The 56,526-nt window shown below is 66.0% G+C and carries 51 protein-coding genes and 1 other RNA gene (1 of these 52 only partly in view); 22 read left to right on the forward strand and 30 right to left on the reverse strand.

Going from position 1 to position 56,526, the window contains the following annotated elements:
* Window positions 1–186 precede the first annotated feature (186 nt).
* Window positions 187–1,143 carry a DMT family transporter gene (locus IEV83_RS17385; protein WP_181760477.1) on the reverse strand — a complete coding sequence of 319 codons (957 nt, stop codon included), beginning with the start codon at window positions 1,141–1,143 and terminating at the stop codon, window positions 187–189.
* Window positions 1,144–1,527: 384 nt separating this feature from the next.
* Between IEV83_RS17385 and IEV83_RS17390 the strand changes: the two genes are divergently transcribed.
* The 3 genes from IEV83_RS17390 to IEV83_RS17400 all read left to right on the forward strand — a co-directional run bounded on the left by IEV83_RS17390 (window position 1,528) and on the right by IEV83_RS17400 (window position 6,117).
* Window positions 1,528–2,796, forward strand: coding sequence for an MFS transporter (locus tag IEV83_RS17390; RefSeq protein WP_181760478.1), 1,269 nt, complete (start codon window positions 1,528–1,530; stop codon window positions 2,794–2,796).
* A gap of 165 nt (window positions 2,797–2,961) precedes the next feature.
* On the forward strand, window positions 2,962–4,254 hold the full coding sequence (locus IEV83_RS17395) for an adenylosuccinate synthase (RefSeq protein WP_181760479.1): 1,293 nt from the start codon (window positions 2,962–2,964) through the stop codon (window positions 4,252–4,254).
* 60 nt (window positions 4,255–4,314) lie between these two features.
* The gene (locus IEV83_RS17400; protein WP_181760480.1) at window positions 4,315–6,117 is read left to right on the forward strand and encodes a hypothetical protein; all 1,803 of its coding nucleotides are present in this window, start codon (window positions 4,315–4,317) and stop codon (window positions 6,115–6,117) included.
* Between the two features lie 105 nt (window positions 6,118–6,222).
* Here the strand turns inward: IEV83_RS17400 and serA are convergent, their stop codons facing one another.
* From serA to ruvC, 16 genes are all read right to left on the reverse strand, one after another.
* Window positions 6,223–7,809, reverse strand: a complete 1,587-nt coding sequence (serA, locus tag IEV83_RS17405) for a phosphoglycerate dehydrogenase (protein WP_181760481.1) — start codon at window positions 7,807–7,809, stop codon at window positions 6,223–6,225.
* Between the two features lie 93 nt (window positions 7,810–7,902).
* Window positions 7,903–9,081, reverse strand: coding sequence for a phosphoserine transaminase (locus IEV83_RS17410; protein WP_181760482.1), 1,179 nt, complete (start codon window positions 9,079–9,081; stop codon window positions 7,903–7,905).
* A gap of 182 nt (window positions 9,082–9,263) precedes the next feature.
* On the reverse strand, window positions 9,264–10,052 hold the full coding sequence (locus tag IEV83_RS17415) for an outer membrane protein (protein WP_181760483.1): 789 nt from the start codon (window positions 10,050–10,052) through the stop codon (window positions 9,264–9,266).
* Between the two features lie 284 nt (window positions 10,053–10,336).
* On the reverse strand, window positions 10,337–11,683 hold the full coding sequence (glmM, locus tag IEV83_RS17420; protein ID WP_181760484.1) for a phosphoglucosamine mutase: 1,347 nt from the start codon (window positions 11,681–11,683) through the stop codon (window positions 10,337–10,339).
* A gap of 217 nt (window positions 11,684–11,900) precedes the next feature.
* Window positions 11,901–13,829 (reverse strand): ATP-dependent zinc metalloprotease FtsH, encoded by a 1,929-nt coding sequence (gene ftsH, locus IEV83_RS17425; RefSeq protein ID WP_181760485.1) that lies wholly within the window; start codon window positions 13,827–13,829, stop codon window positions 11,901–11,903.
* A gap of 128 nt (window positions 13,830–13,957) precedes the next feature.
* A complete protein-coding gene (gene tilS, locus IEV83_RS17430) occupies window positions 13,958–15,319 on the reverse strand; it encodes a tRNA lysidine(34) synthetase TilS (RefSeq protein ID WP_181760486.1) in 1,362 nt (453 codons plus the stop codon).
* Window positions 15,306–16,265, reverse strand: a complete 960-nt coding sequence (gene ybgF / locus IEV83_RS17435) for a tol-pal system protein YbgF (RefSeq protein ID WP_181760487.1) — start codon at window positions 16,263–16,265, stop codon at window positions 15,306–15,308. The genes tilS and ybgF overlap by 14 nt, the downstream gene beginning before the upstream one ends.
* A gap of 182 nt (window positions 16,266–16,447) precedes the next feature.
* Entirely contained in the window at window positions 16,448–16,933 is a 486-nt protein-coding gene (gene pal / locus IEV83_RS17440; protein WP_181760488.1) for a peptidoglycan-associated lipoprotein Pal, read from the reverse strand.
* A gap of 211 nt (window positions 16,934–17,144) precedes the next feature.
* The gene (gene tolB, locus IEV83_RS17445; RefSeq protein WP_181760489.1) at window positions 17,145–18,494 is read right to left on the reverse strand and encodes a Tol-Pal system beta propeller repeat protein TolB; all 1,350 of its coding nucleotides are present in this window, start codon (window positions 18,492–18,494) and stop codon (window positions 17,145–17,147) included.
* A gap of 160 nt (window positions 18,495–18,654) precedes the next feature.
* Window positions 18,655–19,641, reverse strand: coding sequence for a cell envelope integrity protein TolA (gene tolA, locus IEV83_RS17450; RefSeq protein ID WP_181760490.1), 987 nt, complete (start codon window positions 19,639–19,641; stop codon window positions 18,655–18,657).
* 206 nt (window positions 19,642–19,847) lie between these two features.
* Window positions 19,848–20,294 carry a protein TolR gene (gene tolR / locus IEV83_RS17455; protein ID WP_181760491.1) on the reverse strand — a complete coding sequence of 149 codons (447 nt, stop codon included), beginning with the start codon at window positions 20,292–20,294 and terminating at the stop codon, window positions 19,848–19,850.
* Window positions 20,295–20,300: 6 nt separating this feature from the next.
* Window positions 20,301–20,963 (reverse strand): protein TolQ, encoded by a 663-nt coding sequence (gene tolQ, locus IEV83_RS17460; protein ID WP_371873490.1) that lies wholly within the window; start codon window positions 20,961–20,963, stop codon window positions 20,301–20,303.
* Between the two features lie 238 nt (window positions 20,964–21,201).
* Window positions 21,202–21,684 (reverse strand): tol-pal system-associated acyl-CoA thioesterase, encoded by a 483-nt coding sequence (ybgC, locus tag IEV83_RS17465; RefSeq protein WP_181760493.1) that lies wholly within the window; start codon window positions 21,682–21,684, stop codon window positions 21,202–21,204.
* A complete protein-coding gene (ruvB, locus tag IEV83_RS17470; RefSeq protein ID WP_245153019.1) occupies window positions 21,671–22,735 on the reverse strand; it encodes a Holliday junction branch migration DNA helicase RuvB in 1,065 nt (354 codons plus the stop codon). Before ruvB ends, ybgC begins: the two co-directional genes overlap by 14 nt.
* Window positions 22,732–23,346, reverse strand: a complete 615-nt coding sequence (ruvA, locus tag IEV83_RS17475) for a Holliday junction branch migration protein RuvA (protein WP_181760494.1) — start codon at window positions 23,344–23,346, stop codon at window positions 22,732–22,734. The genes ruvB and ruvA overlap by 4 nt, the downstream gene beginning before the upstream one ends.
* Window positions 23,343–23,864, reverse strand: coding sequence for a crossover junction endodeoxyribonuclease RuvC (gene ruvC, locus IEV83_RS17480; protein WP_181760495.1), 522 nt, complete (start codon window positions 23,862–23,864; stop codon window positions 23,343–23,345). Before ruvC ends, ruvA begins: the two co-directional genes overlap by 4 nt.
* 202 nt (window positions 23,865–24,066) lie before the next feature.
* Between ruvC and IEV83_RS17485 the strand changes: the two genes are divergently transcribed.
* On the forward strand, window positions 24,067–24,909 hold the full coding sequence (locus tag IEV83_RS17485; protein WP_209003229.1) for a sulfite exporter TauE/SafE family protein: 843 nt from the start codon (window positions 24,067–24,069) through the stop codon (window positions 24,907–24,909).
* 2 nt (window positions 24,910–24,911) lie between these two features.
* Here IEV83_RS17485 and IEV83_RS17490 read toward each other — a convergent pair whose 3' ends face one another.
* From IEV83_RS17490 to IEV83_RS17520, 7 genes are all read right to left on the reverse strand, one after another.
* Complete coding sequence (locus IEV83_RS17490) at window positions 24,912–26,261, reverse strand: globin-coupled sensor protein (protein WP_181760496.1); 1,350 nt, start codon at window positions 26,259–26,261, stop codon at window positions 24,912–24,914.
* A 289-nt stretch (window positions 26,262–26,550) separates the two neighbouring features.
* The gene (locus IEV83_RS17495; RefSeq protein WP_181760497.1) at window positions 26,551–27,300 is read right to left on the reverse strand and encodes a YebC/PmpR family DNA-binding transcriptional regulator; all 750 of its coding nucleotides are present in this window, start codon (window positions 27,298–27,300) and stop codon (window positions 26,551–26,553) included.
* A 140-nt stretch (window positions 27,301–27,440) separates the two neighbouring features.
* On the reverse strand, window positions 27,441–28,268 hold the full coding sequence (locus IEV83_RS17500) for a TIGR00282 family metallophosphoesterase (protein ID WP_181760498.1): 828 nt from the start codon (window positions 28,266–28,268) through the stop codon (window positions 27,441–27,443).
* Window positions 28,269–28,284: 16 nt separating this feature from the next.
* The gene (locus tag IEV83_RS17505) at window positions 28,285–28,917 is read right to left on the reverse strand and encodes a 5-formyltetrahydrofolate cyclo-ligase (protein ID WP_244628231.1); all 633 of its coding nucleotides are present in this window, start codon (window positions 28,915–28,917) and stop codon (window positions 28,285–28,287) included.
* 146 nt (window positions 28,918–29,063) lie between these two features.
* A non-coding RNA gene (gene ssrS / locus IEV83_RS17510) (6S RNA) lies at window positions 29,064–29,219 on the reverse strand.
* 154 nt (window positions 29,220–29,373) lie between these two features.
* The gene (locus tag IEV83_RS17515; protein ID WP_181760499.1) at window positions 29,374–29,751 is read right to left on the reverse strand and encodes a cell division protein ZapA; all 378 of its coding nucleotides are present in this window, start codon (window positions 29,749–29,751) and stop codon (window positions 29,374–29,376) included.
* Window positions 29,752–29,759: 8 nt separating this feature from the next.
* Window positions 29,760–30,191 carry a DUF4164 domain-containing protein gene (locus IEV83_RS17520; protein ID WP_308683743.1) on the reverse strand — a complete coding sequence of 144 codons (432 nt, stop codon included), beginning with the start codon at window positions 30,189–30,191 and terminating at the stop codon, window positions 29,760–29,762.
* A gap of 391 nt (window positions 30,192–30,582) precedes the next feature.
* Between IEV83_RS17520 and tkt the strand changes: the two genes are divergently transcribed.
* The 10 genes from tkt to IEV83_RS17570 all read left to right on the forward strand — a co-directional run bounded on the left by tkt (window position 30,583) and on the right by IEV83_RS17570 (window position 42,108).
* Window positions 30,583–32,571 (forward strand): transketolase, encoded by a 1,989-nt coding sequence (gene tkt / locus IEV83_RS17525; protein ID WP_181760500.1) that lies wholly within the window; start codon window positions 30,583–30,585, stop codon window positions 32,569–32,571.
* A gap of 113 nt (window positions 32,572–32,684) precedes the next feature.
* Window positions 32,685–33,692: a type I glyceraldehyde-3-phosphate dehydrogenase gene (gap, locus tag IEV83_RS17530; protein ID WP_181760501.1), complete on the forward strand. Its 1,008-nt coding sequence runs from the start codon at window positions 32,685–32,687 to the stop codon at window positions 33,690–33,692.
* 134 nt (window positions 33,693–33,826) lie between these two features.
* Window positions 33,827–35,020 (forward strand): phosphoglycerate kinase, encoded by a 1,194-nt coding sequence (locus IEV83_RS17535; RefSeq protein ID WP_181760502.1) that lies wholly within the window; start codon window positions 33,827–33,829, stop codon window positions 35,018–35,020.
* 163 nt (window positions 35,021–35,183) lie between these two features.
* Window positions 35,184–36,215: a class I fructose-bisphosphate aldolase gene (locus tag IEV83_RS17540; RefSeq protein WP_181760503.1), complete on the forward strand. Its 1,032-nt coding sequence runs from the start codon at window positions 35,184–35,186 to the stop codon at window positions 36,213–36,215.
* 146 nt (window positions 36,216–36,361) lie between these two features.
* The gene (locus IEV83_RS17545) at window positions 36,362–37,006 is read left to right on the forward strand and encodes a thiamine phosphate synthase (RefSeq protein WP_181760504.1); all 645 of its coding nucleotides are present in this window, start codon (window positions 36,362–36,364) and stop codon (window positions 37,004–37,006) included.
* Window positions 37,003–38,211: a tetratricopeptide repeat protein gene (locus tag IEV83_RS17550; protein ID WP_181760505.1), complete on the forward strand. Its 1,209-nt coding sequence runs from the start codon at window positions 37,003–37,005 to the stop codon at window positions 38,209–38,211. Before IEV83_RS17545 ends, IEV83_RS17550 begins: the two co-directional genes overlap by 4 nt.
* Window positions 38,212–38,463: 252 nt before the next feature.
* The gene (efp, locus tag IEV83_RS17555; RefSeq protein ID WP_181760506.1) at window positions 38,464–39,027 is read left to right on the forward strand and encodes an elongation factor P; all 564 of its coding nucleotides are present in this window, start codon (window positions 38,464–38,466) and stop codon (window positions 39,025–39,027) included.
* Between the two features lie 114 nt (window positions 39,028–39,141).
* Window positions 39,142–39,936 carry an inositol monophosphatase family protein gene (locus IEV83_RS17560; protein ID WP_181760507.1) on the forward strand — a complete coding sequence of 265 codons (795 nt, stop codon included), beginning with the start codon at window positions 39,142–39,144 and terminating at the stop codon, window positions 39,934–39,936.
* 89 nt (window positions 39,937–40,025) lie between these two features.
* Entirely contained in the window at window positions 40,026–41,033 is a 1,008-nt protein-coding gene (locus tag IEV83_RS17565) for a flagellar motor protein MotA (RefSeq protein ID WP_181760508.1), read from the forward strand.
* A 43-nt stretch (window positions 41,034–41,076) separates the two neighbouring features.
* Entirely contained in the window at window positions 41,077–42,108 is a 1,032-nt protein-coding gene (locus IEV83_RS17570; RefSeq protein WP_181760509.1) for a peptidoglycan -binding protein, read from the forward strand.
* A gap of 87 nt (window positions 42,109–42,195) precedes the next feature.
* Here IEV83_RS17570 and IEV83_RS17575 read toward each other — a convergent pair whose 3' ends face one another.
* A complete protein-coding gene (locus IEV83_RS17575; protein WP_181760510.1) occupies window positions 42,196–42,924 on the reverse strand; it encodes a DUF1013 domain-containing protein in 729 nt (242 codons plus the stop codon).
* Window positions 42,925–43,147: 223 nt separating this feature from the next.
* A complete protein-coding gene (locus IEV83_RS17580) occupies window positions 43,148–44,155 on the reverse strand; it encodes an NAD(P)H-quinone oxidoreductase (RefSeq protein ID WP_181760511.1) in 1,008 nt (335 codons plus the stop codon).
* A gap of 140 nt (window positions 44,156–44,295) precedes the next feature.
* On the opposite strand from IEV83_RS17580, the gene IEV83_RS17585 reads away from it, so the two are divergent.
* Window positions 44,296–44,502, forward strand: a complete 207-nt coding sequence (locus tag IEV83_RS17585; protein ID WP_181760512.1) for a DUF1192 domain-containing protein — start codon at window positions 44,296–44,298, stop codon at window positions 44,500–44,502.
* Between the two features lie 418 nt (window positions 44,503–44,920).
* Entirely contained in the window at window positions 44,921–45,463 is a 543-nt protein-coding gene (gene rcdA, locus IEV83_RS17590) for a protease adaptor protein RcdA (RefSeq protein WP_181760513.1), read from the forward strand.
* A 115-nt stretch (window positions 45,464–45,578) separates the two neighbouring features.
* Here the strand turns inward: rcdA and rpmE are convergent, their stop codons facing one another.
* The gene (gene rpmE, locus IEV83_RS17595) at window positions 45,579–45,803 is read right to left on the reverse strand and encodes a 50S ribosomal protein L31 (protein ID WP_181760514.1); all 225 of its coding nucleotides are present in this window, start codon (window positions 45,801–45,803) and stop codon (window positions 45,579–45,581) included.
* A gap of 456 nt (window positions 45,804–46,259) precedes the next feature.
* On the opposite strand from rpmE, the gene IEV83_RS17600 reads away from it, so the two are divergent.
* Window positions 46,260–48,107, forward strand: coding sequence for an ABC transporter transmembrane domain-containing protein (locus IEV83_RS17600; protein ID WP_181760515.1), 1,848 nt, complete (start codon window positions 46,260–46,262; stop codon window positions 48,105–48,107).
* A 109-nt stretch (window positions 48,108–48,216) separates the two neighbouring features.
* On the opposite strand, the gene IEV83_RS17605 is transcribed toward IEV83_RS17600, so the two are convergent.
* Together IEV83_RS17605 and IEV83_RS17610 are read right to left on the reverse strand one after the other, a co-directional pair.
* On the reverse strand, window positions 48,217–49,008 hold the full coding sequence (locus IEV83_RS17605) for an SDR family NAD(P)-dependent oxidoreductase (RefSeq protein ID WP_181760516.1): 792 nt from the start codon (window positions 49,006–49,008) through the stop codon (window positions 48,217–48,219).
* A gap of 272 nt (window positions 49,009–49,280) precedes the next feature.
* The gene (locus tag IEV83_RS17610) at window positions 49,281–51,194 is read right to left on the reverse strand and encodes a propionyl-CoA synthetase (RefSeq protein WP_181760517.1); all 1,914 of its coding nucleotides are present in this window, start codon (window positions 51,192–51,194) and stop codon (window positions 49,281–49,283) included.
* 352 nt (window positions 51,195–51,546) lie between these two features.
* On the opposite strand from IEV83_RS17610, the gene IEV83_RS17615 reads away from it, so the two are divergent.
* Both IEV83_RS17615 and IEV83_RS17620 read left to right on the forward strand, forming a co-directional pair.
* The gene (locus IEV83_RS17615; RefSeq protein WP_181760518.1) at window positions 51,547–52,308 is read left to right on the forward strand and encodes a sulfite exporter TauE/SafE family protein; all 762 of its coding nucleotides are present in this window, start codon (window positions 51,547–51,549) and stop codon (window positions 52,306–52,308) included.
* A gap of 102 nt (window positions 52,309–52,410) precedes the next feature.
* Window positions 52,411–54,048: an acyl-CoA synthetase gene (locus IEV83_RS17620; protein ID WP_181760519.1), complete on the forward strand. Its 1,638-nt coding sequence runs from the start codon at window positions 52,411–52,413 to the stop codon at window positions 54,046–54,048.
* A 130-nt stretch (window positions 54,049–54,178) separates the two neighbouring features.
* Here the strand turns inward: IEV83_RS17620 and IEV83_RS17625 are convergent, their stop codons facing one another.
* Entirely contained in the window at window positions 54,179–54,358 is a 180-nt protein-coding gene (locus IEV83_RS17625) for a YdcH family protein (protein ID WP_181760520.1), read from the reverse strand.
* Window positions 54,359–54,636: 278 nt separating this feature from the next.
* On the opposite strand from IEV83_RS17625, the gene IEV83_RS17630 reads away from it, so the two are divergent.
* The 3 genes from IEV83_RS17630 to IEV83_RS17640 form a co-directional block, all read left to right on the forward strand.
* Entirely contained in the window at window positions 54,637–54,858 is a 222-nt protein-coding gene (locus IEV83_RS17630) for a YdcH family protein (protein WP_224910483.1), read from the forward strand.
* 169 nt (window positions 54,859–55,027) lie between these two features.
* Window positions 55,028–55,525 carry a 5-(carboxyamino)imidazole ribonucleotide mutase gene (purE, locus tag IEV83_RS17635; protein ID WP_181760521.1) on the forward strand — a complete coding sequence of 166 codons (498 nt, stop codon included), beginning with the start codon at window positions 55,028–55,030 and terminating at the stop codon, window positions 55,523–55,525.
* A gap of 27 nt (window positions 55,526–55,552) precedes the next feature.
* On the forward strand, window positions 55,553–56,526 hold the 5' portion of the coding sequence (locus IEV83_RS17640) for a 5-(carboxyamino)imidazole ribonucleotide synthase (RefSeq protein WP_181760522.1). Its footprint extends 136 nt past the window's final position; the window shows 974 of its 1,110 coding nt (coding positions 1–974); it begins with the start codon at window positions 55,553–55,555; its stop codon lies beyond the right edge, outside the window.

The following is a 56,526-nucleotide window of genomic DNA, read 5'->3' on the forward strand; positions in this document are numbered from 1 at the left end:
CGTCTTCGCTTCGGTCTGCGTAAATCGTGTAAACTGACATATACCTCATCCGATCCGGTTGGTTTCTTGCCATCTTAGGGTGCAGCTTTGAAGCCAGTTTCACAACCAATAGTAGAGAGTCACTGCGGCACTGTCGGCGACATCACGTGCGCAGCAGGAAGGCGATGGGGCCGCACTGCGGGTCGATCAGCGCGCGGATCCTGGTGGTCCACCCTCCGCCGGCGCGGCCAATGGCCCGATTTTGCGCCCTCCTTTTGGGCGGGCCAACAGGGTGAGAACCCGGCCGTCCAGCACTACCAGCCCGAGCAGCAGGATGGCCATGCCGAGGAACTGGCCACTGGTCAGGCTTTCGCCCAGCACCAGCGCCCCCAGCACGCTCGCCGACACCGGCACCAGCAGCGTGACCAGCGAGGCGTTGGTCGCGCCCGCACCGGTCAGAAGGCGGAAGTAGATCAGATAGGCAAAGGCGGTGCCGATGGTGCCAAGGGCGATGACGCAGGCCCAGACCGCAAGGCTTGTCTCGGCCGGGCTCCAGGATGCGCCCTGCCATAGGGCAAGCGGCAGCATCCAGACACTGGCGCCGGTCAGTTGCCCCGCCACCGGCACCATCAGCGGCAAACCCTTGAACCGGCGGGCGAAGGAGGCCGCCACCGCATAGGACAGGGCCGCGCCGAGGCAGGCAAGCTGCGCCCAGAGCGGAAATCCATCCGCGCCCTCCAGCCCGGGCAGCAACAGCACCGCCACCCCGGCAAGACCGAGGCCGATACCGATCACCCGATGCGCCTGCAAGGTTTCATGGCGAAAGGCCAGCGTCGCCAGGAGCACCGTGAAGATCGGCGTCGTCGCATTGAGGATCGAGGCCAGGCTCGCGGAAATCGCCGTCTGGCCCCAGAAGATCAGCGAAAACGGAATCGCGTTGTTGAGAAGCCCGATCACCAGGAAGGACAGCAGCATACCCGGTGCCAACGGAAACCGCTGCCGGGCAATCCGCAGCACCACATGCATCACCAGCGCCGCCAGGAACACCCGCAGGAACACCAGCACCAGCGGCGGGATCTCGGCCACCGCGATCTTGGCGAACAGGAAAGTGCCGCCCCAGATCAGCGACAACAGGGCCAGCAGCAGCCAGTTGATGAGTGTCATGTGCGGCACCTTGTCTGCACTCGCATGGGGTCCTCCTTTACCTCCCCCCGGCGACTTCCACCGGGCGGTTCCTCGCCGCCGCCCCGCACATCCCACCTCGCCGTGACACCGAAAAGCACGCGAAAAGGACCGGGGCAACAACCGCTGGCATAGCAGCCGGTGCGTGTGCCAGCCACACGATTTGCGAGCCAAGGGGCGCGTGTGGTGATCAGCCGCAGCAAGCGCCCTGTTGCGCGGCGGTCCGCAGCCATGCCCCCAGCGCACGGCCGGGCACGGCAAATCAGCGCTTGTCTCTCGGAAAAACCCCGGTCACTGTGAGAGCCTTGCCGATGCCGCTCGCCGGCGCCGCCTCCCGTTTTTCCCGATCATTCCACGGCGTCCGCAATGCCCGATCATTCCGCCACCATCGGCACCCCTTCGCTGCTCGCCCGGCTCCCTTCCCTGCTGATCGCGGCGGCGCTGCTCTTGGGCGCCAATGGCCTTGCCATGACGGTGATTGCCGTGCGCGGACGGGCCAACGGGCTGTCCGATGCGACCATTGGCCTGTTCGGCTCCGCCTATTATGCCGGGTTCATCCTTGGCGTTCTGCTGACCCCAATCCTGATCCGCCGGGTCGGGCACATCCGTGTCTTCGGCGCCCTGGCGGCGATCAGCGCGATTTCGGTACTGGCCCTGATGCTGACCCCCGCCGGCTTCGGCTGGGCGGTGCTGCGGCTGATCAGCGGCATGGCGTTCTGCGGCACCGCGATGGTGCTGGAAAGCTGGCTCAACACCCTGGCCAGCAACTCCGAACGCGGCCGGATCCTCAGCATCTACCGCATCGTCGATCTGGGCGCGGTCACCGGCAGCCAGTTCCTGTTGCCGCCATTCGGCGGCGCCGGCGCCGAGATCATCGTCGTCATCGCCCTGTTGTTCTGTGCCGCGCTGGTGCCGGTGTCGCTGTCGCGGGAAGACAATCCCCCCACCCCGGCCAACACCCGCATCAACTATCTTGCGGTCTGGCGCATCTCGCCGGTGGCGGTGGTGGGCTGCCTGACCATCGGCCTGACCAATGGCGCCTTTCGGACCGTCGGCCCGGTCTATGCGCAGGGCGTCGGGCTCGATGCCGACGGGCTGGCGCTCCTGATCAGCCTGTGGGTGATCGCCGGGGCGATCTTCCAGTATCCGCTCGGCTGGGCGTCTGACCGCATGGACCGGCGCTATGTGCTGCTCCTGTCCACCATCGGCGCGGGGCTGGCCTGCCTGTTCCTTTCCGGCGCCTCGGACCCGCTCGTCATCTATGCCGGCAGCTTCCTGTTCGGCGGCTTCGCCCTGCCGCTCTATTCCCTCTCCGCCGCCCATGCCAACGACCATGCCGGCAAGGGCCAGTATGTGGAACTGGCCGCCGGGCTGACCATGTTCTTCGCCCTTGGCGCGGTGGCCGGCCCGCTGCTGGCCTCGCTGGTGATGGACAGATTCGGCCCCGGCGCCTTCTTCGCCTATACCGCCGCCATGCATCTGGCGCTGGTCGGCTATGTGCTGGTGCGGCTGGTCCGCCATCCCGCCGTGCCGAGCGACCAACGCAAGCGCTTCGTCTGGCTGCTGAGAACCTCGCCGATGATCTTCCGACTGGCACGCGACACCCGAAAGGGTGCCCGCAAGGCGAAACGGTGAGACGTCGACGCAATGAACCCGCGAAAGCGCAGCGCAAGGGCTCGCCATCGCGCCGTCGCTTCGATATAGTCCGCCACCGACCCCCGGTTTGCCGACCGGGGTTTTTCTTGTGCGCGGCTGGCCGCCGCGCCGCACGCGAAGACGCCACTTAGAGGATATGCAAGCATGGCCAATGTCGTCGTTGTCGGATCGCAGTGGGGAGACGAAGGGAAGGGCAAGATCGTCGACTGGCTGTCGGAACAGGCCGATGTGGTGGTTCGCTTCCAGGGTGGGCACAATGCCGGCCATACGCTCGTCATCGACGGCACCAGCTACAAGCTGTCCCTGCTTCCCTCCGGCGTCGTGCGCGGCAAGCTGTCGGTGATCGGCAACGGCGTCGTCATCGACCCGCATGCCCTCGTTGCCGAGATCGCCCGACTGGCCGAACAGGGCGTCAGCGTCAGCCCCGAGACCCTGGTGATCGCCGGCAATGCCACGCTGATCCTGTCGCTGCACCGCGAGCTGGACGCGCTGCGCGAGAACGCGGCCGCCGCCGGCACCAAGATCGGCACCACCAAGCGCGGCATCGGCCCGGCCTATGAGGACAAGGTCGGCCGGCGGGCGATTCGCGTCATGGATCTGGCCAACCTCGCGACCCTGCCGGGCAAGATCGAACGGCTGCTGACCCATCACAACGCCCTGCGGCGCGGTCTCGGCGAGCCGGAAATCTCCGCCGATGCCATTTTCACCGAACTGGAAACCGTCGCCGGCGACCTGCTGCCCTTCATGGACACGGTGTGGAACCTGCTCGACGCCAAGCGCCGCGAAGGCCGCCGCATCCTGTTCGAGGGCGCCCAGGGCTCCCTGCTCGACATCGACCACGGCACCTACCCGTTCGTGACCTCGTCCAACACCGTCTCCGGACAGGCGGCCGCCGGCAGCGGCCTCGGCCCCAGCGCTCTCAGCTATGTGCTGGGCATCACCAAGGCCTACACCACCCGCGTCGGCGAAGGCCCGTTCCCGACCGAGCAGGACAACGACGTCGGCCATTTCCTCGGCACTCGCGGCCATGAATTCGGCACCGTGACCGGCCGCAAGCGCCGCTGCGGCTGGTTCGACGCAGTGCTGGTACGCCAGGCCTGCTGCATCAACGGCATCAACGGCATCGCCCTTACCAAGCTCGACGTGCTCGACGGTCTCGACGAGATCAAGATCTGTGTCGCCTATGAGCTTGATGGCGAGCGAATCGACCACATGCCCGCCTCGCAAGGGGCGCAGGCGCGGGTGAAGCCGATCTACGAAACCCTGCCGGGCTGGAAAGAGTCCACCGAGGGCGCGCGCAGCTGGGCGGACCTGCCCGCACAGGCGGTAAAATACGTTCGCCACGTGGAGGAGTTGATCGGTGCGCCAGTCGCGCTACTCTCGACCAGTCCGGAACGGGATGACACAATCCTTGTTCAGAATCCGTTTCAGGATTAAGCCTTAACCGGGTTCCGCGTTTCGGGGCGGCCCGCAACGCCGCGACGACGAGTTGAAAACATGGCAGACTATTATTCGGTTTTGAAGAAAACCGTTGGCGCGCTCCCGCAGAACACGGGCGCGGCACGGCGTGAGATCTATCAACGCGCCCGAAAAGCCATCGTCGCCCAGTTGAAGGCATACGATCCACCGCTCTCGCCCTCGGAAATCACCACCGAGCAATTGCGGCTGGAAGAGGCGATCCGCAAGATCGAAGCCGAGGCCGCGCGCGAAACGCTCGGCGTCGGCGCGGCACCCGTCGCGCCCACACCGCCCCGTCCCGCCCCGAAACAACCGGCCCCGGCCGCACCAACGCCTCCGCCCGCACCGGCGAAACCGGCATCCGCTCCGGCTCCGGCCCCCGAGGCTACCAAGCCGGCTGCGAGCCCGGCTGCAGGCCCCGCGACCGATTCGCCGACGGTCGCTCCGCCCTCCGCCGCAGCCCCGGACGCGCCAGCAGCCCCCGCCGCGCCGGAAGATCCCTCGCATCGTGTCTTCAAGGATGCGATCGATGACGCCAAGAAGCTGGGCAGCGCCGCCGATCAGGCAAGCCGAACCGCGCGCGGAGCCCTGACCGGCGCGCCGGAGGAGCCTGTCCGCCGCGAACCCACCATGGGACCTGCAACGCCGGCACCCGAAGCACCGGCGCCCGCGGCTGCACCTTCCGCGCCCACCGCCGCCAAGCCGGCAGCGCCAGGAAAGTCTGCCGAGAAAAAAACAAGCCCCCGCCGTGCCAAGCGAGACAGGCGCCCGCTGCCGGGGAACGCGCCTTCGCTGCCTGCCGCAGGCCCCTCCCGCCTTCCGATGATTGTCGGCGTCGGCGGCGCCCTGCTCGTGCTGATCGGCATCGGTGCGGTCGGCTATTCCCAGCGCGATACCATTGCCGCGATGTTCGGCGGTGGCGATGAGCCGGTGGTCGAGACGAAGACCGAGACCCCGCCGGCGACCGAACCCGTGCGCCCGGCCGAGCCCGCATCGAAGAAGAACACCGCGCGCCTGCTCGACAACGGCGAGACCTCTGTCGCTCCGGACGCACGGACCGTCACCACCACCCGGATCCGGCCCAGCGATCCGGCGGCAACGGCGACAGCTCCGGCACAGCCCGCGCCCGCGACCGCACCTGCCGAGCCGCCGCGCCAGGTGACGCCCGCCGAAACGCCGGACACGACCACGGCCGAAACGCCAGCGGGCGGACAGGATGTTGCCAACGCCACGCCGCCGGCCGCCGTCACGCCGCCGCCCGCGACCACGGCTCCGGCAGCGACCACCGGTTCCCCGGCGGTTGCCCAGCGCGCCATCCTCTATGAGGAAGGCGCGGAAGCCGGCAGCGCCGGACAGGCATCGGCCGGCAATGCGGTCTGGCGGGTCGAGGAAGAAACCATCGACGGGCGCAAGGAAACCGTCCTGCGCATGCGGGTCGAGGTGCCTGAGCGCAACATCGCCGCCGACCTGACGCTCAAGCCGAATCGCGACAGCGCCCTGCCCGCCAGCCATCTGCTGGAAGTGCGCTTCGAATTGCCGGACAACTTCGCCGGCCAGGGCGTCGGTCAGGTTCCCGGACTGGTGATGAAAACCACCGAGGAAGCCCGGGGCGATGCCTTGATCGGCGCCTCGGTGAAAGTCAGCGACGATCTCTTCTGGGTCGCCCTGTCGAACCTCCCCGACGAGCAAGAGCGCAACCTGACACTCTTGCGCGATCGCGGCTGGATCGACATTCCCATGCTCTACGAGAACGGCAAGCGTGCCATCCTCACCCTGGAAAAGGGCACACCCGGCACCCGTGCGATCGAACAGGCGACCGATGCCTGGGGCAAGGCCGGCTGACGCCGCACAGGGGCATCTGCGATTTTGCCAAGGAAAAACGGCCGATGCGCAAGCACCGGCCGTTTTTCGTTAAAGCGATGTTCCGGAGGGAATTGCCCTCGAGGATCAGAACTGCAGCGGCTTGACCTGCTTCACATGAGGCAGCGCCTCGATCCGGCCAATGACCGCATCCCCAACCGCGCCATCGACCTCGACAAGGCAGATCGCATCTTCCCCCTCAGCGGTACGGCCAAGGTTGAAGGTGGCGATGTTGACCCCGGCTTCGCCCAGAACGGTGCCGAGGTGACCGATGAAGCCAGGCTTGTCCTCATTGGTCACATAGAGCATATGCGCGCCGAGCTCGGCTTCCATGTTGATGCCCTTGACCTGGATGATACGCGGCTTGCCATCGGCGAACACGGTGCCGGCAACCGAGCGCTCCTGCCGCTCGGTCTGCACCGTCAGGCGGATGTAGGTCTCATAGGCCCCCTGCCGCGGCCGCTTGACCTCCTCGACGGAAATGCCGCGCTCACGCGCCATCACCGGCGCCGACACCATATTGACCGTCTGCAGCAATGGTTGCAGCACCCCGGTCAGCGCGGCGGCGGTAAGCGCCCGTGTGTTCATCTCCGCCACATCGCCCTCATATTCGAGACGAATGCCGGTGAGGCCGGTTTCGGTCAACTGACCGGCGAAGGAGCCGAGCTGCTCCGCCAGCTTGACGAAAGGCGTCAGCCGCGGCGCTTCCTCGGCAGTGATCGACGGCATGTTGAGCGCATTGGACACCGCTCCGTTGACCAGGTAGTCGGCCATCTGTTCGGCCACCTGCAGCGCGACGTTTTCCTGTGCCTCATTGGTGGAGGCGCCCAGATGCGGCGTGCAAACCAGGTTCGGCGCGCCGAACAGCACGTTCTCGCGCGCCGGCTCCTCGATGAACACATCGACGCCGGCACCGCCGACCTTGCCGCTGTCGAGCCCGGCGCGCAGCGCCGTCTCGTCGACCAGCCCGCCACGGGCACAGTTGATCAGCATCACCCCGTCGCGCATCTTGTCGATGGCCGCCGCATCGATGATGTTGCGTGTCTTGTCGGTCAGCGGCGTGTGCAAGGAAATAACGTCCGCCCGCGCGAACAGCGTGTCGAGATCGACCTTCTCGACGCCAAGATCCAGCGCCCGCTCCGGCGACAGGAACGGGTCGAAGGCAATGACCCGCATTTTCAGGCCGATCGCCCGCTCCGCGACGATCGAGCCGATGTTGCCGCAGCCGATCAGGCCAAGGGTCTTGGAGGTGATCTCCACGCCCATGAACTTCGACTTTTCCCATTTTCCCGCCTGGGTCGAGGCATCGGCCGCCGCGATCTTCCGGGCCACGGCGAACATCATCGCAATCGCGTGTTCCGCCGTGGTGATGGAGTTGCCGAAGGGCGTGTTCATCACGATCACACCACGGGCACTGGCTGCGGCGATATCGACATTGTCGACACCAATGCCGGCGCGGCCAACCACCTTCAGCCGGTGCGCCGCCGCGATCACCTTTTCGGTGACCTTGGTCGCCGAGCGGATCGCCAACCCGTCATACTGGTCGATCGCCGCCAGCAGCTTGTCCTTGTCCTTGCCAAGATCCGGCAAGTAGTCGACCTCGACGCCGCGCGACTTGAAAACATCGACGGCAGCGGCAGAAAGCTTATCTGAAATCAAGACCTTGGGGGCCATTTGAAATACTCCGAATGGGGGATGCACGTCGCCAGACGCCGGGGGGGGGAGCCCCCGGCGCTGGCCGTCTACGGCAAAAGCTGGAGAGGCGGCTCAGGCCGCCTGATCAAGCGTGGCGAGCTGCCGGGCGAAGGCCCATTCCAGCCACGGCAACAGCGCCGCCACATCGGCGGTCTCCACCGTTGCCCCGCACCAGATGCGCAAACCGCTCGGTGCATCGCGATAGGCGCCGATGTCATAGGCGACACCGGCCGCGTCAAGCGCGGACACCATGGACTTGGCAAACGCCGCCTGCTCCGCCGGCGCGAGCGCGGCAACCCGGGGATCGACGATCCGCAGGCACACGGAGGTGTTGGAGCGGGTTGCCGGATCCACGGCAAGAAAATCGACCCAATCCGTGCGGGCCACCCAATCGGCTATGGCGCCGGAATTGGCGTCGGCCCGGGCAATCAACGCCTCAAGGCCACCGATCTCTTCGGCCCATTTCAGCGCATCGATGTAATCCTCGACGCACAGCATGGAGGGCGTGTTGATGGTCTCGCCCTTGAAGATGCCCTCGTTGAGCTTGCCGCCCTTGGTCATGCGGAAGAGCTTGGGCATCGGCCAGGGCGGGGAATAGCTTTCCAGACGCGCCACTGCACGCGGGCTAAGGATGAGAACACCGTGAGCGCCCTCGCCTCCCAGCGCCTTCTGCCAGGAGAAGGTGACCACGTCGAGCTTGGCGAAATCGAGATCCTGGGCGAAGGCGGCGGAGGTCGCGTCGCAAATGGTCAGCCCCTCACGATCCGCAGGAATCCAGTCGCCATTGGCCACCCGCACGCCGGACGTGGTGCCATTCCAGGTGAACACCACGTCGCGGCTGAAATCGACCGCAGCGAGATCGGGCAACTGACCGTAGTCGGCCTCCAGCACGCGGGTATCCTCAAGCTTCAACTGCTTGAGCACATCGGTGACCCAACCCGAGCCGAAGCTTTCCCAGGCCAGAAGATCGACGCCGCGCGGGCCGAGCAGCGACCACAGCGCCATCTCCACGGCACCGGTATCGGAGGCCGGCACGATGCCGATGCGGTAATCGGCGGGGACTTTCAGAATGTCGCGGGTCCGGTCGATCGCTTCGGCAAGGCACTGCTTACCGATCTTCGCGCGATGCGAACGACCAAGCGGCGCATTGGCGAGAGCTTCAAGGCTCCACCCGGGGCGCTTGGCACAAGGACCTGAAGAAAAACGGGGATTTTCCGGCCGCACGGCCGGTTCATTCAACGATGCACTCATTGGCTATCCTTCCAGATAGGTGCCCCTCGGTGGGGAGGGGTGGCCCACCTATCGGCATAACGGAGCCCATCGGGGAAGGCAAGCACCACTGGACCGCGTAGCCGCCACCGCGACGCTCTGTCGCCAACGACAAAAGGCCGGGCACCAGGCCCGGCCTTTTCAGGTCATCGTTCGATCCGCGATCAGTATTTGGTGATGATCGGATCGGAAATATAGCTCGGTCCGGAGTCAAACGTGTAGCGCACACCCACCCGGAACTCATGCGCGGCCAGATCCTCGTAGCGGATCTTGCGGGTCACACCGCCGGTGGTGAAGCTGGAAGAATAGCCGTCGCCGATGTTGAGATAGCGGTACCCCGCATCCAGCGACCAGTTCGGCGTCATCGCGTAGGAGGCACCAGCCATCAGCGCCCAGGAGAAGTTCCAGGTGCTGCCACCCGGATAGGTGCCAGACACCCCGTTCGGGTTCTGGAACTGGATGTTGTGGGTCCTCACATAGGACGTACCGATGCCGCCGCCCACATAGGGGGTGAAGCCGCGCCAGGTGCCGATGTCGATGTAGCCGTTGACCAGCATGGTCCAGACGTCGATGTCGGCGGTTTCCCGCGAATAGCTGGACGTACCACCCACGCCGCAGGTGTTACAGGGCGCCCGGGCCGTCACGCTGGCGGGGAATTCGTAATCGAGTGTCACATCGGCGCGCAGGTAGTCGCTGAACCGGTAGCCGACACCGACGCCGACCACGCCCGTGTTGTTCAGGCCCTCGTCGACGAAGTCGAGCGTGCCGTAGCTCACGCTCGGATTCCGATAGATCTTGTAGCCGATATCCCCGCGCAGGTACCAGTTGCCGGCAACGACCGGAACCTGGGGCACGTGCTCGATCACCGGAATCGGCATATCCGCGGCAGAGACGGCTGACGAGACGATCATCGCGACGCCAGCCAGGGAAAGTCGTTTCAAATGGCTGCTCATGTCTCGGTCCTCGTGAAAAGCGTCCGAGCTACATCCCTCGCCGGCCGCATACGTGAAACACGAGACAAGAATTGTCGAAAATACTTAAGGTTGCCTTAACCGTAAAACTTAACCGCGTTCTTTTACCTTAATAAAAGGTAAACGGCACAAGTATCCCCGCAAGATGCAACCAGAACGGCAGCCGAAAGAGCGCAGCGCCGGGCGCAAAGGCCGGCGTCACAACCCAAAAAGGCGAGACCCGCATGGGCCTCGCCTTTCGAAGAAGACTGCCAGAAAGAAAAGGGTCAGGCGGCGGCGTGCGCCACCGCATCGGCGATACGCTGGACGACACCGCTCAGCACCCCCTCATTGTCCGCCTCGCCCATCACCCGGATCAGCGGCTCGGTGCCCGAGGGACGGATCAGCAGCCGGCCGTGATCGCCGAGCTCCCTGCGCCCATCCTCGATCGCCGCCTGCACCTTGGGATCGTCAAGCGGCGTCGCGCCGGCATAACGCACATTCTTCAGGATCTGCGGCACCGGCTCGAAGCGGCGGCAGACCTCGGAGACCGGACGGTTCAGCTTGACCACACAGGCCAGCACCTGCAGTGCCGCAACCAGGCCATCGCCGGTGGTGGCGAAATCCGACAGCACGATATGGCCGGACTGCTCGCCGCCAACGTTGAAGCCATGCTGGCGCATATGCTCCACCACATAGCGGTCGCCCACCTTGGTGCGTGCCAGCTCCAGCCCCAGGCCGGCAAGATAGCGCTCAAGGCCGAGATTCGACATCACCGTCGCCACGATGCCAGACGCGGACAGGCGCCCGTCCTCCTGCCAGGACTGGGCCACCACGGCCATCAGCTGGTCGCCATCGACCACCTGACCGTTCTCGTCGACGATGATCACCCGGTCCGCATCGCCATCAAGCGCAATGCCGATATCGGCCCGCACCTCATGCACCTTGGCGCAGAGCGCCTTGGTGTCCGTCGAGCCGCACCCGCGATTGATGTTGTAGCCATCCGGTTCCACACCGATGGCGATCACATCCGCACCCAGCTCCCACAACACCTCCGGCGCCACCTTATAGGCGGCGCCATTGGCGCAATCGACGACGATGCGCAGGCCGGCAAGGCTCATCTCCCGCGACAGGGTGCGCTTGGCAAACTCGATATAGCGGTCGCGCATGCCATCGATGCGCTTGGCCCGGCCAAGCTCCGAGGGACCGACCAGCCGGGAGGACAGATCCTGCTCCAGCAGCGCCTCGATCTCGCGCTCCACATCGTCCGACAGCTTGTAGCCGTCCGGGCCAAAGAACTTGATGCCATTGTCCTGGAACGGATTGTGCGAGGCGGAAATCATCACGCCGAGATCGGCGCGCACCGAACGGGTCAGCATGGCCACCGCCGGGGTGGGCATCGGACCAAGCACCAAGACATCCATGCCAACGGCGGTGAAGCCGGCCACCAGCGCGTTCTCGATCATGTAGCCGGACAGCCTTGTGTCCTTGCCGATCACAACCCGGTGTCGGTGATTGCCGGTGCGGAACGACAGCCCCGCCGCCATGCCCACCTTGAGCGCGATGTCCGGTGTCATCGGCACCTGATTGGCCGTGCCACGAATGCCGTCCGTGCCGAAGTACTTGCGTGTCATCTTTTAACCTATTGCCTGTGAGGCGTCATTCCGCCTGCCCTCATCGACCCGCAGCGATTGCGGTGCCGCCCGGTCTGACGAACAGGAATGACCATCATTTATCACCAAGGTGAGGCAAGACCGTTCAAAAATTGTTTTCATGCGTAACGAAACGAAAAGGCCCGGAGGACGGATCCACCGGGCCTTGAATATTTTCGCCTTGGCGTTGTCCGGCCGGTCAGCCCTGCGGCTGCGGCTCCATGCCGCCGCTCGGCGCATCGCCGGGACCACCGCGCTTGACGCCCGTGGTCGGCACCGCGGACGAGCGGCCCACCGGCTGGTCATCGTCGGTATCGCGCACCGGCGGCTTGCCGTTGAGCAGATCCTTGATCTCGTCACCGGACAGGGTTTCGTATTCCAGGAGCCCGTTGGCGATGATGTGGAGCTGATCCTCGTGCTCGCTCAAGACCCGCTTTGCCGTCTCGTAGCCGGCATTGACGAAGGACTTGATCTCCGCATCGACGATCTTCTGCGTATCCTCGGAGACGTTCTGGTTCTTGGCCACCGAATGGCCGAGGAACACCTCTTCCTGATTCTCGCCATAGAGCAGCGGACCGAGCTTGTCGGACATGCCGAACTGGGTCGCCATCGCCCGCGCCAGCTTGGTCGCCATCTGGATATCGCCCGAGGCGCCGGACGTGACCTTCTCATAGCCGAAGATCATCTCCTCGGCGACGCGCCCGCCCATGGCAACGGAGAGGTCCGCCTTGCACTTGGCCCGGGTCAGCGACACCTGGTCCTTTTCCGGCAGGCGCATCACCATGCCCAGCGCGCGGCCGCGCGGGATGATCGTCGCCTTGTGGATCGGGTCGGACGCCGGCATGTGCAGCGCCACCAGCGCGTGGCCGGCCTCGTGATAGGCGGTGAGCTTCTTTTCCTCTTCGGTCATGACCAGGGTCCGGCGTTCGGCCCCCATCATCACCTTGTCCTTGGCATCCTCGAACTCGGCCATGGTGACGAGCCGCTTGCCGCGCCGCGCCGCCAGAAGCGCCGCCTCGTTGACGAGGTTCATCAGATCCGCGCCGGAGAAGCCCGGGGTGCCGCGCGCCAAGGTGCGCACGTTGACATCCGGGGCCAGCGGAACCTTGCGCATATGCACCTTGAGGATCTTCTCCCGGCCGGTGACGTCCGGGTTGGGCACGACGATCTGCCGGTCGAAACGGCCCGGGCGCAACAGCGCCGGATCGAGCACGTCCGGACGGTTGGTCGCGGCGATGATGATCACGCCCTCGTTCGGCTCGAAGCCGTCCATCTCGACGAGCAACTGGTTGAGCGTCTGCTCGCGCTCGTCATTGCCGCCGCCGAGACCGGCACCGCGATGACGGCCAACCGCGTCGATCTCATCGATGAAGATGATGCAAGGAGCGTTCTTCTTGGCCTGTTCGAACATGTCGCGCACCCGGCTGGCACCGACGCCGACGAACATTTCCACGAAGTCCGAACCGGAGATGGTGAAGAACGGCACATTGGCCTCGCCGGCGACCGCGCGTGCGGTCAGCGTCTTGCCGGTGCCCGGAGGGCCGACCAGCAGCACGCCGCGCGGGATCCGACCGCCGAGACGCTGGAACTTCTGCGGATCGCGCAGGAATTCGACGATCTCCTGCAGGTCTTCCTTGGCCTCGTCAATGCCGGCCACATCCTCGAAGGTGACCCGGCCATGAGCCTCGGTCAGAAGCTTGGCCTTGGACTTGCCGAAGCCCATCGCCTTGCCGCCGGAGCCCTGCATCTGCCGCATGACGAAGATCCAGATGCCGAGAATGATCAGCATCGGGAACCAGGAAATCAGCGCGCCGATCAGCGAGAAGTTTTCCGAAGGCGGGCGGGCGGTGATGCGCACGCCCTTGGACCGCAGCAACTCGATGTACTGCCCGGCCGATTCCGGCGCATAGGACTGGAACGTCCCGCCGCTGGAGTATTTGCCGGTGACCTGCTGGCCCTGGATCGTGACCTCCTGAACATCCCCCTGCTCCGCCTGATTCAGGAACTGGGAAAAGGGAATATCGTTGGTCGCCGCGCGTTGTCCCGGGTTCTGGAAGAGCTGGAACAGGGCGATCAGCAAGAGACCGATGATGACCCAGAGGGCGAAATTACGAAAATTGGCGTTCATTGCGATCCCTTCGCCGCTGGCCCGCGGCGGTCTGCGCTGATGACGTGAGCTTGCCTTGCAAGATAGGTCTCGCGGGCGGCACTGCCAAGGTGGAGTGCGACAATCGCACCAAAGCTTTTCCTATTTTCTTAAATCCGGGGAGAATGCAGCGAATTTAAGGAGTTTTTCGGCCGATCCGGCCGCGCGAACCGGATCAATGGGCGCAGATCCAACCCTTGAGGCGGCAAATGAGCGGACAGGCCGGGACAATATGGCGCATCCGTCGCCCCTTTCACATCGTCTTTCCCCGCGCGCTCGGCATAAAAATCCACCACCGGCGCCGTGTCGAACGCCGCACGCGGCCAGCCTTCCGGCCAGGTCATCTGCGCCCGGGCCCCCGGGACCTCTGCCAGCGCGCGAATGCGCAAGCGCCCCGCCCCCGTGCCGGTGACCGCGAAGCGTCCGTCCCAGATGAAGCTGCAAGGACGGGCCTCGATCCGCTCGGTGACACCATCCCGCCCCCTTTCGCGCCAGATGAAGAGCGCGCCGTTCTGCCGGCGCAGCACCGCACCGGCAAGGGTTGCCTGCACCTGCTCCGCCCCGCCGAGTGTCTCCACCAGCCGCGTCAGCCGCTCCAGCCGCGGCGGATAGGCAGCTCCCGTCACCTGCAGCAAGACGGTCGCCACCAGCCGCAACAAGACCTCCTGCGGCAGCTCCGCCAGCGGAGCGAGGTCAAGACAGACCACGCCCGCCGGATGCACCGTGCCGGCGGTGGCAAGCGCCATCGCCACCGCATGATCGAGCGCCTCGGCGGCACCTGAGAGCCGCCGCGCCGTTTCCGCCAGCCGGCGCGGCGACAGCCCCTCGCCGGCAAGCTGCGGCATCAGGGCGCGCATTCGCACCCGGGCATAAGCGTCGCTGGCGTTCGAAGGGTCCTCATGCCAGTCGATCCCGGCCTGGCGCAGGCTCGCCGTCAGCCGCGCCTTGTCGATCTCAAGCAAGGGACGCAGCACGGCAACGTCCTGCCAGCGGCCGGAAGGTTGCATGGCGGATAGGCCATAGACCCCGCTGCCGCGCGCCAGCCGCAACAGGAAGGTCTCCGCCTGATCGTCGAGATGATGAGCCAGCACCAGCGCATCGCCGCCGATATCGCGCAAGCCCGCGCACAAAAGGTCTCGCCGCGCCGCCCGCGCCGCCGCTTGCCGGTTGGCGGAAGGCTTGGGCCCCGTCCAGCGCAGCACCCGCGCCGGCAGACCGAACCGGGCGGCCACCGCGACCACATGGGCCGCTTCGTCCCGCGCCTCGGGCCGAAGCCGATGATCCACCGTGAAGACATGAATGTCCGGGCCATCGGCCAGCGCCGCGCGCCAGCGGGCCACCAGGACAAGAAGAGCAAGGGAATCGCTGCCGCCCGACACGGCGAGCGCAATGCGCCGATACCCTGTCAGCGGCTGAAAAAGTCTGCCGGCCTCGTCCGCATCGACAGGCCGGGCCGCGTCAGGCGCAGCCACCGGCCTGCTTCTGGGCCTGGGCTTCGGCGCGAATCGCGCTCGGCGCCCCCGGGTATTTCGACAAGAGTTCGGAGAAGGTGGCACAGGCCGCATCGCCCTGGCCAAGGCCCTTCAGCGACAGGCCGAGCTTGAGCAGGCTGTCGGTGACCTTGGTGCCATCCGGATAGTCGGTGTAGCTCTTCAGGAACGCATCGGCGGCGGCGCGATACTGCTTGCGCGCGAAATAGCTCTCGCCGAGCCAGAACTGGGCATTGGCCGCCAGCGGATCGTTCGGGTACGCCTCAAGAAACTGATCGAACCCGGCCTGCGCCCCGGCATAGTCGCCCGACAGGATCATCGAATAGGAGGCATCGTAGTCGGAGCGCGGGTCGCCGCCGGAAACCGCCGCAACCTGCCCGGCCGTTGTTCCGAAGCCCTCGCCGGACGCAACCGCGCCACCGCCCGAGGTCTCGCCACCGCCCGCAGCCGCGCCGCCGGCCTGGCCGCGCGCCAATGCGGAGAGGTCGAGCGGACCGCCCGCCGGGGCATCGCCATAGCCACCGGCAGCGCCATAGGCGCCATCGCCGGATCCGGCATCGGCGGGCAACTGGCCGAGCGTTCCGCTGGCCGCGCCATAGCTGTCGCTGCCGACCCCGCCGGGGAGGCTCGACGCCCCCCCTGCCGATCCGGCGTCCGATCGTTTGCCGGTGCCGCCTTCCAGTTGCTGCAGGCGATACTCGTTATCCTCCTGCATCCGGCGGATCTGTTCTTCCAGTTGCCGGATCTGGAAATTGAGCTGTTCGATCTGACCGGTCAAAGATCGCATCTGATCCTCGACCTGGCTCAGACGGACCGTGGTCTCGCCATCGTCGCGAGAGCCGAACAACTGCGCATTGGCCGGAGCCGGCAGCACCGCCAGCATCCAGGCCATGAGCATTGCCCCCGCGCATTTCCTCAGTGCCGTCATGCATATCCTCCAGGGTTGCAAGCACACCCCGCCACCGCCGGGCAACGGTCGGGCGGGCATTGGATAGCACAGAGCGCTTTGACTTCGGCCAAATTTTGACTGTGGCCCAGGCCTGCACGCACAAAAAAAACCGGCGGTCGGGACCGCCGGTTTCATTCCGATTGCTCTCGGACAACGTGAGCTTAGCTGCCGGCGTTGTTCAGCACCGTGACGGCACGCCGGTTCTGCGACCAGCAGGATTCGTCGTTGCAGACGGCAACCGGCCGTTCCTTGCCGTAAGAGACGGTCTTGATCCGGCTGGCGGAAATCCCGCGCGAGACGAGATAGCTGCGCACCGAATCCGCACGCCGCGCGCCGAGCGCAATGTTGTACTGGCGCGTTCCGCGTTCGTCCGCGTGCCCCTCGATGGTCACCGTGTAGCGGCTGTAGCTGTTCAGCCACTGCGCCTGCTTATCCAGCGTGGCGCGCGCCTGCGAGGACAGCGACGTCTGGTTATTGGTGAAGAAAACACGGTCGCCGACGTTGACGACGAAATCCTGTCCGGTGCCGGGCTGAACATTGCCCGTCAGCCCGTCCGTCTTGGTCTGCGCACAGGCCGCGAGCAGCAATCCGCCCGCCAACACCGCGGCAATGCGCACGTTGCGTGCGTGCTTGCCCATCTGCATCATGAATATCCTGCTCCTGATCCCCACCGGCCCCGACAGAGTAAACGCTTCTACAGCGAAACTGGTTAAGCCGGCGTTCATCAACGTGGTTAACGCCTGGTTACCACCACGATGCCGCTAGGGCATCAAATTTCTCGTGGAATGCCACCCCATGTCGCACTCCCGCCGTTTCCGGCCAGGTCCCCGATTGCCCGGGGAGCCTAGCCTTCCTTCGTTACTCCAGCAAGGGCGACCATGCCGGATCCGAGGCGAAGGCCGGCACCGGCAACCGCTGCTCGTTGTAGCCGGTCAGGTCAACCGTCCAGAGCTGCGGCCCGCCATTGGGCCCCGGGGTGTCGCGGAAGAACACCAGCACCCGGCCGTTTGGCGCCCAGGCCGGCCCCTCGTTGTGATAGCCCTCGGTGAGAATGCGCTCACCGGAACCATCGGGGCGCATCACCCCGATCATGAACCGGCCCTGATGCATCTTGGTGAAGGCAATCAGATCGCCGCGCGGCGACCAGACCGGCGTCGAATACCGCCCCGGCCCGAAGCTGATGCGCTGCGGGTTGGCACCGTTCGAGCCCATCACATAGAGCTGCTGCGAGCCGCCCCGGTCGGATTCGAACACGATCTTCTGGCCATCCGGCGAATAGGACGGGCTGGTATCGATCGCCGGCGTATTGGTCAGCCGGGTGGTGCGGCGCGAGCGCAGATCCATCACGAAGATATTGGCATTGCCGCCCTGTTGCAGGCTCATGGCAACCCGCTGCCCGTCCGGCGAAAAACGCGGGGCGAAGGTCATGCCGGGGAAGTTGCCGACCACCTCCTGCTGCCCGGTCTCGATGTTAAGCAGATAGACGCGCGGGTCCGCACCGGAATAGGCCATGTAGGTGACCTCCTGACGCGACGGCGAGAAGCGCGGCGTCAGCACCAGATCGCCGCCATTGGTCAGGTAGCGCACATTGGCCCCGTCCTGATCCATGATCGCCAGCCGCTTGACCCGCTTGTTCTTCGGCCCAGTCTCGTCGATGAAGACGATGCGGGTATCGAAATACCCCTTCTCGCCGGTCAGCCGCTCATAGATCGCGTCGGCGATGATATGGGCCATGCGCCGCCAGTTGTCGGCGCTGGTGTAGAATTGCTGGCCCAGCATCTGCTGGCCGGCGAACACGTCCCACAGGCGGAACTCCGCCCGGATGCGCCCGTCCGACTGCTTGCTGATCGCGCCGACCACCAGCCCTTGCGCGCCGATTGGCCGCCAGGAGGCGAATTGCGGCGGCGCGTTGATACTCACCGTCTTTTCGATGAAGGCGGAAGGGTCGAGCGGCCGGAACAGGCCGGAGCGGGCCAGATCCGCCTTGATGACATCGCTGATGTCGCGCGCCATCTTGTCCTCGCCGCCGGTGCCGACGAAATCCGGAATGGCGATCGGCAGCGGCTCGATGTTGCCCTGGGTCACGTCGATCTCGACCACGGCCCGGGCCGGTGCGGCGACAAACGGCGCCGCCGCGACGACGAACAGCGCCAGCGCAATGGCGCGCGCCGCGCCAAGTGCCAGAAGTCGGGGTACCGGTCTCTTCATCAGTCGAAGCTCCCATGTCCTGCCCCGCGAAGAGGGCAATGCGGTGTGACCCGCCAAACCACCTGCCGCGCGCGATATCTGGCGCAAGCGGTTCGGAAAGCGGGTTCCTGATCGAATGGCGATCCGGGCGGCCATGGCCAGACCGGATCGAGTCTGAAGCTTATCCACCAAGCAGATCCCTCGGGTCGAAGTTGATGATCACCTCCCGCCAGGCGTCGTATTTCGCCGCCGGCAGGGAATAGGGCGCGCAGCGCAGCACCGCCCGCCGGGCGCTCTCCGCCGCGATGGTGAAGGACGGGTTGCTGCTGGAATTCAGCACCTCGGGCTGCATGTCGACGCCGCCATCGGGACGCAGGTACACCTTCAGCCGTACATTGAGGTCATTCGCCCCGGCCGAACCGGCCGGCGGGTTCCAGCATTGCGAAATCTGACTGCGCAGCGCATCCAGCTCCGACTGGCTCATGGACACGTTGCTCAAGCCCTTGCGGCTTCCCAGCGAGGCAGGATTTTCCGAGGCGGACGGCGTACCGCCCCCCGCCGGATCCACCTTGTTGAGCAAGGCCGCGATCTGATTCGGATTGAACGCCTTTTTCTTTTTGGTCGCCTTCGGCGGCGGGGTCGGCTTCGTGCGCGGGCGCACCGAGGGCACCGGCTTGGGTGCCTCGGCCACCTTCTTCTCGGCAGGTTCCGGCGCTTTTTCCTTCGGCGCCTCGGCAACCGCTTCCTTCGGCGCCGGCGCTGGGGCCGGCTCCGGTGCCTTGACCGGCTCGGCCGGACGCGGCGGCGTGGGCGGCGCCGGTTCGGGCTCCGGCGCGGCGGCGGGCTGTTTGGCCGCCTGCTTGGCCGGCTGTTTCGCCGGTTCCGGCGTGGGCGTCGGTGTCGGCGTTTCGGTCTTGGCCTGCACCGGCGGCGTCTCCGGCTTGACCTCCGGCGTCTTCGGCTTCACCGGCTTGGTCGCCTCAACCTCGCGCACCTCGGCATCCTTCTCGCCGATCCGCAGCTTGGTCAGCTCCGAAATCGGCACCAGATCGACCGGCAGGCTGTCGACCGGCGGCACGTCGAACGGCTTGGCATTGGGAAACGACACCACGCCCCAAAGCAGCACGGCCAGATGGCCGGCGGTCGATGCGATCAGGCCCACGCGCATGGCTAGAGCCTGTTCCCGTTCGGCAGGACGAACGCCGCCGCGCGCGCGCCACGGGCGCCGGCAAGACGCACGGCAGCGCGACCGGCGCGGCCACTGCCGCCCGTCTCATGCCCTGCCCGTCCCGGACTATGCCTTTGCATCCGCTTCATCCTTGCAGCCCGTGCCCATACCGGCACCGGCGATCCGCCACCTGCCCAAGTCGGTGGCTATTTCTCTTCTTCCAGCGTGACGAGGCCGAGCCGCTTGTAGCCGGCAGCGCTGATCCGCCCCATCACCCGCATGATCGTGCCGTAGTCGGCGTTCGCATCGCCGCGCACGAAGATCCGCTCGTCGTATCCGTTCTCGGCAATCGCGGTCAGCTTCGGGATCACCTCGTCGGCGGCGATTTCCGTCTCCTGGATGTAGATCCGCCCATCGGCGGCCACCGAGATGGTGATCGGCTCGGTCGAGCCTTCCATCGGCTTGGCCTGGGTTTCGGGCAGATCCAGCGGGACCCCGACGGTCAAGAGCGGTGCCGCGACCATGAAGATGATCAGCAACACCAGCATGACGTCGACGAACGGCGTCACGTTGATCTCGCTGAGGGGCTGGTGGCGCCGTCTGCGCCGCCGTCCGCCCCCTTCGCTCGCGCCGCCTGCGGCCTGCATACCCATGGCGCTCTAGCCCCTCTCGTCGATCTGCCGCGACAGGATCGCGGAAAACTCGTCGGCAAAGCCTTCCATCCGGGCGGACAGTTTGCCGGCATCGGCTGACAGCTTGTTGTAGGCAATCACCGCCGGAATGGCGGCGAGGAGGCCGAGGGCGGTGGCCAAGAGCGCCTCGGCGATGCCCGGCGCGACCACGGCGAGATTGGTGTTCTTCGACGCGGCAATCGCCTGGAAGCTGGTCATGATGCCCCAGACCGTGCCGAACAGGCCGATGAACGGCGCCGCCGACCCGACCGTCGCCAGCACCAGAAGCCGCGCTTCCAGCCGCTCCGCCTCGCGGGAGATGGTGACATCCATCACCCGGTCGATGCGCTGGCGCAGGCTGGCAATCGCCGGCCGCTCGCCCTCGTGGCTGCGTTTCCATTCGCGCATGGCCGCGATGAACAGCGCCGCCATGGAGTGGTTCGCCCGCCCCGACAGGGTGCGGTACAGTTCCTCCAGCGACTGGCCGGACCAGAACACGGTCTCGAACCGGCTCATCTGCCGCTTGGTACGCGCATAAAGAAGCCATTTGTCGACGATGATCGCCCAACACCAGACCGAGGCGCCGATCAGACCGACCATGACGATCTTGACCACCAGATGCGCCTGCAGGAACAGGGCGAAGAAAGACATGTCGCCCTGGGGTGCCGCGAGGGTCGTTTGTGCAAGTTCAACGGGATTCATTGATGTAAGGACCTCTTGTCCGGGACCGCAGGCCATACCTGCCGGACCGGATACCGGTTGCCCGCTCGGTCGGGTCAATCGCCTGTTCGCTGAGTCACCCGCCTGCATGGCGAGCGATTTTGGCGAAACTGGGACTGTTTCGACCGAAAACTCACCGCATTAAGGGGTCGTTAGGGTTACTGCAGCGTTAAGACGCGGCCTGCGTGTCGCTTTCAAGCAGCGCAATCAGGGCTTCCGGCAGCCGGCGCGGCCGGCCTTCGGCGGAAATCACCGCCACGGTCACCGAGGCTCGGAACAGCACCTCATCGCCGCGCCGCACCTCCTGCGACAGGCAGAGGCGCGCGCCTCGGGCGCTGTCCAGCCGGGTCACCACCTCCAAAAGATCGTCGATCCGCGCCGGCGCCAGGAAGTCGATCTCCATCCGGCGGACGGCAAAGGCAAGCGCGCCGCCATGAGCGCCCTGCTGAAGTTCGTGATGATGCACGCCGGCCAGCCGCAGCATGTCCGAGCGGCCTCGTTCGATGAAGCGCAGATAAGTGGCGTGATAGACGACACCGGTAAAGTCGGTGTCCTCATAGTAGACCCGCACCGGCAGCACATGGCCGCGCGCCTCGCGCCGCCCGGCCAGATCCGGCCAGTTTGCCTCCTGCGGCCGGTCAGTCCGCGTCATGGCCGAACAACCCCGGTTGTACCGCTGGCCCACCGCCCGGCACGGCCAGCCCGAGATGGGCGAAGGCCTGCGGCGTCAGGACGCGCCCGCGCGGCGTGCGCTGAATATACCCCTGCTGGATCAGGTAGGGCTCGACGATCTCCTCGATCGCGTCGCGCGGTTCCGACAGAGAGGCGGCGATGGTTTCGATGCCGACCGGCCCGCCGCCGAATTTCAGGGCAATCTGGTTGAGATAGCGCCGGTCGAGTTGATCGAGCCCGGCATTGTCCACCTCAAGCTGGGTCAGCGCCCGGTCGGCGATGGCCGCATCGACCGTTTCCTGGCCGGCAACCACGGCGAAATCGCGCACCCGCCGCAATAGCCGCCCGGCGATGCGCGGCGTGCCGCGCGCCCGGCGGGCGATCTCCCGCGCCCCGTCCGGGCTCATGCCGATGCCGAGGATCCGCGCCCCCCGGGTGACGATCAGCTCCAGTTCCTCGCTGGTGTAGAACTGCAGCCGCACCGGGATGCCAAAGCGGTCGCGCAGCGGCGTCGTCAGCAAGCCGATCCGGGTGGTGGCCGCCACCAGCGTGAATTTCGCCAGGTCGATCTTGACCGAGCGCGCCGCCGGCCCCTCGCCGATGATCAGATCGAGCTGGAAATCCTCCATCGCCGGATAGAGCACCTCCTCCACCGCCGGGCTGAGCCGGTGGATCTCGTCGATGAACAGAACGTCGCGCTCTTCCAGATTGGTCAAAAGCGCCGCCAGATCGCCGGCCTTGGCGATCACCGGACCGGAGGTCGCACGGAAATTGACGCCCAGTTCCCGCGCCATGATCTGCGCCAGCGTCGTCTTGCCAAGGCCCGGAGGCCCGACGAACAGCACATGGTCGAGCGCCTCGCCGCGCGCCTTGGCCGCGCCGATGAAGATCTTGAGATTGGCCCGCGCCTGCGCCTGCCCGACGAAATCGTCGAGCTGCTGCGGCCGCATGGTCGTATCGATCTCGTCGCCGCGCACGGCGGACGAAACCAACCGGTCGCTGTCGTCGATACGGTCCATGTCTCCGCTCATGTCGCCAGTTCCTTAAGCCCCAGCCGGATCAGCTTCTCGGCGCCGGCGTCCTCGCCCGCCGATTTCACGGCGGCGGCAACGGCGGCGCTGGCCTGGGGCTGAGCATAGCCGAGGTTGACGAGCGCCGACACCGCATCGCCCACGGCCGTCGGCACCGCGGCCGAGGCGGTCTGCGCCACGGCGACGGTGTCCGCGTCGATGCTGGCATAGGCCGGCGCCTTGTTCTTCAACTCGCCGACGATCCGTTCCGCCACCCGCTTGCCGATGCCCGGCGCGCGGGTGATGGTCGCCGTGTCGCCGAGCGCGATGGCATTGGCGATCTCCGCCGCGCTGAGCAGCCCCAGCGCCCCGAGCGCCACCTTGGCACCGACGCCCTGCACGGTCATCAGGAGCTGGAACCACGCCTTCTCCGCCACCGAGGCAAACCCGTAGAGGCGGATCATGTCCTCGCGCACCATGGTCTCGATGAACAAGACCGCCGCCTCGCCCGGTCCGGGAAGATCGCGCAAGGTCCGCGCGGGACAGTAGACGAGATAGCAGACACCGCCCACGTCGAGCAGCACGTGATCCTCGCCGATCTCGTCGACGCGCCCCTTCAGCTTGCCGATCATGAGCCGATCCGCGCGGCGATGCGGGCGGTGGCTGCGGCCGCCCCGCGATGCTGGGCATGGCAGACGGCAATGGCCAGCGCATCGGCCGCGTCGTCGGAGTTGAACGTCGCCTTCGGCATCAAGACCTTCACCATCATGCGGATCTGCTCCTTTTCGGCATGTCCCGTGCCGACAACGGTCTTTTTCACCAGATTGGGCGCATATTCGGCAACGCTCAAACCGTTGAGCGCGGGCACCAGCAAGGCGATGCCGCGCGCCTGACCGAGTTTCAAGGTGGCGCCGGCGTCCTTGTTGACGAAGGTCAGCTCCACCGCCGCCTCCTCCGGCTGCTCGCGCTGCAGCACTTCCTGCAATCCGTCATGCAACTGGCGCAGCCGTTCGGCCAGGCTCAGCTTGCTGTCGGACAGGATCGTGCCGCTGCCGCCGAAGGACAACCGGTTGCCGGTGGCAATGATCAGCCCCCAGCCGGTGCGCCGGAGACCTGGATCGATGCCGAGGATGCGAATCGCCGTTGTCATGGAACAAAGCGGTAACGCCATTCCCCCTCGATGACCAGCCGGGACGGTCCTCGCAAGCCTTTCAGTCGGCTTTTTCCGGCCCTTCCGCCGGGTTTTCCCGCCCCTCACTGCGTAGACCAGCCCCGTGAACACCCGGCGCGCCCGCGCCGGAGAAGCCACCGAGGCGCGCATCCCCCTTGCCATTCCCGCGAGGATGCGGCAGATGCAGACGGATCCGGCCCGGCTTTCCGAGCGGCCGATCTCTTCGCCCTCTCGCCCCGGACCCACCATGCAGGATCTTGCCGCCAGTCTCCTCCAGCATCTTCCGCAAGCGCCGGATCTGTGGCTCTTGGCCGCCGCCATCGTCATCGCCGCCATGGTCCGGGGGTTTGCCGGGTTCGGCGCGGCGATGATCTTCATGCCGGTCGCCTCGACGGTGATCGAGCCCGCCGCGGCCGCAGCCGGCTTTCTGATCCTCGACTGGTTCGTCACCGTACCGATGCTGCTGGGGGCGGTCCGGCGCTGCGACTGGCCAACGGTCGCGCCGGTCACCCTCGCCGCCATGCTGACCGTGCCGGTCGGGGCCGCGATGCTGGCCCATGCCGATGTGCTGGCGCTGCGCTGGTCGCTGTCGGTGATCGTGCTTGGGGCCGTCAGCCTGTTGATGCTGGGCTGGCGCTATCACGGCGTGCCCGGCCGGGCCACCTCGCTCGGCGTCGGCGCCGTCGCCGGCGTACTCTCCGGTGTCGCCCAGGTCTCCGGCCCGCCGGTGGTGGTGTTCTGGGCCGCCGGCCCGCAGCCGGCCGCCATCATCCGCGCCAACCTGATCACCTTCTTCGCCATCGTCAGCCTCGCGGCCTTCACGGCGTTCCTCGCCAACGGCTTCTACACGCTGCAGGTGCTGGCGCTGGTCATGGTCGCCGCGCCGCTCTACGGCCTCGGCATCTTTCTCGGAGCGCGGCTGTTCGGCGCCGCCCATCAGGACGCCTACCGGCCTGTTGCCTTTGGCATCATCCTGATGTCGGCGCTGACCAGCCTGCCCGCCCTCGACGGCTGGCTCCGCTAGGGTCAGGCGGCCCGCACCGTCTCGATCAGTTCGCCCATGCGCTGGCGCAATCGGGCGACCTGGTCTCCCAGCGCGCCGGCTTCGCCGCGCACCCGGCCGGACACGTCGCTGGTCTGTTCGGCGGCGCGGGAGATCCCGGCAACGCTGTCCGAGACCCGGCCGGTGCCCGCCGCCGCCTCAACGATATTGCGAGAAATCTCGCCGGTGGCTGCCCCCTGCTGTTCCACCGCTGCGGCAATCGTCGCCGAAATCTCGCTCATGTTCTGGATGGTCGCGGACACGCCTTCGATTGCCTCGGCAGAGTCGCTGGTGGCCTGTTGAATGTCGGAAATCTGCGTCGAAATCTCCGCCGTCGCCCGGGCGGTCTGTTCCGCAAGCCCCTTCACCTCTGCCGCGACCACGGCAAAGCCACGCCCCGCATCCCCGGCCCGCGCCGCCTCGATGGTCGCATTCAGCGCCAGGAGGTTGGTCTGCTCGGCGATATCGCTGATCAAGCGGACGATATCACCGATCTTTTGTGACGCCACCGTCAGGGAGCGGATCTTATCGTTTGACCGGGCCGCATCGCTGACCGCCCGACCGGAAATCCGCGTCGCATCGCTGACCTGGCGGGCAATTTCATGAATACTGGCCGAAAGTTCCTCGGCGGCGGAGGCCACCGCCTGCACATTGCCCGCTGCCTCGGCGGCCGCGCTTGAGACCTCCCCGACCCGCCCGAGGGTGTTGCTCGACACCTCGCCGAGATCGCCGGAGGCCGCCCCCAGTTGTTCGACCGAGGCGACACAGGCCGCAACGATGGTGCCGACCGCACCCTCGAACTGCTCCGCAAGCCCGTCCAGGGTCTCCCGCCGATCCCGCCGCCCCGCGTCGATATAGACGGAAATCGCGAGATCCATGTCCAGCAGCGCCGCCGCCAGGATCGCCCGATTGAGCGCGGCGGCCTTCTCCGAGGACCTGCGCCAGACGCCCCCACCGGAAAACCTCTGGAGGATGGCCGCCTGCAGCCCCGCCACCAGATAATTGTAGCCACCGATATACCAGCGCGGTTCCAGACCGAGACGATTGTGCGTCTCGCCGACCCGCGTCACCGAGGTGACGTAATCCGCATCGAACCGCCCGTCGGTGATCAGGTCCCAGTGCCGGATCTGCATCGCCTTGGCATGATCCATGTGCGCCCTGTTCCGGAAGAAAGCGTCCGTTTCCGGAAAGGCACTCACATGATCATAGAAACTGTCGAGGATCCCTGGTAGCGCCTGCATGATCAGAGGCTTGATGCTCTTCAACTGGAAGGCCGCATCTTCCGAAAGACCGAAAAACGCGCGCCGGGACGCGATGGTATCATCTGCGGTCATTGTTTTTCCCTCCCAACAGCCTCACAGGCTGCAAGGAAAAATTGCACGAATACTTTAATACAAAATTAGTCTAAAGTTTTAACAAATAACGACATTAGATATAATTCAGATATATCTTTTACGCCGAAGCGGACAACCGACAGTCCACTCAACACGACATCGCCCCAAGCGACTCCCGGGATCCTTTACCGCCCCCAAAAACGACATGTGCCGCGCAGGAGCGCGGCACATGAATTGATCTGCCCCGGGCAATCCGAAGCGCTCAAGAACTTTCGCAAAGGAAACGCGCTCAGGCCGCCGTCAGGCTCGCCAGGGTTTCCTCGTCGATGTCGAAGTTGGCATAGACGTTCTGCACGTCGTCATCGTCTTCGAGCATCGCCACCAGCTTCAGCATGGTCTGGGCCTTGTCCGCGTCGATCGGGGTCAGCGTCTGCGGCCGCCAGATCGTCTTCACGGTCTCCGCCTCGCCCAGCGCCGCTTCGAGCGCCTTCGACACATCGCCGAGATCCTCGAAGGTGCAGGTCACCACATGGTTGGTTTCGTCGGACTGCACGTCCTCGGCGCCGGCCTCGATCGCCGCCTCCAGCACGTCATCGGCGCTGCCGACCGCCGCCGGGTAGACGATTTCGCCGACCCGGTCGAACATGAAGGCGACCGAGCCGGTCTCGCCCATCGACCCGCCGCACTTGCTGAAGTAGGAGCGCACGTTGGAGGCCGAGCGGTTGCGGTTGTCGGTCAGAAGCTCGACGATCACGGCAACGCCCGCCGGGCCGTAGCCCTCGTAGCGCAGCTCTTCGTAGTTGTCGCCCTCACCGGCCTGGGACTTGTTGATCGCCCGCTGGATGTTGTCCTTGGGCATGGACTGGGCCTTGGCGTTCTGCACGGCAAGGCGCAGGCGCGGGTTGGCGTTGATGTCCGGTCCGCCCATCTTGGCGGCGACGGTGATTTCCTTGGACAGCTTGGAGAAGATCTTTGAGCGGACCGCGTCCTGCCGCCCCTTGCGGTGCATGATGTTCTTGAATTGGGAATGTCCGGCCATCGTCCTACCTGCCTCGTCGGGTCGGGGCGGCGGCATCGCGCGTCACGCGCCGTCCCGCTTCGTTTCCATGAAGGTGATCGGCGCCTTATAGGCCCCGCGCACGCGAAAATCCAGCGCGGAGCCGTTGCCAACCGCTGCGCCTACCCCTGCGTCCAGGAGGGCGGCAGGGCCTGACTGAGATGCCCGCCGATCCGCAAGGGCGCGATATCGAGCGCCAATCCGGTGGCATCGTCAATCTCCACGGCCACGCCGCAAACCGTTGCCGTGCCCTTGGCAGGGGTGAAGCGGCCCGAAGGAATCTTGCGCAGGAACCGCGACACCGGCTCGTCCTTTTCCATGCCCAGAACGGAATCGTAGTCGCCGCACATGCCTGCGTCGCTCATGTAGGCGGTGCCGCCGGGCAGGATCTGATGATCGGCGGTCGGCACATGGGTATGGGTGCCCACCACCAGCGACGCCCGCCCATCGGCGAAATGGGCCATCGCCTGTTTCTCGCTGGTGGCCTCCGCATGCATGTCGATGACGATGGCATCGGCCACCCGCCCCAGCGGACTCGATTCCAGCACCATGTCGACGGCGGTAAAGGGATCGTCGAGACTGTCCATGAACACCCGGCCCATGGCGTTCATCACCAGCACCTGGGCACCGTTGCGCGCGGTAAACAGATTGGCGCCGCGCCCCGGCGCGCCGGACGGGAAGTTCACCGGCCGCAACAGACGTTCCTGGCGCTCGATATAGACCAGCGTGTCGCGCTGGTCCCAGACGTGATTGCCGGTGGTCACCACATCGGCGCCGGCGTCGAGCACATCCTGCAGGATCTCCTCGGTGATGCCGAAGCCGGCGGCGGCGTTCTCGCCATTGACGATCACGAAATCGAGCCGGTGCTTCTCGACCAGCGAAGGCAGGATCTCGATGGCCGCCTGTCGGCCGGTACGCCCGACCAGATCGCCAAGAAACAACAGTCGCATGACGCAAAATTCTCCTCTAGGCGGCAGCGCCGCAGGTGATCAGGCCGGCTTCGGTCAGCACCCGTTCCAGCCGGCGGTCATGCCCTTCCTCGGGCACGGCGCTGGCCTGCTGAACCGAAAAGGCCAGGCCGACCGTCTTCGGCACGGCGCCGCGCCGGTCGGTGATACGCGCAATCGCCCGGTCGTAAAAGCCCCGTCCATAGCCGATCCGCGCCCCGCGCCGGTCAAAGGCGGCCAGCGGCACCAGCAGACAGTCGGGAACCACCTCCTCCGCCTCGGAGGCCGGCTCCACCGTCCCGAACCCGCCGCGCACCAGCGGGGTGTCCCGGGTCAGCCGGCGAAACACCAGATCCTCGCCCACCATCGCCGGCAGGCAAAGCGGATGGCCGCGCGCCCGCAGCGCATCCATCAACGGACGCGGGTCGATCTCATCCCGGATCGGCCAGAAACCGGAGACAACAGCACCGCCGGGAAACGCCAGCGCCGCCGCATGATCGGCCAGCGCCAGGCTCCCTTCGATCCGCGCACTGGCGGCAAGCGCCGCCCGGCGGGCCAGCGCGCCAGACCGGCAAGCCGCCTTGAGCTGGCGCATTTCGTCCGGATCGGGAGCCCCGGAAGGCGCCGGGAAGGGCTTGTCAGGCTGCGTCATGGCATCTCGGGAGGTGGCGAGGAACAAGGCGGGGGCCGGCCATGGTGCGGAGCGCGAGCCCAAAGCGCAAGCGCCGCGCCGGCATTCGGCATCTGTCTTTCTCGCGAGGAAATGCTCGCAGGGGAACTGATGGCCGGGCAATCATGGACGTGGCCGCCTCGGCCGTTGGAGTTTGCAATCCCGGGAAACCTACAGTGTAGGTGGGCGCCGTGTGCCCGAGCCCACAGGCAAGGGCAGGAACAGCTCCCTAGGGATGCGTAAGGCCCCGGGGATATGTCTCCTGACGAACCGCGCAGCCACGCCGTCCCCGATATAGGCGCGCGGGAGGGAAAAAGACAACAGCAATAGCGCTCCGCGCCTGCATGACGGCTGTGCAAAACCGGACGATGGCGGGAAACGTCAACAAAGCTGGAGAGTTACGAAAACGCCAGCGCGAACCGGCACCGCCAGCGCGCGTCAGTCCTCGTCCGTGCGCCCCGCCCGGCCAAGCCCGTCGGCAAGTGCCTCGATCCGTTCGGCGGCCGCCGCTACTCGTTCGGCGACCAGCGTTTCGGTCTGCTCCACACGGGCCAGCGCCGCACTGCGCGCATCGCGCAGGCCGGCGATTTCCTCTTCCAGCGCCTTGATGCGCCGTTCGCGCTCGGTCAGTTCATCGGTCACCATGATGCCGGCCATCACGGTCAGCCGCAAATCGCCGATCTCGCCGAAACTGCCCCGCAGGCTGTCGATGCAGCCGTCGAAGCGCTGGGCCAGCGCGGTGAGCCGGTCTTCTTCGCCATCGTCGCAGGCCATGCGAAAGCTACGGCCATTGATGGTCACGATGATTTGCGCCATGTCGCCCCTCAGCCGCCGTGCGTTTCCAGAACGGACCGGATCGATTCCATCGCCGAGACCAGCCGGCGCGACACCTCACGGTTGGCGTCCTCCAGCCGCGCCACCCGCGCTTCCGCCGTATCGAGGGTCGCCGCCAGTTGCGACCGGTCCTCGCCCAGCCGCTGCAGCTCGTCCTGCAGACCGTCGACCGACGCATCGGCCTCCAGCCGCCGCTGGGCCGTCGCCTCCAGCCGGCCGATCGCCTGCGACAGCCGCGCCAGTGCGGTCTCCAGCGGAGAGTTCGCCGGGTCCGCAGAGGTATGAGATGCGCCGTCCACCATGTTCTGCAAGTGCTGCCGGATCCCCGCCGGATTGAAGTTGAACTCGTTCAGGCCGCCGTGCCCGGTCCCGCCAGCCCGCGCCGCCAGGGCGGCACGCGCTCCTATGAATAAAGGACGCATGCACCTTTCCTGCAAGGCTCGCAACCGACCGCCCGAGCCAAACCGGAGCCCGGCCCAAGACTTCGCTATAGCATCACATGGCAGCGGAAGCGAGATGGCCGACCGTCAACGATCCACATCCGTCCAGGTCGCAGGTTGGCGCCCACGCCAAAAAGCGCCGTAACCGTATGCCGCAGCGCAACCGGCTTTGTTGACTCGCGCAAGGTTCCTGATATTTGTCGGTCCGCCTCGCCGGGCGGTCGGATTTGCAAGCAGACATGGCGCCGGCATTTACCTTGAGCCGCGCCTGCGCGTGATCACAACGACCGGACCGGGGAGATAGACCGAGCCGGAAACCGAGCCCTGACAGCGTCGCCAGCCGGCGGCCTCAAGAGGGACAAACGGGAATCAGATGAGCGATCTCGAAAAGCACCACCGCATGGCCAATGCGATCCGTTTCCTTGCCGCCGACGCCGTCGAAGCGGCCAAGTCCGGTCATCCCGGCCTGCCGATGGGCGCCGCGGACATCGCGACGGTCCTGTTTACCCAGTTCATGCAGTACGATCCGACGCGGCCGGACTGGCCCGATCGCGACCGCTTCGTGCTGTCCGCCGGCCATGGCTCCATGCTGCTTTATGCCGTGCACTACCTGCTCGGCTCCGAGGACTTCACCCTCGATCAGATCAAGAATTTCCGCCAGCTCGGCGCACTGACCGCCGGCCATCCGGAATACGGCCACGGCGCCGGCATCGAAACCACCACCGGCCCGCTCGGCCAGGGCCTGGCCAACGCGGTCGGCATGGCGATGGCGGAGCGGCACCTGCGCGAGACCTTCGGCGCGGAGCTCGCCGATCACCACACCTATGCGCTGGTCGGCGATGGCTGCCTGATGGAAGGCATCAGCCAGGAAGCCCTGTCGCTCGCCGGTCACCTGAAGCTGTCGCGCCTGATCGTCATCTGGGACGACAACGGCATCTCCATCGACGGCAAGGTGTCGATCACCGATTCGACCAACCAGATCGCCCGCTTCGAGGCCAGCGGTTGGGAAACCGTCTCCATCGACGGCCATGACCCGATCGCCATCGCCAACGCCCTGCGCGCCGCCCGCGAGAGCGACCGTCCGACCCTGATCGCCGCCAAGACCACCATCGGCTTCGGCGCGCCGAACAAGGCCGGCTCGGAAAAGGTGCATGGCGCCCCGCTCGGCGCTGAGGAAATGGCGGCGACCCGCAAGGCGCTCGGCTGGAACCACGAGCCGTTCGACGTGCCCGCCGAGGTGCTCGACAACTGGCGCATCGCCGGTCTGCGCTCCGGCCAGGCGCGCAAGGAATGGGAAAAGCGGCTGGCGGCCGCGGACGCGGAAACCCGCGGCGAGTTCGAACGGCGCATTCGCGGCGACCTGCCCTCCGGTTTCACTGACGCGGTGCAGGCGCTGAAGAAGCAGATCGCCGCCGACAAGCCGGTGATGGCCACCCGCAAGGCCTCCGAATACGTGCTCGGCATGATCAACGAGGCGGTGCCGGAGACCATCGGCGGCTCCGCCGACCTCACCGGATCGAACAACACCCGCACCAAGCAGACCACTGCCATCACGCCGGAAGATTTCACCGGCCGCTATGTCCATTGGGGCATCCGCGAACATGGCATGGCCTCGGCGATGAACGGCATGGCGCTGCATGGCGGCGTGATTCCCTACTCCGGCACCTTCCTGGTGTTCTCCGACTATGCCCGTCCGGCCATGCGCCTTTCGGCCCTGATGCGCCAGCGCGTCATCCATGTGATGACCCATGACAGCATCGGCCTGGGCGAGGACGGTCCGACCCACCAGCCGGTCGAGCATTACGCCGCCCTGCGGGCGATCCCGAACCTCGACTTCTACCGTCCGGCCGATGTCACCGAGACGCTGGAGTGCTGGCAGCTGGCGCTGGAAAGCAGCCAGACGCCGAGCGTTCTGGCGCTGACCCGGCAGAACCTCGCCCCCGTGCGCGAGACCTACGAGGAAGACAACGCCTGTGCCCGTGGCGCCTATGTGCTGGCCGACAGCGAGAACGAGCCGGACGTGACGATCTTCGCCTCCGGCTCCGAGGTCGCCATCGCCCTTGAGGCCCGCGACGTTCTGGAAGGCGACGGCATTGCCACCCGCGTCGTCTCCGTGCCCTGCATGGAGCGGTTCGAGCAGCAGTCCGCCGATTATCAGGCCGACATCATCGGCGGCGGCACCGTCAAGGTTGCGGTCGAGGCCGGAATTCGCATGGGCTGGGATCGCTTTATCGGAAATGATGGTATCTTCATCGGCATGCACAGCTTTGGCGCGAGTGCGCCGTTCGAAGCGCTCTACGAGCACTTTGGCATTACCAGCAAGGCGGTCGTGACCGCGGCGAAGGAGCGTCTGGGACGCTGATTTCAACGGACCGGCCCGCGTCGCCCTGGCGGCGGGCCGGGACTTTTCCAGCCGACCCGTGCCCTGCGGGATCGGAGATGAAGGCGCAAGGCGCCGCATTCGGGGAGTGACACATGACCGTGAAAGTTGCCATCAACGGTTTTGGACGCATTGGCCGCAACGTTCTGCGCGCAATCGCGGAATCCGGACGGACCGATATTCAGGTGGTCGCGATCAACGATCTCGGCCCGGTCGAGACCAATGCCCATCTGCTGCGCTATGATTCCGTGCACGGCCGGTTCCCCGGCACCGTGACGGTCGATGGCGACACCATCGACGTCGGCACCGGTCCGATCAAGGTCACCGCCATCCGCGATCCCAAAGAGCTGCCCTGGGGCGAGCTGGGCGTCGACGTGGCGATGGAATGCACCGGCATCTTCGCAGACCGCGAGAAGGCGTCCGCCCATCTGGCCAACGGGTCCAAGCGGGTTCTGGTCTCCGCCCCGGCCGGCGGTGCGGACAAGACCATCGTCTTCGGCGTCAACCATGACAGCCTGACGAGCGCCGACACGGTCGTCTCCAACGCCTCCTGCACCACCAACTGCCTGGCACCGGTGGCCTATGTGCTGAACGAGGCGATCGGCATCGAAACCGGCTTCATGACGACGATCCACTCGTACACGGGCGACCAGCCGACGCTGGACACCATGCACAAGGATCTCTACCGCGCCCGCGCGGCGGCCCTGTCGATGATCCCGACCTCGACCGGTGCGGCCAAGGCCGTGGGCCTGGTGCTGCCGGAGCTCAACGGCAAGCTGGACGGCGTCGCCATCCGCGTTCCCACGCCGAATGTCTCCGTGGTCGACCTGACCTTCACCGCCAGCCGCGCCACCAGCGTGGAAGAAGTCAACGAGGCGATCCGCAGCGCCGCCAACGGCAAGCTGAAGGGCATCCTCGGCTTCACCGACGACAAGCTGGTCTCCTGCGACTTCAACCATGACAGCCATTCGTCCGTGTTCCACATGGACCAGACCAAGGTCATGGACGGCACCATGGTGCGCATCCTCACCTGGTACGACAACGAATGGGGCTTCTCCAACCGCATGTCCGACACGGCGGTCGCTCTGGCGAAGCACATCTGACGCGCAAAATTCGGCGCCGGGCGGGGCACGAAGCCCGTCCCGGCGCCGCATTGCCCCCTGCCGGAAACCCGCTTTCCGGTTTGGCCGCGCCCTCCCGGACGCGGCCCTTTCCAGATCATGGTCGAGGACCCTAGATGAGCGATTTCCGAACCCTTGACGATGCCGATCTTGCCGGCAAGCGCGTGCTGGTGCGCGTTGATCTCAACGTACCGATGGACGGCAACCGGGTAACGGATACGACCCGCATCGACCGGGTGCTGCCGACCCTCAACCAGATCTCCGAGAAAGGCGGGCGGGTGATCCTGCTGGCCCATTTCGGCCGTCCCAAGGGCGCGGTCATGCCGGATATGAGCCTGGCCCCGGTCGCCGCCGCGCTGACCGAACGGCTGGGCAAGCCGGTTGCCTTCGCCGCCGACTGCATTGGCGACGTCGCCCGCACGGTGGTCGACGCGCTGCATGACGGCGACATCGCCCTTCTGGAGAACACCCGGTTCCATGCCGGCGAGGAAAAGAACGACGCCGGCTTCGCCGATGCACTCGCCGAGCTGGGCGACGTCTATGTCAACGATGCCTTTTCCGCCGCCCACCGCGCCCATGCCTCGACCGAAGGGCTCGCCCATCGCCTGCCGGCCTATGCCGGCCGCACCATGCAGGCGGAGCTGGAAGCCCTCGGCAAGGCCCTGACCGCGCCGACCCGGCCGGTGCTTGCGGTCGTCGGCGGTGCCAAGGTCTCCTCCAAGATCGAGCTTTTGAACAACCTCGTCGGCAAGGTCGACATGCTGGTGATCGGTGGCGGCATGGCCAACACCTTCCTCGCCGCCAAGGGCATCGACGTCGGCACGTCCCTGTGCGAACACGATCTGGCCGAGACCGCGCGGACCATCATGGCCACGGCGCAGGCCTCCGGCTGCGAGATCGTGCTGCCGCTCGATGCGGTGGTCGCGCAGGAATTCAAGGCTGGCGCCAGCAACGAGACCGTTGCGATCGACGCCGTGCCGGCCTCGGGCATGATTCTCGACCTTGGCCCGGCCTCGGTCGAACTGATCAAGACCAAGATCGACGCCGCCGCCACCCTGGTGTGGAACGGCCCGCTCGGCGCCTTCGAAATCACCCCCTTCGATGTGGCGACGGTCACTGCCGCGCGCTATGCCGCGGCCCGCACCGAGAACGGCCCGCTGATCTCCGTTGCCGGTGGCGGCGACACGGTGGCCGCGCTCAACCATGCCGGCGTCGGAGATGCGTTCTCCTATGTCTCCACCGCCGGCGGCGCCTTCCTGGAATGGATGGAAGGCAAGGTGCTACCGGGCGTGGCGGCACTGAGCAAATAGGTTCGGGAGCGATCCCGACCCGTCGTGCCAGCCCGAGAACGGGATGGGCGACCTTAGAGTTTTGAACCCGGGGAGCGGGCCCGTGCTTTCGGGCATCCGGGCCTTGCTCCCGACCAGCCGCCGGACTTGCGCGGCGCTGCGATGACAGGAAAGAAGAGATCCGATGAGTGAGCGTCTCGAAGATATCGCCGAAGCCATGGTTGCCACGGGCCAGGGCATTCTTGCGGCCGACGAAAGCACCGGCACCATCAAGAAGCGGTTCGATCAGATCGGCACCGAGAACACCGAGGACAACCGCCGCGACTACCGCGAGATGCTGTTCCGCAGCACCGAGGCGATGAACTACTACATCTCCGGCGTGATCCTGTTCGACGAGACCATCCGCCAGAAGGCCGCCGACGGCACCCCGCTGGTGGAGCTGATCCGCAAAGCCGGCGCCGTGCCCGGCATCAAGGTCGACAAGGGCGCCAAGCCGCTCGCCGGTTTCCCAGGCGAGACCGTGACCGAAGGCCTCGACGGCCTGCGCGAGCGCCTGGCCGAGTATTACGAGCTGGGCGCGCGCTTCGCCAAGTGGCGGGCGGTGATCGACATTTCCGAGGACGACGGTCTGCCCTCGAGCACCTGCATCCAGGCCAATGCCCATGCGCTGGCCCGCTATGCCGCGCTCTGCCAGGAAGCCGGCATCGTGCCGATCGTTGAGCCGGAAATCCTGATGGACGGCCCGACCGCCGCCCATGACATCGAGACCTGCTACGAAGTCACCGAGTGGACCCTGAACACGGTGTTCTCCGAGCTGTTCCAGATGGACGTCATGCTGGAAGGCATCGTCCTGAAGCCGAACATGATCGTTCCGGGCAAGAACGCACCGATCCAGGCAGCCCCCGAAGAGGTCGCGGAACTGACCCTGCGCTGCCTGAAGGCAACGGTGCCGGCGGCGGTTCCGGGCATCGCCTTCCTGTCGGGCGGACAGTCGGACGAACTGGCCACCGAGCATCTGCACCTGATGAACGCGGCCGGCTCGCTGCCGTGGAAGCTGACCTTCTCCTATGGCCGCGCCCTGCAGCAGGCAGCGCTCAAGGCCTGGGGTGGCAAGCCGGAGAACGTGGCCGCCGCGCAGGCCGCCTTCCTGCACCGCGCGAAGATGAACGGTCTGGCCGCCAAGGGCGAATGGCAGAAGGCGCTGGAAAGCGCCTGACCCGATCCGCACCGGCCCCGTCCGGTGCGTCGCGCGAACCTAGAGGGGCCTTTCGGCCCCTCTTTTGCCGTGATCACGGGATCATTCTGGTGAAAAGGCGCCAGCCGCCAGCCACCTTGACGATCCGAACCTGAAGGGCCACCGCCTTGACCCCGCGTCTCTACCTCGTCACCCCCGCCGATCTGGATATCGACAGCTTCGCGGACCGGCTTGCCAACGCGCTGTCGGGCGGCGATGTGGCCTGCCTGCTCGTCACCGATGAGGGCCGGGGCGAGGCCGCCAGCCAGAAACTGGTCGAACGCCTCGTGCCGATCGCCCAGGCCGCCGGGACGGCCGTTCTCTTGCAGAACGACACCCGCACCGCCGGGCGCTGCCGGGCCGATGGCGTGCATGTCGACAGCGGCACGGAGGATCTGGCACGGGCGCTGGAGACCTTCCGCCCCGATGGCATCGTCGGCGTCGGCGATCTGCGCACCCGGCACGACGCCATGAGCGTTGCCGAACTCGGGGTCGACTACGTCTTCTTCGGCCTGCTCGACCAGTCGGAAGAGCCGGAAGCCCACGCCAAGACCCTGAAATTCGCCGCCTGGTGGGCGGAGGTGTTCGAGACCCCTTGCGTCGCTCTTGCCGGCGCCAGCATGGACAGTGTCGAGGCCTGCGCCGCCACCGGCGCCGATTTCGTTGCCCTGCGCGGCGCGGTCTGGAATCATCCGGAAGGGCCGGCGGCGGCCGTGAACGCGGCCAATGCGATTCTCGCCCGCCATTCCCTTTCGGTCGCGGAGGATGGATGAGCGTCCCGACAGCCAGTTCCCGGTTACTCGCGGCAACCTTTGCCGCCGCCACTTTGATCGGCGCGGCAACGCTCGCCCGCGCCGAGGAGACGCCTGCCTCCCCCGCCCCTTCCGAGACGGCCCCCGCCCCGGCGCCCCCCTCTTCATCTGAAAGCCCCGCCGCGCAGGAGAGCGCTCCGGCCATTGCCATTCCCGACGTTCCCGCGGAAGCCACGGCAACGCCCGTGCGGCGCCGGGACAGCACTTTGGCCGCCCCCAGCCCGGCGGAGGCCGCAACGCCGGTCCTGACGCCGCCGGTCAGCCAGAAGCCGCCCCTGCCCCTTCAGGTCCAGGGCGAGGATGCCGATTACGCCTATGGCGCCTTCCAGCGCGGCTGGTACCTGACGGCGCTGGCGCTCGCGACACCCCGTGCCGAACAGGGCGATTCCGCCGCCCAGACCCTGCTTGGCGTGCTTTATGAGACTGGCCACGGCCTGCCGCGCGATGCCCGCAAGGCCGCGAGCTGGTACGATCTTGCCGTTTCCTCCGGCAACAAGCAGGCGGCAGGGCGCCTCGGCCTTCTCTATCTCAACGGGATCGGGGTGCCTGAGGACCGGAAAAAGGCCGGCGATCTGTTCGAAATCGCCGCCGAGGCGGATATCGCCGCTGCGATCTACAATCTTGCCGGCCTCTACCAGACCGGCGAAGGCCGCCCCTATGACCCGGAAAAGGCCCGCGACCTTCTGGAAAAGGCTGCCGATCTCGGCGACATCGACGCCCGCTTCCAGCTCGCCCAGTTCTATCTCGACGGCCCCGCCGATCTCCGCGACGAACGGCGCGCCGCGTTCTGGATGGGCCGCGCCGCCCGTCAGGGCCATGTCGGCGCCCAGGTGCGCTACGCGATCCTGCGCTTCAACGGTCGCGGCGTCGATCCCAATGAGCAGGAAGCGGCCAACTGGTTCGAACAGGCCGCGAAAGCCGGCAACCCGGTGGCCATGAACCGGCTGGCCCGGGTCTATGCCTATGGCCGGGGCCGGGACCGCGATGTGGAGAAGGCCGCCGGCTGGCATCTGGCGGCACGCGCCTCGGGCATTTCCGATCTGGAACTCGACGGCATCCTGTCCGGTCTCGAACCGGCACAGCGGACCAAGGCGGAGGACTTCGCCAAGGCCTATGCGCCAGCGATACCGGAACCGGAAGAGGATCCGACCGAAACGACCCCTTAGGGGCAGTTTCAGGCCCCGGGCAGACGCCCTTTGCGACCTTTTTGCTTGATTGGCGCGGGGAAGTGTGGTGGACAAACCGCGCACCGGCGGCGCGCCGCGCACCGGCCCGGACCATCGCCCATGCCGTTTCGCGCTGACGCTGAGCCCCGGGCGGGCAGGACCATGACGATCCCCCGCGCCCACCACAGATCATGGCCCGCTCCTGCGCCAGTTGACGCAACCGGGCGGACAGACCGAAAACGAGACCGACCCATGAAGATCAACGGCAACGAAATCAAGCCCGGCAACGTATTGCAGCACCAGGACACCCTTTGGGCGGTGGTCAAGGTCGAGCACGTCAAGCCGGGCAAGGGTGGCGCCTTCGCCCAGGTGGAGATGAAGAACCTGCTCGATGGCCGCAAGCTCAACGAGCGCTTCCGCTCCGCCGACAAGGTCGAGCGCGTGCGGCTGGAGCAGAAGGACTTCCAGTACCTCTATCCCCAGGACGACATGCTCGTCTTCATGGATACCGAAAGCTACGAGCAGATCGAGCTGCAGGCCGAATTCGTCGGCGAGCGCGCCGCCTTCCTTCAGGACGGCATGATGGTGACCCTGGAGATGCATGAGGAACGGCCGATCGGCATCACCCTGCCCCAGTTCGTCACGCTGGAAATCACCGAGGCGGATGCGGTGGTCAAGGGCCAGACCCAGTCTTCCTCCTACAAGCCGGCAATGCTGGAAAATGGCGTCCGCGTCATGGTGCCGCCGTTCATCACCGCCGGCGAGCGCATCGTCGTCGACACCAGCCTCGTCGAGTACGTCCGCCGCGCCGACTGACGCTTTCCGTGCCGGGCCCGTCCCGGCCACCTCCCCGGACCAACATCCCCGGACCGCCCGCCTTGCCACAGCCGGTGAGACGCGGGCCGGTCCGGCCAACGCTCAGGAGCCGTCATGGCCCGTTCCGCCATTCTCAACGTCATGGTCCAGGCTGCCATCAAGGCCGGACGCAGCCTCGCCCGCGATTTCGGCGAGGTCGAAAACCTTCAGGTCTCGCGCAAGGGGCCGAGCGATTTCGTCTCCGCCGCCGATCACAACGCGGAAAAGATCGTGCGCACCGAGCTGCAGAAGGCCCGTCCTGGCTACGGCCTGCTGATGGAGGAATCGGGCACCATCGAAGGTGACGACCCGCAGCACCGCTGGATTGTCGATCCGCTCGACGGCACCACCAACTTCCTGCACGGCATTCCGATCTTCAACGTGTCGATCGCGCTGGAGCGCGAGGGCACCATCGTCGCCGGCGTGATCTACAATCCGGCCATGGACGAGCTCTACACTGCCGAACGCGGCCAGGGCGCGTTCCTCAACGACCGCCGCCTGCGCGTCGCCGCCCGCAAGTCGCTGCCCGATTGCGTCATCGGCACCGGCATTCCCTTCCTCGGCGTTGGCGATCACGCCCGCTCCCTGAAGGAAATCCGCCATGTGATGGGCGAGGTTGCCGGTCTGCGCCGCTGCGGCGCCGCCGCGCTCGATCTCGCCTGGACCGCTGCCGGGCGTTTCGACGGCTACTGGGAGCATGGCCTGTCCCCCTGGGACATGGCGGCCGGGCTCTTGATGGTGCGCGAGGCCGGCGGCTACGTCAGCGATATCAACGGTGGCAACAACATGTTCGAAAGCCGCTCGATTGTCGCCGGCAACGAGCAGATTCACGGACAATTGCGCAAGCTGCTGGCCAACGCCCGCGGCTGAGCGCGTTCTCGGACAGAATTACGGCTTTTCACGCGGCGGGCATTCACGCTATCAAAGGCTCGTCTTCAACGGGGAGTCGAGAAGCGGACATGGCGCGTGCGTATGATCCTTACAGCCTGTCCAGCCCCTGGGTCTATCTGATCCGGATGATGATCTTTCTGGCGGTGGTGGCGTTCGTTGCGCTGATCCTCTACCGCCAGATCGCCACCGCCTTCATGAGCAATCCCGGCCTCAACGGCCTGATCATCGCCACCGGCGTGATCGGCATCCTGCTGGCGATCCGCCAGGTGATCCGGCTGATGCCGGAGGTCGGCTGGGTCAATGGCTACCGGCTGGGCGATCCCGGGCTGGAGGTCCGCCGTCCGCCGGTTCTGCTGGCGCCGATGGCCACGCTGCTCGGCAATCGCGGCGGCGAGATGAGCCTGTCGCCGGTCACCATGCGCTCGATCCTCGATTCGATTGGCATGCGCCTCGACGAAGCGCGCGAAATGGCGCGCTATCTCACCGGCCTTCTGGTGTTCCTCGGCCTGCTCGGCACTTTCTGGGGCCTGCTTCAGACCGTCGGGTCGGTCAACCTGACCATCCAGAGCCTCGACGTCGGCTCCGGCGACGCCAATGTGATCTTTGAAGATCTGAAGGCCGGCCTGGAAGCGCCGCTCTCCGGCATGGGCACGGCCTTTTCCTCCTCCCTGTTCGGCCTGACCGGATCCCTGGTGCTTGGGTTTCTCGACCTTCAGGCGGGACAGGCCCAGAACCGGTTCTACAACGAGTTGGAAGACTGGCTCTCCACCCTGACCGACATCGAACCGGAAGAGTTCGGCGGCGGCGGGTATGGCGGCGTTTCCGAACTGCGGCTGGCCATCGACGACCTGCGCAAGAGCGTCGCCGATACCGGCGGTGGCGGTGCCGGGCCCAATGCCGCGCTGGCAATGGCCAATCTCGCCGAAGGCATTCAGGGCCTGGTGCAGCATGTGCGCAGCGAACAGCAGATGATGCGGGACTGGGCCGACGACCAGTCGGAGCAGCAAAAGCGCATCGAAAAGCTGCTTGCCTCCATGTCCACCGCCTTCGACCGGATCAGGGACGAAACCCGATGATCCGCCGCCCATTCACCCCCGCAGCCCGGAAGGCGGTCTAGCCATGGCCGGAACGCGGCTGCGCCGGCGGGATGCCCGCACCGATTATTGGCCCGGCTTCGTCGATGCGATGGCCGCGCTGCTGCTGGTCATCATCTTCCTGCTGACGATTTTCGTGCTGGCGCAGTTCTTTCTCGGCCAGCAGCTGTCCGGTCGCGACACGGTTCTCAATCGCCTCAACGCCCAGATCAGCGAGCTGACCGAGTTGCTGGCGCTGGAGCGGGCCGGAACCCGCGATCTTCAGGACACAATCGCCACCCTGACCGCCAATCTCGGCGATGCGGAGGCCGAACGCGAGCGGCTCGCCGGCCTGCTCGCCGCTTCCTCGTCCAGAGCCAGCGAGACCAGCGGCGCGCTGGCCGCCCTTGAAAGCAGCCTCGATGACGAGCGGCGCATCTCCCAGCGCGCCCTGTCACAGGTCGAATTGCTGAACCAGCAGATCGCCGCCTTGCGCCGACAGATCGGCGCGCTGGAAGACGCGCTCGACGCCTCGGAAAACCGAGACCGGGAGAGCCAGGCGAAGATCGCCGACCTCGGACGACGGCTCAATGTCGCTCTTGCCCAGCGGGTGCAGGAGCTGTCCCGCTACCGCTCCGACTTCTTCGGCCGGCTGCGCGAGATCCTGTCCCAACGCTCCGATATCCGCGTCGTCGGCGACCGCTTCGTGTTTCAGTCCGAAGTGCTGTTCTCCTCCGGCGCGGACACCATCAACCCGGAAGGTGAGGCCGAACTGGACAAGCTCGCTGAGGCGATCAAGGAACTGGCGGTACAGATCCCGGCGGAAATCAACTGGGTGCTCAGGGTCGACGGCCACACCGATGCCCAGCCGCTTTCCGGAACGGGCCGTTTTCGCAACAACTGGGAGCTGTCCGCCGCCCGCGCCATTTCCGTTGTGCGCTACCTGATCAGCCAGGGCGTCGATCCGGAACGCCTGGTGGCCGCCGGCTTCGGCGAATACCAGCCGCTGGAGTCCGGCGACGACCCGCAGGCGCTGGCCCGCAACCGGCGCATCGAGCTGAAACTCACCGAGCGATAAGCCCCACGCGACGGCCCATGAAAAACCGCCCGGCGCAGGTGCCCCGGGCGGCTGTATCCTAGAATTCGTCAACGACAAGAGCCGGGATCAATCCTCGTCCTGATCCTTGTCGGCGGAAGCATTTTTCATCGAATTCAGCTTGGCGAACACCGCCTCGGCATCGATTTCCTCGTCTTCCGGCTGGCTCGACGGAGCGGGGCGGGCAAAAGCCGCGGCCATCGCGTCTTCCGATGTCGTCTCGTCCACCGGCAGCAGGGTCTCCTCGACCATCTCGCCCTCGGGCCGTGGTGGGGCGTTCTTCGCCGCCTTTTCCACTTCCATGTCGAGTTCGATCTGGCTGCAGAGGCCGAGCGTCACCGGATCCATCGGCGTCAGGTTGGCCGAGTTCCAGTGGGTGCGCTCGCGGATCGCCTCGATCGTCGGCTTGGTCGTGCCGACCAGCCGCATGATCTGCGCATCCTTCAGCTCCGGATGGTTGCGCACCAGCCACAGGATCGCGTTCGGCCGGTCCTGCCGCCGCGAGACCGGCGTGTAGCGCGGGCCGCGCCGCTTGGCCTCCGGAACCCGGGTCTTGGCTTCCTGCAGCTTGAGCCGGTAGCCGCTGTCGCGCTGCGCCTTTTCGATTTCCTCGCGGCTGAGCTGTCCGCTCATCACCGGATCAAGGCCTTTGATTCCCTGAGCCGCCTCGCCGTCTGCGATCGCCTTCACCTCAAGCGGGTGAAGTTTGCAGAAATCGGCAATCTGCTCGAAGCTCAGCGCAGTATTGTCCACGAGCCAGACAGCCGTTGCCTTGGGCATCAAGGGAGGGCTTGCCATGTATAAAATCCTCCTGTCTGCTCCGCCGGGATCCACGCCATTCGCGCAGGAGCCAGCCAAGCCGAAGTCTGTCGCATTTAAGGGGAAGTGCCAAGCTTATACGCCCTTCCCGGCTTGAAATCAAACACCGATCGCAACGGGCCGCGCCCCAGGGTCACATCCCGCTTCCGCAGGGAAGAATTTGCCATTCCCCTGCGGCAGCGAGCGCCCGCGCGCGAGCGGCTCAGGCCTCGGCGACCTCAAGCACGATCTTGCCGATATGGCCGGAGCTTTCCATGCGCGCATGTGCCTTGGCCGCCTCAGACAGACGAAAGGTGGAATCCATCACCGGCCGCACCTGGCCCGCCTCGATCAGCGGCCAGACCTTTTGCCGGAGCGCGCTGGCAATCGCCGCCTTGAAGCCCGCATCGCGCGCCCGCAAGGTGGAGCCGGTGTGGACCAGCCGCTTCATCATCAGGCGGGAGAAATTGACCTGTTCGGCAACGCCGTTCAACGTGGCGATCTGGCAAATCCGCCCCTCAACCGCAGCCACCTTCCAGTTCCGCTCCACATAGTCGCCGCCGACCATGTCGAGAATGACATGGATACCGCTCCCCGCCGTCAGGTTCTGGATCTCGGTCACGAAATCGGTGGTGTTGTAGTTGATCACATGATCGGCGCCGAGCGCGCGCGCGGCCTCCGCCTTCTCCGGCGAACCGACCGTGGTGAACACTTCGGCGCCGAAGGCCTTGGCAAGCTGGATCGCCGTCGTGCCGATGCCCGAGGTGCCGCCATGCACCAGGAAGCGCTCACCAGCGACGAGCCGCACCCGGTCGAACACGTTGCTCCAGACGGTGAAGAAGGTCTCCGGAAGGGCCGCCGCCTCGACCATCGACAGACCGGCGGGCACCGGCAGAACCGATCCTTCAGGGGCCGCGCAATACTCCGCGTAGCCGCCGCCGGGCACCAGGGCGCAGACCCGATCGCCGACCGCATGGCCCGACACGCCATGGCCGAGCGCGACGATCTCGCCGGCGATCTCGAGCCCCGGAATATCCGTCACCCCCGGGGGCGGCGGATAATGGCCCATCCGCTGGATCACATCCGGCCGGTTGACCCCGGCGGCGATGACGCGAATCAGAACCTCGCCCTCGGCAGGCGCCGGCACCGGCCGCTGCTGCGGCGCCAGCACATCCGGTCCCCCGGGCGTCTCGTAGCCAATCGCGGTCATCATGCGCGGTGTGTCGGTCATCGAATTCTCCCAAAGGTCAGGCTGACTGCATCGTCTCCCGGTTTAAGCGCTTGCCCCGACGATGACAATTGACCGTACCGGGCCGTAGCTGACATTCTCGCTGCCAAGAGGAATGACCAAGGAAGGCACTGGAGCGCACCATGGCGGCACAGGACGACGACATTTTTCCGGCCCGTTCCACCGGCGACCTTCCGCTCGGCGGCGATCTCTCCCGGCTGTCGGAGGATGAGCTGAAGGAGCGGATCGACACCCTCACGGCGGAGATCGCCCGGGTCGAAGCGGCGCTGGCATCGCGCGGCGGCGTGCGAGCGGCAGCGGATGCGATGTTTCGCAAGAAAGACAACTGACACTTGCTCGGAATTTACTGCATGAATTTCTTGAAACGACAGAGGGTGACCCAAAACAGGTCATTCAAATTTTATTAATTTACTATTTGTTAAGCTTTCTAATTCATAACTGTGGGTATCCAGTCATCTGGATTTCGAGTGGCTCCTGTCCACTCTGTTTGACGCCTCCCTGTTAATGACTTCGAGCCGCGTTCGTCGCGGCTCTTTTTTTGTGCTCCGCTTCGGTGTATTCCGGAGGGAAGACAGAATACCAGGGCGCCCTTTTGGCACGGCGCTTGCGTGGCTGCCGTCGACGCAATCGCAGACGGCTCAAATCGGGACACTCCTGCCTCGACGCCCCCAAAAGGGGCAAGACATCCGAGGCAACCCAACCCGGTCACCATGCGCCGCAACAACGCCCAGAAGGAGGCAGAGGCCGATGACAACCCCGTTCTCGCCAACACCGAGCAATCGCACCATCGACTTCGCTGGTCGCCTCGCCAATTCGGACATGTTCGACGCGCTGTTTCACGATGGCATGGCCCTGGTGGAGGAAACCGCCGCCTATCTGGACGGTGACGGCCGGGTGGAATCGAAATCCCTGCCCCGCGCCCCGTCGCTGGCCTATGCAACCGAATCCATGCGGCTGACCACCCGGCTGATGCAGATGGCCTCCTGGCTTTTGCTGCAACGCGCTGTCAACGAAGGCGAAATGTCGCCCGAGCAAGCCGGAAACGAGAAGAACAAGGTACGGCTCGACACCCTGTCCTCGACCCGTGACGGCACCGGCTGGGATCAGCTTCCCGAGCGCCTGCGCAGCCTGATCGACCGGTCGGTGCGGCTTCAGGAGCGGGTGCTTCATCTCGACCGGATGATCCACGAGAGCGACCGCGACGACATGCAGATGCCCGCCGGCGGCAACCCGGTCGCGGCTCAGCTCAGCGCCCTCAGCGCCGCTTTCGGCTCAGGCAACCTGTCCTGACCCCCTCTCCCGGTTCCGGCGCGGCCCCGCCGCGCCAGAGAGCAACAACCAGACACGAAAAAACCCCGGCCGATGCGACCGGGGTTTTTTCATTTTGAAACGCTGTGGTCCCGGATCAGTTGCCGAGGAAGCCAGCGTACTTGTTCTTGAAGCGCGAGACGCGGCCGCCACGATCCATCAGCTGACGGTCGCCGCCGGTCCAGGCCGGATGCGTCCGCGGATCAATGTCGAGCTGGAGCGAGTCGCCGTCCGCGCCATAGGTGGAGCGGGTGAAGAATTCGCTGCCGTCCGTCATCACCACCTTGATGGTGTGGTAATCGGGATGAATGTCTTTTTTCATCGTCTGTCCCCGTGCCTGCGGCGAACACCGGCCCTGGGGAGGCGCGGCGCTTGTGGTTGCTGTCTTGCGTCTGTCACGGCACCGATGCCGCATATCCCGGACAAGCACCGAAACGGCGCCGAAAGGTCGAGGATTGCGGTGGATGCACTGTCCGACGGGTCCCGCGTCCGCCAGATGCGGAGCGCGACCCAAAACCTTCAGGCGCGAGGCTATAGCGGAAATGCACCGGCAAGACAAGAGCCAGCGTGCCTGCACCGTGCCTCCCCCGACCGGAAACCGGCAATCATCATCCGAACGTCGGGGCAACGAGCCCCGATTGCCGTTGGGGGTGCGCCCGATTGTCCCTGCCGCACGATTGGCGCCAACGCACGGAACCGGCTATGGTCCGGCGGAAAACGATCCGCGCCACCCGCCCGGCGCTGCTCACCAGGCTGACCAGGAACGGAAAGAGACAGAGTGTCCCGCTACGGTTCAACATCCTCGCCCGAACGCTCGGGAAACCGCGACATCCGCCCTCTCGGGGCGTTGCTGCCCTATCTCGCCCGCTACAAGGGCCGCGTCCTGCTGGCGCTCTTGGCGCTTGTTGGCGCCGCCGTGACGACGCTGGTCCTGCCGGTCGCCATCCGTCGCATGATCGACTTCGGCTTCGGTGCCGACGATCCGGCCCTGATCAACAGCTACTTCACCGTGCTGATCGCCGTGGTCGCCTGTCTCGCCGGGTTCAGCGCTCTGCGCTATTTCCTCGTTACCTCGCTCGGCGAACGGATCGTCGCCGATATCCGCGCCGACGTCTTCGCCCATCTGGTGCACCTGTCGCCGGCCTATTTTGACAGCGCCAAATCCGGCGAGATGGTCTCCCGGCTGACAGCCGATGCGACCCAGGTCAAATCCGCCGTCGGCGCCAGCGCCTCCATCGCCATGCGCAATCTGGTGATGTTCCTCGGCGCCTCCGCCATGATGGTGGTCACCAGCCCGCGCCTGTCCCTGTTCGTCCTCGCCGCGATCCCGGTGATCGTGCTGCCGCTGATCGCCTTCGGCCGCTCCGTGCGCCGCCGGTCGCGCAAGGCACAGGACACGTTGGCCGACGCCTCCGCCTATGCCTCGGAGGCCATCGGCGCGGTCCGCACTCTTCAGGCCTTCACCAACGAGAAGCTCGCTGGAAACCGCTTCGCCGCCTCCGTGGAAGAGGCCTTCCGCGCCGCCAGGACTGCGATTCTTGCGCGGGCGCTGCTCACCGCCTTCGCCATCTTCGTGATCGCCTCCAGCGTCGTCACCGTGCTCTGGGTCGGCGCCAGCGACGTCTTCACCGGACGCATTTCCGCCGGCGAGCTCGGGCAGTTCCTGCTTTATTCGATCTTCGCCGCAGGCGCGCTCGGCGAGCTCAGCCAGGTCTGGGGCGAGATTTCCCTGGCCGCCGGCGCCGCCGAGCGGCTGGCCGAACTCTTGCGGATCGAGCCGGAAATCTCCGCTCCGGAAAACCCTGTCGCCCTGCCCGCACGGATCAGCGGCAGCGTTCGCTTCGACAAGGTGTCCTTCTCCTACGCCAAGGGCAGCGACGTGCCAGTGGTCAATGGCATCGACCTCGATATCGCGCCGGGAGAAACCGTAGCGGTCGTCGGCCCGTCCGGCGCCGGCAAGTCGACCCTGTTCCATCTGCTGATGCGCTTTTACGACCCCAGCGAAGGCGCCATCCTGATCGACGGCATGGACCTCAGGACCTGCGATCCGCGCGACATTCGCGGACACATGGCGCTGGTGCCGCAGGACACGGTTGTCTTCGGCACCACCGTTCTGGAGAACATCGCCTTCGGGCGCCCGGACGCCACCCCCGAGGAGATTCGCCGGGCCGCCGAACTGGCGCTTGCCGACGAATTCATCCGCGCCCTGCCGCAGGGCTATGACACGGAGATCGGCGAGCGCGGCGTCACCCTGTCCGGCGGCCAGCGCCAACGCATCGCCATTGCCCGGGCGATCCTCAAGGATGCGCCGCTGCTGCTGCTCGACGAGGCCACCAGCGCGCTGGACGCGGAAAGCGAGACCGTGGTGCAGCAGGCGCTGGAACGGCTGATGGAACAGCGCACGACGCTGGTGATCGCCCACCGGCTCGCCACCATCCTGAAATCGGACCGCATCATCGTCATGGACGGCGGCAAGATCGTCGAAACCGGCACCCACAGCGATCTGGTGGCCCGCGGCGGGCTCTATGCCAAGCTGGCGAAGCTGCAATTCGAAACCGGCGCCCAGGCGTTTTCTGCGGCTTCCGAGGCCTCGGCCCCGCTCGCCGAAAGCGCCGCCGGCGAATAGGCCGCGCCGCGAGGCGCCAGCGCCAACGAAAAGGGCCGGGGAATCGCTTCCCCGGCCCTTTTGTTTGTCTGAAGACCGACCGGCCCAACGGCCGGTCAGGGCAGCCCCCTCAGTCCTCGTCGGGAACCGGGACCGTGTAGTTGAGCGGCAGACGACCGCCATCGGCATACAAGGTCTGACCGGTCATGTAGCTGGCATCGTCGGAAGCCAGGAACGCCGCGACGCCGGCGATTTCCGAAGGCTCGCCCACGCGCCCCATCGGCGTGCGCGACAAGACCCGCGCCTTTGCCGCCGGGTCGGAATTCACCGACGCCAGCATCTCCGTCATGATCGAGCCCGGCCCGATGCCGTTGACGCGAATGCCGTAGGGGGCCAGCGACAGCGCCGCCACCTTGGTGAGCTGGTTCATGCCGCCCTTGGAGATCGAATAGGGCACCTGGTTGGCAATGGCGAACACCGCGTTCACCGACGACATGTTGATGATCGTGCCGGGCGTGCCACCATCCTTGACCTTGTCGACCATATGCCGGGCAACCGCCTGGGAGCACAGGAACGCGCCCTTCAGGTTGACGCCCAGCACCCGGTCGAAATCGGCCTCTTCCAGATCGAGAAAATCCGCGCCGACGACGATGCCGGCATTGTTGACCAGGATGTCGATGTCGCCGAACGCGTCGAGCGTCGCGGCGACGAGATTGCGCACGTCGAGCTTCTCGGCGACATTGCAATGCACATAACGCACCTCGCCGAGCGCGCCGAGTTCGGCTTCCGCCGCAGCGCCCCGCGCATCATCGAGGTCGGCAATGACGACCTTCGCTCCGTCCTGCACGAAACGCCTGGCAATGGCGAATCCGATGCCACCGGCTGCGCCGGTGACGATGGCTACCTTGTTCTCCAGAGACACGGAACCCTCGCTTGTGTCGTGGCCTCGGGCTAAGGCTCCCGCATCCCGAAAACCGGGATCGAGCACCTGTGGGCCAACTCCTATCAGATCGGAAGCACGCGGCGGCCTTTGAAATATCCCGCCTTACACCCCCATCAACGAACGATCATGGCATTGCGTGGGCGGTCCCTCCCGGCCCGCGCACGCAACCACGCCGCGCGACCATAGGCTGGCCCGCGCCTCCTGTCGATGCCCGCCGGCCCCCATCTGCCGGCGGGTTCCTCCCCCCTCTATCAGGTGCTGCCGGCCAGCCCACGTTCCTTGAGCGCATCCTCAATCTCGTCGAGAATACCCGGATCGTCGATGGTCGCCGGCATCTTGAACGCATCGCCGTCGGCGATCTGGCGCATGGTCGCCCGCAGGATCTTGCCCGAGCGCGTCTTCGGCAGGCGCTCCACGGTGATCGCCAGCTTGAACGCCGCCACCGGACCGATCTTCTCCCGCACGATGCGAACGAGTTCCGCCTCGATCTCCGCCGTCGGCCGGTCGACCCCGGCCTTCAGAACGACGAAACCACAAGGGGTTTGACCCTTCAGCTTATCGGTAATCCCGACGACGGCGCACTCGGCCACATCCGGATGGCTGGCCAGCACCTCTTCCATCGCCCCGGTGGACAAACGATGCCCCGCCACGTTGATGATGTCGTCGGTGCGCGCCATGATGAAGAGGTAGCCTTCCTCGTCCATGATCCCGGCATCCGCGGTCTTGTAGTAGCCCGGGAACTCGTCCAGATAGCTGCTGCGGAAGCGCTCGGGCGCCTGCCACAGGGTCGGCAGGCAGCCGGGGGGCAGCGGCAGCTTGATCACCACATTGCCGAGGGTGCCAGCCGGCACCGGATGACCGGCATCATCCAGCACCTGCACATCGTAGCCCGGCATCGGCACGCTCGGCGAGCCGTGCTTGATCGGCAACAGGCCGAGCCCCAAGGGATTGCCGGCAATCGCCCAACCGGTTTCCGTCTGCCACCAATGGTCGATCACCGGAACGCCCAGCTTGTCCTCGGCCCACTGCAGCGTGTCCGGATCGGCGCGCTCGCCAGCCAGGAACAGGGAGCGGAAGGCCGCCAGATCATAATCGCCGATCAGCTTGCCTTCGGGATCTTCCTTCTTGATTGCCCGGAAGGCGGTCGGCGCGGTGAACAGGCTCACCACGTTGTGGTCGGAAATCACCCGCCAGAACACGCCCGCATCGGGCGTTCCCACCGGCTTGCCCTCGAACACAAGGGTGGTCGCCCCGTGCAGCAGCGGCGCATAGACGATGTAGGAATGGCCAACCACCCAACCGACGTCGGAGGCGGTCCAGAACACCTCGCCCGGCTCGATGCCGTAGAGGTTCTTCATCGACCACTTCAGCGCGACCATGTGCCCGCCATTGTCGCGAACCACGCCCTTGGGCTGCCCGGTGGTGCCGGAGGTATAGAGGATATAGAGCGGATCGGTCGCCTTCACCGGCACGCAATCGACCGTGCGGCCGGCCGCCATCGCCTCGCCCATCAGCGCCCCGAGGTCATGGTCGCGGCCCTCGATCAGCGTCGCCTCGGCCTGCTCCCGCTGCAGCACGAAACAGGCCTCGGGCTTGTGCGCGGACAATTCGATCGCCTCGTCGAGCAACGGCTTGTAGGCCACGACCCGGCCCGGCTCGATACCGCAGGACGCGGCGACAATGGCCTTCGGGCCGGCATCTTCGATCCGGGTGGCCAGCTCACGTGCGGCGAACCCGCCGAACACCACCGAATGCACCGCGCCAAGACGGGCGCAGGCGAGCATCGCCATCAGCGCCTCGGGGATCATCGGCATGTAGATGATCACCCGGTCGCCCTTGGTCACCCCCTTGTCGACCAGACATGCCGCCAGCGCATTGACCCGCGCAAGCACCTCCTTATAGGTGTAGCTTGCCGACTTGCCGGTGATCGGGCTGTCATAGATGATCGCCGGCTGGCCCGGGCGGCCACGCTCCACATGGCGATCGAGACAATTGTAGCAGGTGTTGCATTCCGCGCCGGCAAACCACTGGCCAAAACTGCCGAGCGAAGGGTCGAACACCTTGTCCCAGGGCTTGATCCAGTCGATCTCGGCGGCGGCCTCCGCCCAGAAGGCCTCAGGGTCCCGCATCGATTTGCCATAGACCTCGTGATAACGGCTTGGCATTCTGTCACTCCTCGTTGCCGACCCGCGATCGGCGAAGCCGTCACGGTCTGTCTCTTTCGCCCTGAAGCGTGCTGCCCGAAGCGATCCGCGAAAAGCGCGCCGCCTGTCGGTCCGCCACCGGAGACACTGGCACTTTTCACATCCAGACAGTATGTGCCGCCAGCGCCAAGGGAAAGGCAAGTCCGCCCGGCTAAGACATTCGGCGAAGAGGACGACAGGTGAAACCACCCTCCGGCACGCCGACCGACACGCGTCAACATGACAGAGCTGCGCGAAGGGCGTATAGGCTCGGACTGGAGCCTTCCCGCATCCCGTGTCCTGCCCTCCCCCTTTCGCCCGAGACCCCTCCCACGTGACCCCGATCGCAGATCCCCTCTTCTACGCCCTTGCCGTCCCGGCCGTGATCATGGTCGGGCTGGCCAAGGGCGGCTTCGGCGGCCCGCTGTCCCTGCTCGGCGTGCCAATGATGGCGCTTGTCATCCCGCCGGTGCAGGCGGCCGGCATCATGCTGCCGATCCTCGTCGTCATGGACATGGCCGGGCTCGTCGCCTATCGCCGCAGCTTCGATGCCACCAGCCTGAAGATCCTCTTGCCCGCCGCCATTGTCGGCATCGTCCTCGGCTATTTCACCGCCGCACAGGTTAGCGATGCCCATGTCCGCCTGCTGGTCGGCCTGGTCGCCATCCTGTTCACCCTCGACAGCCTGCGCGGCGGCGCCGCCCGCAGCGCCCCGCGTCCGCACCGCCCCTGGGCCGGGCGTTTCTGGGGCATGATCGCCGGCTTCACCAGCTTCGTCAGCCATGCCGGCAGCCCGCCGTTCCAGATCTACATGCTGCCGCTGCGCCTCGATCCGCTGCGCTTCGCCGGCACATCGGTGCTGTTCTTCACGGCGATGAACGCAATCAAGCTGGTGCCCTATGGCCTGCTCGGTCAGTTCGACGCGGCCAATCTGGCGACCTCCGCCCTGCTTCTGCCGCTCGCGCCGCTGGCGACGCTGGCCGGCGTCTGGCTGGTCCGGCGCACCCGGCCCGCGCTGTTCTACCGCATCACCCACGCTGCGGTGGCGGTGATCGGCTGCAAGCTCTTGTGGGACGGGGTCACCGGCTTGATGTGACTCAATGACCGCCCCCTTACGCCTTTCGCATGGTTGATCCTTACCGGGTTTGGCGGTTTGATGGCTCGCCCGACCGGGCAATTCGGTTCTCCGGAGGAATGAATGGCTGAGACTGGCAGTCCCTATACCCGCGATCTCGACAAGACGCAGGCAAACCACACCCCCTTGTCGCCGCTGAGTTTCCTGGCGCGCGCCGCCTTCGTCTTTCCCGATCGCACCGCGATCGTGCATGGAACCCGGCGCACCAGTTACCAGGACTTCTATGCCCGCGCGCGCCAGCTTGCCTCCGCGCTCGCCGCACGCGGCATCGGCAAGAACGACACCGTGACGGTGATGCTGTCCAACACCCCGCCGATGCTGGAAGCCCATTACGGCGTGCCGATGACCGGCGCCGTGCTGCACTCGCTGAACACCCGGCTCGACGCCACGGTACTGGCCTTCCAGCTCGACCATGCCGAGAGCAAGGTGGTGATCACCGACCGGGAATTCGCCCCGGTGATGAAGGAGGCGCTGGCGCTGGCCACCGTCAAGCCGCTGGTCATCGACTATGACGACCCGGAATTCCCGCAAGATGGCGAGCGCCTCGGCTCACAGGATTACGAAGCCTTCCTCACCTCCGGCGACCCGGATTACGCCTGGTCGCTGCCGGAGGACGAATGGGACGCGATTTCGCTGAACTACACCTCGGGCACCACCGGCAATCCCAAGGGCGTCGTCTATCATCATCGCGGCGCCTATCTGCTGGCCCAGGCCAACATTCTCACCGCCTCGATGGCCAAGCACCCGGTCTATCTGTGGACCCTGCCGATGTTCCACTGCAACGGCTGGTGCTTCCCCTGGTCGATCTCGATCGTCGCCGGCACCCATGTGTGCCTGCGTCAGGTGCGGCCCAAGCCGATCTGGGACGCGCTCGCCGACGAGGGGGTCACCCATCTGTGCGGCGCTCCCGTGGTCATGACCACCCTGCTCAATGCTCCCGAGGCGGACAAGCGCGACCTCGCCGGCCGCGTCGTCGAATTCTTCACCGCTGCCGCCCCGCCGCCCGAGGCCGTGCTTGCGGCAATGAAGGAGGCCGGCTTCAACGTCACCCATCTCTATGGTCTGACCGAGGTCTACGGACCGGCGGTGGTCAATGAATGGAAGGACGAGTGGAATGCCCGGCCGGCCGAGGAACAGGCCACCCTCAAGGCGCGCCAGGGGGTGCGCTACGTCGCCCTCGACGGCCTGAGCGTGCGCGATCCGATGACCATGGAGCCGGTGCCGGCGGATGGAAACACCCTCGGCGAGGTGATGTTCCGCGGCAATGTGGTGATGAAGGGCTATCTGAAGAACCGGGAAGCGACCGACGAGGCGTTTGCCGGCGGCTGGTTCCACTCCGGCGACCTCGGCGTCCTGCATCCCGACGGCTATATCCAGCTCAAGGACCGGTCCAAGGACATCATCATTTCCGGCGGCGAGAACATTTCCTCCATCGAAGTGGAAGACGCGCTGTTCCGGCATCCGGATGTGGTCGCCGCCGCCGTGGTCGCCCGGCCCGACGAGAAATGGGGCGAGACCCCGTGCGCCTTCGTCGAGCTGCGCCCGGGAGCGGAGGTCTCCGCCAAGGAGATCACCGATTTCTGCCGCGAGCGGCTGGCCCATTTCAAGGTGCCCCGGCATGTCATTTTTACGGAGCTGCCGAAAACCTCGACCGGCAAGATCCAGAAATACGTGCTGCGGGAAATGGCGCGCGAGAGCTGACGCAGGTGGCCGGACGCCCCTCGGCTCCGGCGCGTCCCCGCCCCCATGAAACGACAAAAGCCGCGGCAATGCCGCGGCTTTTACGTCAGCAGACTTCCGAGGAAGCCGGTAGTTTGTCAGTGCAAATCGCTCAATGCACGGTTTTAGCGCCGCCCAGCCGAGTAATCTCGTCCTTGAGTTGAAGCTTCCGGCGCTTGAGATCTGCAATGGCAAGCGAGTCCATACTTGGATGACGCATTGCTTCTTCCAGCTTCCGCTCAAGATCCGAGTGACGCTTCTGCAACTCGACGAGATGCGACTGTAGTGACATGGAAAACCTCCTTGCCTATTCGCTTTTGACGACGTGAGTGTGACACAGCCATTCCTCGCTGTCGAACAGTTCCGACTCAAGGTGACGTAGCGACATCCGCCCTTCCGGAAAAATTCCTCCGCCCTGCGACACCCTGCCTCAACCCCGCCTTGCGCTCCCCGTTTTCGCGCCTTTGAAATCCCCTACCTTTCCCGGAACATACGCGGTATCTTTGCGGGGCGCGCGCACCAGCATGCGCGACGACGGGACGGGATCGCGAAGAACGCTTGGAGACGGATATGGATTCAGGCATGGGCGTGGAACTGGATGAAAAATCGGTCCGGATCGAACTGGCGCGCCTGCGCCAGGAACATCGGGACCTGGACACAGCAATCGGCGCAATCATCGAGACCGGCCGGGCGGATGCCCTGCAGCTTCAGCGCATGAAGAAGAAGAAGCTCTTCCTCAAGGACCGGATTACCTCGCTGGAAGATCGTCTGTTGCCCGACATCATTGCCTGACGGAACGCACGGACCGGATTGCCCCGAACATCAGCGCCGGCTCAACCGGCTTGCCGCCCTTCCCCTGCGCCCGCCCTTGGAAACCCGCCCCTTGCGCGCCGCACCGCTCTGCCTATAATCCGCGCCTTTCCAGCCGACCTTCCCTTCGACACCAGTTTGCGAGAGTGGCATGACAACAAAGACGCCGGTGGTGGCGATCATCATGGGCAGTCAATCGGACTGGCCGACCATGAAACATGCCGCCGACACGCTGGAAGCGCTCGGTGTGCCGTTCGAGGCGCGCATCGTCTCGGCCCATCGCACGCCGGAACGGCTCTACGAGTTTTCCCGCTCCGCCCGCGATGCCGGCTTCAAGGTGGTCATCGCCGGTGCGGGCGGCGCCGCGCATCTGCCGGGCATGACCGCCTCCATGACCCCGCTCCCGGTCTTTGGCGTGCCGATCGAATCGCGCACCCTGAAGGGCGAGGACAGCCTCCTGTCGATCGTCCAGATGCCGGCCGGCATTCCGGTCGGCACCCTGGCCATCGGCCGCGCCGGCGCGGTCAACGCGGCGCTGCTTGCCGCCGCCGTGCTTGCCCTCAATGACGCGGATCTGGCCGACCGGCTCGATGCCTGGCGCCAGCGCCAGAGCGACGCGGTCGCCGAACGCCCCTCCGACGATCTCTGACAGCCCTGCGGGCGGAAAGACACCACCATGACGGCTCCCGACGCCAGCACGATCCTGAAGCCGGGCGCGACGCTCGGCATCCTCGGCGGTGGCCAGCTCGGCCGGATGCTGGCGCTTGCCGCAGCTCCGCTCGGCCTCAAGGTGCATGTGCTGTGCCCGGATCCGGACAGCCCCGCCTTCGACGTCGCCGCCGGCTTCACCGTCGCCGCCTATGACGACACCACCGCGCTCGATACCTTTGCCGCCGCCGTCGACGTGGTGACCTATGAGTTCGAGAACGTGCCCGGCCCGACGGCGGCACATCTGGCCGCCCGGGTTCCAGTGCGGCCGGGGCCAAACGCACTGGCCGTCTCCCAGGACCGGCTGGCGGAGAAGACATTCCTGCGCGAGAACGGCATTCCGGTCGCCGATTTCCGCGCCGTCGACAGTCAGGACGAGGTGCTCCCCGCGCTAGAGGCGCTTGGCGGTCAGGGCGTACTGAAGACCCGCCGCTTCGGCTATGACGGCAAGGGCCAGATGATGCTGCGCCAGAGCGCCGATGCCACCGGCGCCTTCCAGGCGCTCGGCTCGGCGCCGGCGATCATGGAAGCCTTCGTGCCCTTCGAGCGTGAGGTTTCGGTGATCGTTGCCCGCGGCCTCGACGGCACCTTGCGCGCCTATGATGTCGCCGAGAACCATCACGAACACCACATCCTGAAAACCTCGACCGTTCCGGCGACCTTGACCACCGACACTGCGGCCGAAGCCCGGCAACTGGCCGAGCGCATTGCCGAGAAGCTCGACTATATCGGCGTGCTCGGGGTCGAGATGTTCGTCCTGCCCGGCACGGGCGACGAAGCGGAGCGGCTGGTGGTCAACGAGATCGCCCCGCGCGTGCACAACTCCGGCCACTGGACCCAGGACGCCTGCCAGGTGTCCCAGTTCGAGCAGCATGTGCGGGCGGTCGCCGGCTGGCCGCTTGGCAGTGCGGAGCGGCACGCGGATGTGGTCATGGAAAACCT

This window comes from Stappia taiwanensis (assembly GCF_014635285.1).
Lineage (GTDB): Bacteria > Pseudomonadota > Alphaproteobacteria > Rhizobiales > Stappiaceae > Stappia > Stappia taiwanensis.

Excerpts from the sequence above, each read along its gene's own strand:
- IEV83_RS17385 (WP_181760477.1), bottom strand. The coding sequence starts at position 1,143 with ATGACACTCATCAACTGGCTGCTGCTGGCCCTGTTGTCGCTGATCTGG.
- IEV83_RS17390 (WP_181760478.1), top strand. The coding sequence starts at position 1,528 with ATGCCCGATCATTCCGCCACCATCGGCACCCCTTCGCTGCTCGCCCGG.
- IEV83_RS17395 (WP_181760479.1), top strand. The coding sequence starts at position 2,962 with ATGGCCAATGTCGTCGTTGTCGGATCGCAGTGGGGAGACGAAGGGAAG.
- IEV83_RS17400 (WP_181760480.1), top strand. The coding sequence starts at position 4,315 with ATGGCAGACTATTATTCGGTTTTGAAGAAAACCGTTGGCGCGCTCCCG.
- serA (WP_181760481.1), bottom strand. The coding sequence starts at position 7,809 with ATGGCCCCCAAGGTCTTGATTTCAGATAAGCTTTCTGCCGCTGCCGTC.
- IEV83_RS17410 (WP_181760482.1), bottom strand. The coding sequence starts at position 9,081 with ATGAGTGCATCGTTGAATGAACCGGCCGTGCGGCCGGAAAATCCCCGT.
- IEV83_RS17415 (WP_181760483.1), bottom strand. The coding sequence starts at position 10,052 with ATGAGCAGCCATTTGAAACGACTTTCCCTGGCTGGCGTCGCGATGATC.
- glmM (WP_181760484.1), bottom strand. The coding sequence starts at position 11,683 with ATGACACGCAAGTACTTCGGCACGGACGGCATTCGTGGCACGGCCAAT.
- ftsH (WP_181760485.1), bottom strand. The coding sequence starts at position 13,829 with ATGAACGCCAATTTTCGTAATTTCGCCCTCTGGGTCATCATCGGTCTC.
- ybgF (WP_181760487.1), bottom strand. The coding sequence starts at position 16,265 with ATGACGGCACTGAGGAAATGCGCGGGGGCAATGCTCATGGCCTGGATG.
- pal (WP_181760488.1), bottom strand. The coding sequence starts at position 16,933 with ATGATGCAGATGGGCAAGCACGCACGCAACGTGCGCATTGCCGCGGTG.
- tolB (WP_181760489.1), bottom strand. The coding sequence starts at position 18,494 with ATGAAGAGACCGGTACCCCGACTTCTGGCACTTGGCGCGGCGCGCGCC.
- tolA (WP_181760490.1), bottom strand. The coding sequence starts at position 19,641 with ATGCGCGTGGGCCTGATCGCATCGACCGCCGGCCATCTGGCCGTGCTG.
- tolR (WP_181760491.1), bottom strand. The coding sequence starts at position 20,294 with ATGGGTATGCAGGCCGCAGGCGGCGCGAGCGAAGGGGGCGGACGGCGG.
- tolQ (WP_371873490.1), bottom strand. The coding sequence starts at position 20,963 with ATGTCTTTCTTCGCCCTGTTCCTGCAGGCGCATCTGGTGGTCAAGATC.
- ybgC (WP_181760493.1), bottom strand. The coding sequence starts at position 21,684 with ATGACGCGGACTGACCGGCCGCAGGAGGCAAACTGGCCGGATCTGGCC.
- ruvB (WP_245153019.1), bottom strand. The coding sequence starts at position 22,735 with ATGAGCGGAGACATGGACCGTATCGACGACAGCGACCGGTTGGTTTCG.
- ruvA (WP_181760494.1), bottom strand. The coding sequence starts at position 23,346 with ATGATCGGCAAGCTGAAGGGGCGCGTCGACGAGATCGGCGAGGATCAC.
- ruvC (WP_181760495.1), bottom strand. The coding sequence starts at position 23,864 with ATGACAACGGCGATTCGCATCCTCGGCATCGATCCAGGTCTCCGGCGC.
- IEV83_RS17485 (WP_209003229.1), top strand. The coding sequence starts at position 24,067 with ATGCAGACGGATCCGGCCCGGCTTTCCGAGCGGCCGATCTCTTCGCCC.
- IEV83_RS17490 (WP_181760496.1), bottom strand. The coding sequence starts at position 26,261 with ATGACCGCAGATGATACCATCGCGTCCCGGCGCGCGTTTTTCGGTCTT.
- IEV83_RS17495 (WP_181760497.1), bottom strand. The coding sequence starts at position 27,300 with ATGGCCGGACATTCCCAATTCAAGAACATCATGCACCGCAAGGGGCGG.
- IEV83_RS17500 (WP_181760498.1), bottom strand. The coding sequence starts at position 28,268 with ATGCGACTGTTGTTTCTTGGCGATCTGGTCGGGCGTACCGGCCGACAG.
- IEV83_RS17505 (WP_244628231.1), bottom strand. The coding sequence starts at position 28,917 with ATGACGCAGCCTGACAAGCCCTTCCCGGCGCCTTCCGGGGCTCCCGAT.
- IEV83_RS17515 (WP_181760499.1), bottom strand. The coding sequence starts at position 29,751 with ATGGCGCAAATCATCGTGACCATCAATGGCCGTAGCTTTCGCATGGCC.
- IEV83_RS17520 (WP_308683743.1), bottom strand. The coding sequence starts at position 30,191 with ATGCGTCCTTTATTCATAGGAGCGCGTGCCGCCCTGGCGGCGCGGGCT.
- tkt (WP_181760500.1), top strand. The coding sequence starts at position 30,583 with ATGAGCGATCTCGAAAAGCACCACCGCATGGCCAATGCGATCCGTTTC.
- gap (WP_181760501.1), top strand. The coding sequence starts at position 32,685 with ATGACCGTGAAAGTTGCCATCAACGGTTTTGGACGCATTGGCCGCAAC.
- IEV83_RS17535 (WP_181760502.1), top strand. The coding sequence starts at position 33,827 with ATGAGCGATTTCCGAACCCTTGACGATGCCGATCTTGCCGGCAAGCGC.
- IEV83_RS17540 (WP_181760503.1), top strand. The coding sequence starts at position 35,184 with ATGAGTGAGCGTCTCGAAGATATCGCCGAAGCCATGGTTGCCACGGGC.
- IEV83_RS17550 (WP_181760505.1), top strand. The coding sequence starts at position 37,003 with ATGAGCGTCCCGACAGCCAGTTCCCGGTTACTCGCGGCAACCTTTGCC.
- efp (WP_181760506.1), top strand. The coding sequence starts at position 38,464 with ATGAAGATCAACGGCAACGAAATCAAGCCCGGCAACGTATTGCAGCAC.
- IEV83_RS17560 (WP_181760507.1), top strand. The coding sequence starts at position 39,142 with ATGGCCCGTTCCGCCATTCTCAACGTCATGGTCCAGGCTGCCATCAAG.
- IEV83_RS17565 (WP_181760508.1), top strand. The coding sequence starts at position 40,026 with ATGGCGCGTGCGTATGATCCTTACAGCCTGTCCAGCCCCTGGGTCTAT.
- IEV83_RS17570 (WP_181760509.1), top strand. The coding sequence starts at position 41,077 with ATGGCCGGAACGCGGCTGCGCCGGCGGGATGCCCGCACCGATTATTGG.
- IEV83_RS17575 (WP_181760510.1), bottom strand. The coding sequence starts at position 42,924 with ATGGCAAGCCCTCCCTTGATGCCCAAGGCAACGGCTGTCTGGCTCGTG.
- IEV83_RS17580 (WP_181760511.1), bottom strand. The coding sequence starts at position 44,155 with ATGACCGACACACCGCGCATGATGACCGCGATTGGCTACGAGACGCCC.
- IEV83_RS17585 (WP_181760512.1), top strand. The coding sequence starts at position 44,296 with ATGGCGGCACAGGACGACGACATTTTTCCGGCCCGTTCCACCGGCGAC.
- rcdA (WP_181760513.1), top strand. The coding sequence starts at position 44,921 with ATGACAACCCCGTTCTCGCCAACACCGAGCAATCGCACCATCGACTTC.
- rpmE (WP_181760514.1), bottom strand. The coding sequence starts at position 45,803 with ATGAAAAAAGACATTCATCCCGATTACCACACCATCAAGGTGGTGATG.
- IEV83_RS17610 (WP_181760517.1), bottom strand. The coding sequence starts at position 51,194 with ATGCCAAGCCGTTATCACGAGGTCTATGGCAAATCGATGCGGGACCCT.
- IEV83_RS17620 (WP_181760519.1), top strand. The coding sequence starts at position 52,411 with ATGGCTGAGACTGGCAGTCCCTATACCCGCGATCTCGACAAGACGCAG.
- IEV83_RS17625 (WP_181760520.1), bottom strand. The coding sequence starts at position 54,358 with ATGTCACTACAGTCGCATCTCGTCGAGTTGCAGAAGCGTCACTCGGAT.
- IEV83_RS17630 (WP_224910483.1), top strand. The coding sequence starts at position 54,637 with ATGGATTCAGGCATGGGCGTGGAACTGGATGAAAAATCGGTCCGGATC.
- purE (WP_181760521.1), top strand. The coding sequence starts at position 55,028 with ATGACAACAAAGACGCCGGTGGTGGCGATCATCATGGGCAGTCAATCG.